The organism is Chryseobacterium scophthalmum, from assembly GCF_900143185.1.
In the GTDB taxonomy this organism is placed as follows: domain Bacteria; phylum Bacteroidota; class Bacteroidia; order Flavobacteriales; family Weeksellaceae; genus Chryseobacterium; species Chryseobacterium scophthalmum.
In genome coordinates this window covers 576,714-633,587 of the sequence record NZ_FSRQ01000001.1, presented here as the reverse complement: position 1 = coordinate 633,587, position 56,874 = coordinate 576,714, and the positions used below count along the sequence as shown (strand labels likewise).

General features: G+C 33.1%; 61 protein-coding genes (2 of these 61 running past the window's edge). 28 read left to right on the top strand and 33 right to left on the bottom strand.

The genetic code is table 11. The features are described from left to right. From BUR17_RS02835 to BUR17_RS02800, 7 genes are all read left to right on the top strand, one after another. Window positions 1–297: the end of a 3-hydroxyacyl-CoA dehydrogenase/enoyl-CoA hydratase family protein gene (locus BUR17_RS02835; protein WP_074228609.1), read on the top strand. It extends 2,097 nt beyond the left edge of the window; 297 of the gene's 2,394 nt are visible here — the last part of the coding sequence; the start codon falls outside the window, past its left edge; its stop codon occupies window positions 295–297. An 86-nt stretch (window positions 298–383) separates the two neighbouring features. After that, window positions 384–848 (top strand): IS200/IS605 family transposase, encoded by a 465-nt coding sequence (tnpA, locus tag BUR17_RS02830; protein WP_074228607.1) that lies wholly within the window; start codon window positions 384–386, stop codon window positions 846–848. A 103-nt stretch (window positions 849–951) separates the two neighbouring features. Next, the gene (locus tag BUR17_RS02825; RefSeq protein ID WP_074228605.1) at window positions 952–2,130 is read left to right on the top strand and encodes a thiolase family protein; all 1,179 of its coding nucleotides are present in this window, start codon (window positions 952–954) and stop codon (window positions 2,128–2,130) included. Window positions 2,131–2,164: 34 nt separating this feature from the next. Then, complete coding sequence (locus BUR17_RS02820) at window positions 2,165–2,521, top strand: four helix bundle protein (protein WP_074228603.1); 357 nt, start codon at window positions 2,165–2,167, stop codon at window positions 2,519–2,521. Between the two features lie 48 nt (window positions 2,522–2,569). Further along, complete coding sequence (locus BUR17_RS02815; protein WP_074228601.1) at window positions 2,570–4,360, top strand: acyl-CoA dehydrogenase family protein; 1,791 nt, start codon at window positions 2,570–2,572, stop codon at window positions 4,358–4,360. A 781-nt stretch (window positions 4,361–5,141) separates the two neighbouring features. Continuing rightward, complete coding sequence (locus BUR17_RS02805; RefSeq protein ID WP_074228597.1) at window positions 5,142–5,444, top strand: hypothetical protein; 303 nt, start codon at window positions 5,142–5,144, stop codon at window positions 5,442–5,444. Between the two features lie 107 nt (window positions 5,445–5,551). Next, window positions 5,552–5,998 (top strand): phosphohydrolase, encoded by a 447-nt coding sequence (locus BUR17_RS02800; protein ID WP_074228595.1) that lies wholly within the window; start codon window positions 5,552–5,554, stop codon window positions 5,996–5,998. A 1-nt stretch (window position 5,999) separates the two neighbouring features. Here the strand turns inward: BUR17_RS02800 and BUR17_RS02795 are convergent, their stop codons facing one another. Both BUR17_RS02795 and BUR17_RS02790 read right to left on the bottom strand, forming a co-directional pair. Continuing rightward, complete coding sequence (locus BUR17_RS02795) at window positions 6,000–6,716, bottom strand: DUF2490 domain-containing protein (protein WP_074228593.1); 717 nt, start codon at window positions 6,714–6,716, stop codon at window positions 6,000–6,002. A gap of 52 nt (window positions 6,717–6,768) precedes the next feature. Continuing rightward, window positions 6,769–8,580, bottom strand: coding sequence for a TonB-dependent receptor plug domain-containing protein (locus BUR17_RS02790; RefSeq protein ID WP_074230199.1), 1,812 nt, complete (start codon window positions 8,578–8,580; stop codon window positions 6,769–6,771). Window positions 8,581–8,977: 397 nt separating this feature from the next. Here BUR17_RS02790 and uvrA point away from each other — a divergent pair, with 397 nt between their 5' ends. Together uvrA and BUR17_RS02780 are read left to right on the top strand one after the other, a co-directional pair. Further along, complete coding sequence (uvrA, locus tag BUR17_RS02785; protein WP_074228591.1) at window positions 8,978–11,764, top strand: excinuclease ABC subunit UvrA; 2,787 nt, start codon at window positions 8,978–8,980, stop codon at window positions 11,762–11,764. 7 nt (window positions 11,765–11,771) lie between these two features. Continuing rightward, window positions 11,772–12,335, top strand: a complete 564-nt coding sequence (locus BUR17_RS02780) for a hypothetical protein (protein ID WP_074228589.1) — start codon at window positions 11,772–11,774, stop codon at window positions 12,333–12,335. Between the two features lie 30 nt (window positions 12,336–12,365). On the opposite strand, the gene BUR17_RS02775 is transcribed toward BUR17_RS02780, so the two are convergent. The 7 genes from BUR17_RS02775 to BUR17_RS02750 all read right to left on the bottom strand — a co-directional run bounded on the left by BUR17_RS02775 (window position 12,366) and on the right by BUR17_RS02750 (window position 17,582). Continuing rightward, complete coding sequence (locus tag BUR17_RS02775; RefSeq protein WP_074228587.1) at window positions 12,366–14,174, bottom strand: T9SS type A sorting domain-containing protein; 1,809 nt, start codon at window positions 14,172–14,174, stop codon at window positions 12,366–12,368. A gap of 343 nt (window positions 14,175–14,517) precedes the next feature. Then, entirely contained in the window at window positions 14,518–14,961 is a 444-nt protein-coding gene (locus tag BUR17_RS02770; protein ID WP_074228585.1) for a hypothetical protein, read from the bottom strand. Window positions 14,962–15,163: 202 nt separating this feature from the next. Then, the gene (locus tag BUR17_RS02765) at window positions 15,164–15,688 is read right to left on the bottom strand and encodes an endonuclease V (protein WP_074228583.1); all 525 of its coding nucleotides are present in this window, start codon (window positions 15,686–15,688) and stop codon (window positions 15,164–15,166) included. A 3-nt stretch (window positions 15,689–15,691) separates the two neighbouring features. After that, window positions 15,692–15,826 carry a VOC family protein gene (locus BUR17_RS21165; RefSeq protein WP_317043304.1) on the bottom strand — a complete coding sequence of 45 codons (135 nt, stop codon included), beginning with the start codon at window positions 15,824–15,826 and terminating at the stop codon, window positions 15,692–15,694. Then, window positions 15,817–16,059, bottom strand: a complete 243-nt coding sequence (locus BUR17_RS02760; RefSeq protein ID WP_317043303.1) for a VOC family protein — start codon at window positions 16,057–16,059, stop codon at window positions 15,817–15,819. The genes BUR17_RS21165 and BUR17_RS02760 overlap by 10 nt, the downstream gene beginning before the upstream one ends. Then, window positions 16,056–16,502: a GNAT family N-acetyltransferase gene (locus tag BUR17_RS02755; protein ID WP_074228581.1), complete on the bottom strand. Its 447-nt coding sequence runs from the start codon at window positions 16,500–16,502 to the stop codon at window positions 16,056–16,058. The genes BUR17_RS02760 and BUR17_RS02755 overlap by 4 nt, the downstream gene beginning before the upstream one ends. A 24-nt stretch (window positions 16,503–16,526) precedes the next feature. Further along, a complete protein-coding gene (locus tag BUR17_RS02750) occupies window positions 16,527–17,582 on the bottom strand; it encodes a M28 family metallopeptidase (protein ID WP_074228579.1) in 1,056 nt (351 codons plus the stop codon). 82 nt (window positions 17,583–17,664) lie between these two features. Between BUR17_RS02750 and BUR17_RS02745 the strand changes: the two genes are divergently transcribed. The 7 genes from BUR17_RS02745 (at window position 17,665) to BUR17_RS02715 (ending at window position 22,075) form a co-directional block, all read left to right on the top strand. Beyond that, on the top strand, window positions 17,665–18,804 hold the full coding sequence (locus tag BUR17_RS02745) for an aminotransferase class I/II-fold pyridoxal phosphate-dependent enzyme (protein ID WP_074230198.1): 1,140 nt from the start codon (window positions 17,665–17,667) through the stop codon (window positions 18,802–18,804). 66 nt (window positions 18,805–18,870) lie between these two features. Next, window positions 18,871–19,071, top strand: coding sequence for a hypothetical protein (locus BUR17_RS02740; RefSeq protein WP_074228577.1), 201 nt, complete (start codon window positions 18,871–18,873; stop codon window positions 19,069–19,071). A gap of 29 nt (window positions 19,072–19,100) precedes the next feature. Beyond that, window positions 19,101–19,928, top strand: a complete 828-nt coding sequence (locus BUR17_RS02735; RefSeq protein ID WP_074228575.1) for a helix-turn-helix domain-containing protein — start codon at window positions 19,101–19,103, stop codon at window positions 19,926–19,928. Window positions 19,929–20,046: 118 nt separating this feature from the next. Continuing rightward, window positions 20,047–20,499 carry a peptide-methionine (R)-S-oxide reductase MsrB gene (msrB, locus tag BUR17_RS02730; protein WP_074228573.1) on the top strand — a complete coding sequence of 151 codons (453 nt, stop codon included), beginning with the start codon at window positions 20,047–20,049 and terminating at the stop codon, window positions 20,497–20,499. A 34-nt stretch (window positions 20,500–20,533) separates the two neighbouring features. Beyond that, a complete protein-coding gene (locus BUR17_RS02725; RefSeq protein WP_228418592.1) occupies window positions 20,534–21,010 on the top strand; it encodes a peroxiredoxin family protein in 477 nt (158 codons plus the stop codon). 32 nt (window positions 21,011–21,042) lie between these two features. Continuing rightward, window positions 21,043–21,540: a peptide-methionine (S)-S-oxide reductase MsrA gene (msrA, locus tag BUR17_RS02720; RefSeq protein ID WP_074228569.1), complete on the top strand. Its 498-nt coding sequence runs from the start codon at window positions 21,043–21,045 to the stop codon at window positions 21,538–21,540. Between the two features lie 22 nt (window positions 21,541–21,562). Beyond that, window positions 21,563–22,075, top strand: coding sequence for a peptide-methionine (S)-S-oxide reductase (locus BUR17_RS02715; protein WP_074228567.1), 513 nt, complete (start codon window positions 21,563–21,565; stop codon window positions 22,073–22,075). Between the two features lie 52 nt (window positions 22,076–22,127). On the opposite strand, the gene BUR17_RS02710 is transcribed toward BUR17_RS02715, so the two are convergent. Then, on the bottom strand, window positions 22,128–24,863 hold the full coding sequence (locus BUR17_RS02710) for a sodium-translocating pyrophosphatase (protein WP_074228566.1): 2,736 nt from the start codon (window positions 24,861–24,863) through the stop codon (window positions 22,128–22,130). Window positions 24,864–24,997: 134 nt separating this feature from the next. Here BUR17_RS02710 and BUR17_RS02705 point away from each other — a divergent pair, with 134 nt between their 5' ends. Continuing rightward, complete coding sequence (locus tag BUR17_RS02705; RefSeq protein ID WP_074228564.1) at window positions 24,998–26,704, top strand: amidohydrolase; 1,707 nt, start codon at window positions 24,998–25,000, stop codon at window positions 26,702–26,704. A 94-nt stretch (window positions 26,705–26,798) separates the two neighbouring features. Here BUR17_RS02705 and BUR17_RS02700 read toward each other — a convergent pair whose 3' ends face one another. Together BUR17_RS02700 and BUR17_RS02695 are read right to left on the bottom strand one after the other, a co-directional pair. Continuing rightward, window positions 26,799–27,410, bottom strand: a complete 612-nt coding sequence (locus BUR17_RS02700) for an inorganic pyrophosphatase (RefSeq protein WP_074228562.1) — start codon at window positions 27,408–27,410, stop codon at window positions 26,799–26,801. Window positions 27,411–27,430: 20 nt separating this feature from the next. Further along, entirely contained in the window at window positions 27,431–27,943 is a 513-nt protein-coding gene (locus BUR17_RS02695; protein ID WP_074228560.1) for a DUF7935 family protein, read from the bottom strand. 260 nt (window positions 27,944–28,203) lie between these two features. Here BUR17_RS02695 and BUR17_RS02690 point away from each other — a divergent pair, with 260 nt between their 5' ends. Further along, entirely contained in the window at window positions 28,204–29,004 is an 801-nt protein-coding gene (locus BUR17_RS02690) for a hypothetical protein (protein WP_074228558.1), read from the top strand. Beyond that, window positions 28,994–30,820: a S8 family peptidase gene (locus BUR17_RS02685; protein WP_074228556.1), complete on the top strand. Its 1,827-nt coding sequence runs from the start codon at window positions 28,994–28,996 to the stop codon at window positions 30,818–30,820. Before BUR17_RS02690 ends, BUR17_RS02685 begins: the two co-directional genes overlap by 11 nt. A gap of 55 nt (window positions 30,821–30,875) precedes the next feature. Here the strand turns inward: BUR17_RS02685 and BUR17_RS02680 are convergent, their stop codons facing one another. From BUR17_RS02680 to pepE, 8 genes are all read right to left on the bottom strand, one after another. Further along, window positions 30,876–31,772 (bottom strand): phytanoyl-CoA dioxygenase family protein, encoded by an 897-nt coding sequence (locus BUR17_RS02680; protein ID WP_228418589.1) that lies wholly within the window; start codon window positions 31,770–31,772, stop codon window positions 30,876–30,878. 108 nt (window positions 31,773–31,880) lie between these two features. Next, window positions 31,881–32,789, bottom strand: a complete 909-nt coding sequence (locus BUR17_RS02675) for a hypothetical protein (protein WP_084550362.1) — start codon at window positions 32,787–32,789, stop codon at window positions 31,881–31,883. Continuing rightward, the gene (radC, locus tag BUR17_RS02670) at window positions 32,786–33,463 is read right to left on the bottom strand and encodes a RadC family protein (RefSeq protein ID WP_074228550.1); all 678 of its coding nucleotides are present in this window, start codon (window positions 33,461–33,463) and stop codon (window positions 32,786–32,788) included. The genes BUR17_RS02675 and radC overlap by 4 nt, the downstream gene beginning before the upstream one ends. 116 nt (window positions 33,464–33,579) lie before the next feature. After that, complete coding sequence (locus BUR17_RS02665; RefSeq protein WP_074228547.1) at window positions 33,580–34,152, bottom strand: murein L,D-transpeptidase catalytic domain-containing protein; 573 nt, start codon at window positions 34,150–34,152, stop codon at window positions 33,580–33,582. A gap of 9 nt (window positions 34,153–34,161) precedes the next feature. After that, window positions 34,162–34,830 carry an ABC transporter ATP-binding protein gene (locus BUR17_RS02660; RefSeq protein ID WP_074228546.1) on the bottom strand — a complete coding sequence of 223 codons (669 nt, stop codon included), beginning with the start codon at window positions 34,828–34,830 and terminating at the stop codon, window positions 34,162–34,164. A 101-nt stretch (window positions 34,831–34,931) separates the two neighbouring features. Continuing rightward, complete coding sequence (locus BUR17_RS02655) at window positions 34,932–36,086, bottom strand: sensor histidine kinase (RefSeq protein WP_228418587.1); 1,155 nt, start codon at window positions 36,084–36,086, stop codon at window positions 34,932–34,934. A 6-nt stretch (window positions 36,087–36,092) separates the two neighbouring features. After that, complete coding sequence (dacB, locus tag BUR17_RS02650; RefSeq protein ID WP_074228542.1) at window positions 36,093–37,466, bottom strand: D-alanyl-D-alanine carboxypeptidase/D-alanyl-D-alanine endopeptidase; 1,374 nt, start codon at window positions 37,464–37,466, stop codon at window positions 36,093–36,095. A 98-nt stretch (window positions 37,467–37,564) separates the two neighbouring features. Then, window positions 37,565–38,257 carry a dipeptidase PepE gene (gene pepE, locus BUR17_RS02645; RefSeq protein WP_074228540.1) on the bottom strand — a complete coding sequence of 231 codons (693 nt, stop codon included), beginning with the start codon at window positions 38,255–38,257 and terminating at the stop codon, window positions 37,565–37,567. A gap of 187 nt (window positions 38,258–38,444) precedes the next feature. On the opposite strand from pepE, the gene BUR17_RS02640 reads away from it, so the two are divergent. Continuing rightward, window positions 38,445–39,002: a tetratricopeptide repeat protein gene (locus tag BUR17_RS02640; RefSeq protein WP_074230197.1), complete on the top strand. Its 558-nt coding sequence runs from the start codon at window positions 38,445–38,447 to the stop codon at window positions 39,000–39,002. A gap of 35 nt (window positions 39,003–39,037) precedes the next feature. Here the strand turns inward: BUR17_RS02640 and BUR17_RS02635 are convergent, their stop codons facing one another. After that, entirely contained in the window at window positions 39,038–39,523 is a 486-nt protein-coding gene (locus tag BUR17_RS02635) for a YdeI/OmpD-associated family protein (protein ID WP_074228538.1), read from the bottom strand. 192 nt (window positions 39,524–39,715) lie between these two features. On the opposite strand from BUR17_RS02635, the gene fsa reads away from it, so the two are divergent. Then, entirely contained in the window at window positions 39,716–40,369 is a 654-nt protein-coding gene (gene fsa, locus BUR17_RS02630; RefSeq protein WP_074228536.1) for a fructose-6-phosphate aldolase, read from the top strand. A gap of 117 nt (window positions 40,370–40,486) precedes the next feature. Here fsa and BUR17_RS02625 read toward each other — a convergent pair whose 3' ends face one another. Both BUR17_RS02625 and era read right to left on the bottom strand, forming a co-directional pair. Beyond that, window positions 40,487–40,915, bottom strand: a complete 429-nt coding sequence (locus tag BUR17_RS02625; RefSeq protein WP_074228534.1) for a DoxX family protein — start codon at window positions 40,913–40,915, stop codon at window positions 40,487–40,489. A gap of 69 nt (window positions 40,916–40,984) precedes the next feature. Continuing rightward, window positions 40,985–41,860: a GTPase Era gene (era, locus tag BUR17_RS02620; protein WP_074228532.1), complete on the bottom strand. Its 876-nt coding sequence runs from the start codon at window positions 41,858–41,860 to the stop codon at window positions 40,985–40,987. A gap of 262 nt (window positions 41,861–42,122) precedes the next feature. On the opposite strand from era, the gene BUR17_RS02615 reads away from it, so the two are divergent. Together BUR17_RS02615 and BUR17_RS02610 are read left to right on the top strand one after the other, a co-directional pair. After that, entirely contained in the window at window positions 42,123–42,686 is a 564-nt protein-coding gene (locus tag BUR17_RS02615; RefSeq protein WP_074228530.1) for a Crp/Fnr family transcriptional regulator, read from the top strand. A gap of 202 nt (window positions 42,687–42,888) precedes the next feature. Continuing rightward, the gene (locus BUR17_RS02610) at window positions 42,889–43,215 is read left to right on the top strand and encodes a DMT family transporter (RefSeq protein ID WP_066675715.1); all 327 of its coding nucleotides are present in this window, start codon (window positions 42,889–42,891) and stop codon (window positions 43,213–43,215) included. 62 nt (window positions 43,216–43,277) lie between these two features. On the opposite strand, the gene BUR17_RS02605 is transcribed toward BUR17_RS02610, so the two are convergent. The 5 genes from BUR17_RS02605 to gpmI form a co-directional block, all read right to left on the bottom strand. Further along, window positions 43,278–44,045 carry a class I SAM-dependent methyltransferase gene (locus tag BUR17_RS02605; RefSeq protein ID WP_074228528.1) on the bottom strand — a complete coding sequence of 256 codons (768 nt, stop codon included), beginning with the start codon at window positions 44,043–44,045 and terminating at the stop codon, window positions 43,278–43,280. Beyond that, window positions 44,045–44,854 (bottom strand): type I methionyl aminopeptidase, encoded by an 810-nt coding sequence (map, locus tag BUR17_RS02600; RefSeq protein ID WP_074228526.1) that lies wholly within the window; start codon window positions 44,852–44,854, stop codon window positions 44,045–44,047. Before map ends, BUR17_RS02605 begins: the two co-directional genes overlap by 1 nt. Before the next feature lie 155 nt (window positions 44,855–45,009). Further along, window positions 45,010–45,441, bottom strand: coding sequence for a BT0820 family HAD-type phosphatase (locus BUR17_RS02595; protein WP_074228524.1), 432 nt, complete (start codon window positions 45,439–45,441; stop codon window positions 45,010–45,012). A gap of 94 nt (window positions 45,442–45,535) precedes the next feature. Continuing rightward, window positions 45,536–46,516 (bottom strand): acyl-ACP desaturase, encoded by a 981-nt coding sequence (locus BUR17_RS02590; protein ID WP_074228522.1) that lies wholly within the window; start codon window positions 46,514–46,516, stop codon window positions 45,536–45,538. Window positions 46,517–46,668: 152 nt separating this feature from the next. Continuing rightward, window positions 46,669–48,210: a 2,3-bisphosphoglycerate-independent phosphoglycerate mutase gene (gpmI, locus tag BUR17_RS02585; protein WP_074228520.1), complete on the bottom strand. Its 1,542-nt coding sequence runs from the start codon at window positions 48,208–48,210 to the stop codon at window positions 46,669–46,671. A 351-nt stretch (window positions 48,211–48,561) separates the two neighbouring features. Here gpmI and BUR17_RS02580 point away from each other — a divergent pair, with 351 nt between their 5' ends. Together BUR17_RS02580 and BUR17_RS02575 are read left to right on the top strand one after the other, a co-directional pair. Beyond that, window positions 48,562–48,885 carry a translation initiation factor gene (locus tag BUR17_RS02580; protein ID WP_066679018.1) on the top strand — a complete coding sequence of 108 codons (324 nt, stop codon included), beginning with the start codon at window positions 48,562–48,564 and terminating at the stop codon, window positions 48,883–48,885. 306 nt (window positions 48,886–49,191) lie between these two features. Next, window positions 49,192–50,046 (top strand): nucleoside phosphorylase, encoded by an 855-nt coding sequence (locus tag BUR17_RS02575; RefSeq protein ID WP_074228518.1) that lies wholly within the window; start codon window positions 49,192–49,194, stop codon window positions 50,044–50,046. Between the two features lie 39 nt (window positions 50,047–50,085). Here the strand turns inward: BUR17_RS02575 and BUR17_RS02570 are convergent, their stop codons facing one another. Next, a complete protein-coding gene (locus BUR17_RS02570; protein ID WP_074228516.1) occupies window positions 50,086–50,907 on the bottom strand; it encodes a hypothetical protein in 822 nt (273 codons plus the stop codon). A 166-nt stretch (window positions 50,908–51,073) separates the two neighbouring features. Between BUR17_RS02570 and BUR17_RS02565 the strand changes: the two genes are divergently transcribed. Together BUR17_RS02565 and BUR17_RS02560 are read left to right on the top strand one after the other, a co-directional pair. Beyond that, window positions 51,074–51,373: a hypothetical protein gene (locus tag BUR17_RS02565; protein WP_074228513.1), complete on the top strand. Its 300-nt coding sequence runs from the start codon at window positions 51,074–51,076 to the stop codon at window positions 51,371–51,373. A 123-nt stretch (window positions 51,374–51,496) separates the two neighbouring features. After that, complete coding sequence (locus BUR17_RS02560; RefSeq protein ID WP_066679025.1) at window positions 51,497–52,306, top strand: enoyl-ACP reductase FabI; 810 nt, start codon at window positions 51,497–51,499, stop codon at window positions 52,304–52,306. A gap of 98 nt (window positions 52,307–52,404) precedes the next feature. Here BUR17_RS02560 and BUR17_RS02555 read toward each other — a convergent pair whose 3' ends face one another. From BUR17_RS02555 to pdhA, 4 genes are all read right to left on the bottom strand, one after another. Continuing rightward, entirely contained in the window at window positions 52,405–53,253 is an 849-nt protein-coding gene (locus BUR17_RS02555; RefSeq protein WP_074228511.1) for a GLPGLI family protein, read from the bottom strand. Between the two features lie 29 nt (window positions 53,254–53,282). Further along, a complete protein-coding gene (locus tag BUR17_RS02550) occupies window positions 53,283–53,849 on the bottom strand; it encodes a sugar O-acetyltransferase (RefSeq protein ID WP_074228509.1) in 567 nt (188 codons plus the stop codon). Window positions 53,850–53,938: 89 nt separating this feature from the next. Then, a complete protein-coding gene (locus tag BUR17_RS02545; protein ID WP_074228507.1) occupies window positions 53,939–55,543 on the bottom strand; it encodes a pyruvate dehydrogenase complex dihydrolipoamide acetyltransferase in 1,605 nt (534 codons plus the stop codon). Window positions 55,544–55,625: 82 nt separating this feature from the next. Further along, window positions 55,626–56,627 (bottom strand): pyruvate dehydrogenase (acetyl-transferring) E1 component subunit alpha, encoded by a 1,002-nt coding sequence (pdhA, locus tag BUR17_RS02540; protein ID WP_074228505.1) that lies wholly within the window; start codon window positions 56,625–56,627, stop codon window positions 55,626–55,628. Between the two features lie 125 nt (window positions 56,628–56,752). On the opposite strand from pdhA, the gene BUR17_RS02535 reads away from it, so the two are divergent. Then, window positions 56,753–56,874: the 5' end (the start) of a phosphatase PAP2 family protein gene (locus BUR17_RS02535; protein WP_074228503.1), read on the top strand. Its footprint extends 481 nt past the window's final position; the window shows 122 of its 603 coding nt (coding positions 1–122); the start codon lies at window positions 56,753–56,755; the stop codon falls past the right edge of the window.

The following is a 56,874-nucleotide window of genomic DNA, read 5'->3' as shown; positions in this document are numbered from 1 at the left end:
GGTTATACTCAACCCATTGAGCAAACGGTAAAAGTTCTTGGTAAAGACGCTCTTGGAATGTTCTATGTGGGAACCGACCAAATGTTAACAGGAAACTTTATCTCTGCACACGATAAAAAGATTGCAGATAAATTAGCCAATGTTTTGGTAGGTGGAAATCTTTCTGAACCAACTGTTGTGACCGAACAATATTTATTGAATCTTGAAAGAGAAACCTTCCTACAGCTTTGTGGCGAAAGAAAAACTTTGGAGAGAATTCAGTTTATGTTACAGAAAGGAAAACCGTTAAGAAATTAATAGGGAGCTCCGTAGGAGCGAACTGTTAATAGCAGAATAATTTTAGAAAACATGAAGCCTCGTAGAGGCGACCTGATAATAATTTTATGGCAAACACATACACACAAATTTATATCCAAATTGTTTTCGCTGTTAAAGGAAGACAAAACCTGATTCCAAAAGAAAACAGAGAGGAGTTACATAAATTTATCACAGGTATTGTTTCCCATAGAAATCAAAAATTATTCGCAGTTTTTGCAATGCCGGATCATGTTCATATTCTTGTAAGTATGAGTCCGACGGTTACAATTTCTGATTTGGTAAGAGATATTAAAGCAGGTTCTTCAAAATTCATTAATGAAAAAAGATGGATGAATGGAAAATTCAATTGGCAGGAAGGTTATGGTGCATTTTCTTACTCTAAAAGCAGTGTTGATACGGTTGTGAAATATATTTTAAATCAAGAAGAACATCATAAAAAGAAAACATTCAGAGAAGAATATTTAGAATTTATGTCAAAATTTGAAATTGAATATGATTCAAAATATTTATTTGAATGGATCGAAGATTAACATGACGCTCCTACGGAGCTCCTGCAAATTGCAAAACAAAAGCTATGAACAGTTTACCTCTACGAGGCAAAAATTTTCAGAAAAATTTAATTAAATAAAAAATATGAAAACAGCATATATAGTAAAAGGATTTAGAACCGCGGTAGGAAAAGCGCCTAAAGGCTCCCTTCGTTTTACTCGTCCTGATGTAATGGCGGCAACCGTAATTGAAAAATTAATGGCTGAACTTCCGCAATTAGATAAAAACAGAATTGATGACCTTATCGTAGGAAATGCGATGCCTGAAGCTGAACAGGGCTTGAATGTAGCTCGTTTGATCTCTCTAATGGGATTGCAAACTGATAAAGTTCCCGGAGTTACCGTAAATAGATATTGTGCTTCAGGAAGTGAGGCAATTGCGATTGCTTCTGCAAAAATTCAGGCAGGAATGGCTGATTGTATCATTGCAGGAGGTACAGAATCAATGTCTTACATTCCGATGGGCGGTTACAAACCGGTTCCTGAAACGGATATTGCCAAAACAAATCCTGATTATTATTGGGGAATGGGTTACACGGCGGAAGAAGTTGCAAAACAATATAATATCACAAGAGAAGAACAAGATCAGTTTGCTTTTGAATCTCATATGAAAGCTTTAAAAGCGAATGCGGAAGGAAGATTTGCCAACCAGATCGTTTCGATTCCTGTTGAATATAATTTCCTGGATGAAAACCAGAAAATGCAGACTAAGAAGTTTGATTTTTCAGTAGATGAAGGCCCAAGAGCAGATACTTCTTTGGCTGGTTTATCTAAATTAAGACCCGTTTTCGCCAATGGAGGAAGCGTAACTGCAGGAAACTCTTCTCAGATGAGTGACGGAGCGGCTTTCGTGATGGTAATGAGTGAAGAAATGGTAAAAGAATTAGGTCTTGAACCAGAAGCAAGATTAGTTGCTTATGCAGCTGCAGGTCTCGAGCCAAGAATTATGGGAATGGGGCCAATTTATGCAATTCCAAAAGCTTTAAAACAAGCAGGTTTAGAATTAAAAGATATTGAGTTAATTGAATTAAACGAAGCATTCGCATCACAATCTGTTGCCATCAAAAAAGAATTAGGTTTAAATCCTGATATTCTTAATGTAAATGGAGGAGCAATTGCTCTCGGTCACCCTCTTGGATGTACCGGAACAAAATTAACCGTTCAACTTCTTGACGAAATGAGAAAACGTGGAAACAAATACGGAATGGTTTCTATGTGCGTAGGAACGGGACAAGGAGCAGCTTCAATCTTTGAATTGCTATAGAACAAAGAACAAAGAATAAAGAGAAAAGACTAAGGTGAAACATAATTTCAAGAATCTAAACATATGGAAGTTGGCTATTGAATTGGCTAATGAAACTTATATTCTTACTGATAGTTTTCCGAAAAATGAAGAATTTGGATTAAAATCTCAACTTAGAAGATGCTCTGTTTCGGTTGCTTCAAATATTGCTGAAGGTTCAAGCAGAAGTTCAAATAAAGATTTTAATCGATTTTTGGAAATAAGTCTTGGTTCTCTTTACGAATTACAAACTCAAATTATAATCTCTTCAAACAGAAGTTATTTTGATTTGTCTAAACTTGAAAATATAGAAAATAAAATCACAGAATTACAGAGAATGATTTCTGGCTTTCAAAAAAACTTAAAATTGTAAGTCTTTATTCTTTTCTCTTTATTCTTTAAATCTAAAAAAACAAAAACAATGAGTGATACACTTAATAAAACATTAAAAGGTGGCGAATTCCTAATCAAAGAAATTCCTGCAAACGAAATTTTCAGTCTTGAAGAACTGAGTGAAGAGCAAAAAATGCTTCGCGATTCTGCGAAAGAATTTATTGATAGAGAAGTAATTCCACACCACGATCGTTTTGAGAAAAAAGATTATGCATTGACAGAAGAAACAATGCGCAATTTGGGTGAAATGGGATTATTAGGAATTACCGTTCCAGAAGAATACGGCGGTCTTGGAATGGGATTCGTGAGTACGATGTTGGCTTGCGATTACGTTTCAGGAGGAAATGGTTCATTAGCAACAGCTTATGGAGCGCACACCGGAATCGGAACATTGCCAACTCTTCTTTACGGAAGTGAAGAATTGAAAAAGAAATATCTTCCGGATTTAGCTACAGGAACAAAATTCGGAGCGTATTGTTTAACGGAACCAGACGCAGGTTCTGATGCAAACTCTGGAAAAACAAGAGCGAAATTATCAGAAGATGGAAAGCATTATATCATCAACGGACAGAAAATGTGGATTTCAAATGCAGGTTTTGCTGATACGTTTACTTTGTTTGCTAAAATTGATGATGATAAAAACATCACCGGTTTCGTAATCAACCGTTCAGAATTGGAGAACCCTGAAAGCTTAACTTTTGGTGAAGAAGAGCACAAATTAGGTATTCGTTCGTCTTCTACACGTCAGGTTTTCTTCAATGACATGAAAATTCCTGTAGAAAATATGTTGGGTGAAAGAAATAACGGTTTCAAGATCGCTTTGAATGCATTAAATGTTGGTAGAATTAAATTAGCCGCAGCAAACCTTGACGGACAAAGAAGAATCTTAAATCACTCTATTCAATATTCAAACGAAAGAAAACAATTTGGAGTTTCTATTTCAACTTTCGGAGCGATCAGAAAGAAAATTGCTGAAATGTCGACTGGAGTTTTCGTAAGTGAAGCTGGATCTTACCGTTTAGCAAAAAATGTTGAAGATAAAATTACGGAATTGGTTGCAGGCGGAATGGATCATCAACAAGCTGAATTGAAAGGTGTTGAAGAATTCGCTGTAGAAGCTTCTATTCTTAAAGTTTTCGTCTCAGATCTTACTCAAAATACAGCTGACGAAGGAATCCAGATCTATGGTGGAATGGGCTTCTCAGAAGACACTCCGATGGAATCAGCATGGAGAGACGCAAGAATCGGTAGAATTTATGAAGGAACGAACGAAATCAACAGACTTCTTGCTGTTGGAATGTTGATTAAGAGAGCAATGAAAGGTGAATTAGATTTACTTTCTCCTGCAATGGCAATCAGCAAAGAATTGATGGGAATTCCGTCATTTGAAGTTCCTGATTATTCTGCATTCATGAGTGAAGAAAAAGCGATTATTGCAAATCTTAAGAAAGTTTTCTTAATGGTTTCCGGAGCTGCGCTTCAAAAATACATGATGGATATTGAGAAACAACAACATTTATTATTAAATGCTTCTGAAATTCTTAACCAGATCTATATGGCAGAATCTGCAATTTTAAGAGCTGAAAAACACTTCTCTGCTGATTCTGTAGAAGCTGCAATGGCTCAGTTAAACCTTTACAAAGCAATTGACAAAATCATTACTGCAGCTAAAGAAGGAATTGTTTCTTTTGCTGAAGGTGACGAACAGAGAATGATGCTTTCAGGATTGAGAAGATTTACAAAATATACAAACAGTCCGAATGTAGTGGCGTTAACTGAAAAAGTAGCTGCTCATTATATTGAAAAAGGACATTATTAGTCTTTATAAATAAATTTGATTTCAAAACGTCTCAATTTTTTGGGACGTTTTTTATTTTATATTTTCAGAATCAGTTTAAAATTCTTTGTATATTTATTTTACAGAATGTGTATAAAATTAACCATGACCAATCTTTTTGATTTTATTAATAAAATATCAAGACGAAAAAATTATATTATTTTTATAGTGATTTTATATCTAATAATATTTTTTATTATTGGAATGAATTCGGATTTTTTGATGAAGTGGTGGATAAATGTATTTAATAAAATTATAAATGAAAAAAATGCATTTTTAATGTATTTTGAATTTTCATATTTCATTATGTTGACCATTTATATTCCTCTTAGTCTTTTAACTCCACTAAAGTTTCTAGAAAATAAATATAACTTGAAAGGAAGAATTAACTTTTCCTCAATTAAATTTGACAAACGAAATAAAAAGGACTTTTAATATTTATCTTTTTTCCAATATTAATTCTAATGTTGATTTCAGTTTATTTTTTATTAAAAATAATAGTTTCATTTTTTGGAATAATAGGAGGTATTTTAATTGCTATATTTTTACCTGTTAGTCTATTTTATTTACTGTATCTTAAAGTAAGGAAAAGAAAATAAAACGCTTAAATGTTTGTTATTGGATTTTTTTATATTAAAATGAGTTTTTTTTGATGAAATACTTTTCCAAAAGAAGTAATAATTAAACGTTTTCAGTTGTCTTATAATAATACTTGGAGTTTTAAGCCAATTTAAATTATTAAATCTGATAAAAATTTAAAACAATGAAAAAGCTATTAATAATCCCAATATTAAGTTCTATCTCATTTTCAGCACAGGTTTCTCCCAGAATACCTTTGAAAATTGATTCCATAAAGTTTCCGAAAATTGAAAAACCATTTATTGTAACACCTTTAGATGCATCAAAGTTTGATAGTTCTATTGCTAAATTGTATAAAATGCCTGTTTCAAAGCCGAAAGATCCTGCAATTTATTCCAGTTTAAAGGCTCCTAAAAAAGATACTACATTACATAAAATGCCCAACCTGTTGGATGTAGCAAAACCACCAAAATTAAGCGTAAAATAAATTCAGTGGCAATACTGATTGTTGAAAAAATATCTTAAAATTTTTATCAAAACTATCAAGTTTTTCTAAGCTGTTTTATATTTTTGTATTCTATTTTTTCAAAAAGAATGACAAAAGAAGAACTTTTAAATAAAGCTATAAAAATTGCCGATAAAGCACATAAAGGGCAAAAAGATAAATATCATGCGCCCTACATTGCTCACATAATGCGTGTGATGGAATACGGTAAAACAATGGACGAAAAAATCGTGGGTGTTTTGCACGATGTGGTGGAAGACCATCCTGAAGAATTCAGCTTTGAATATTTAAGATCTGAAGGTTTTCCTGAGTATATACTTTTTGCAATAAGCTGCCTTACAAAATTTGATCCGGAAGAAGTTTATGATGATTTCGTAAAAAGAACAGAAAGATCTCCTCTTGCGGTTGCGGTAAAACTCAACGACCTTCGTGATAATATGGATTTGAGAAGGGTAAACAGGGAATTAACTTCAAAAGACATTCACCGTTTCAATAAATATTTGAAAGCGTACCGATATTTATCAGAGAAATATTAGATTAATCTGCTCCTGGGAAATGATACGTTTTGTTGTCGTTATCGGTATCGTCGATATTGATGTTTAGAGCAAAATAAACAAAATGGACGTTTTTATTTCCTTTTGCTTCAAATTCTCTCTGCCATAAATAACCGCCAAGAATACCGAAGTTTTCATCGATTTGGTATCCAAAACCGCCATAAACTCTGTTTCTTGCAAATGAAGGTTTCATGGGTGTAACGACAAAAACTTCATCGTAAACGTTTGCGAAAACTGTTCCCGGCGCAATTTTTTTAGCATTTAAAGGAACCGAAACATTCAGACGGTAACGGTAACGCATTCTTTCAGAATTCTTATCCGTTTGAGGCTCATAAAACCATGATTTTTCTGCACGGAATCTGTTTTCAAATTTTACAATTCCTTTTTTGAAATCTATCACATCCTGCAACCAAACACGGAATTCTTCTTTGTTAATTGCGTGATCTTTGTAAGTTGCATATCGTCCTAAACCGATGAATGGTTTGTGACTTTTGGTAAGATTATATCCTAAACCTCCTTTTATTTCGTAATAATCAGGATAAGTGTAGTCTTCAATACCTCTCAACTGTCCTTCAGCATAAAGGAAAAATTTTGGATGAAACTTATAGGTCAATGTCAAAGCGTTAAAAGAGGAAATATGTTCCTGTGCTTTGAAAATACTTAAACTAAAAAGTAGGCTTATGCTTAAAATAAGTTTCATCCAAAAAAATTTTTGCAAAATTATATCATTTAACGATTGGGTAATATTAAGTTTACTTAATATTAATATTGTAAGAAAAACCAATGTGAAACCACCTTTGAGGCATCGTTACACCAAATGTTTCCGTGTATTCTGAATCGGTCACGTTATTGATTAACGCATATACAGAAAAGTCTTTTTTATTAAAGCTTAGCTTTTCATCCAGCAAATGATAACTTCCCAAATTCATTCTGTCGTTATATCTGTAAACCAATTCATTGGTAAAGTATTTAAGGAATTTTGTCTGAAGTTTTGCGACAAACTGATGTTTCAGATTATCTAATGCATAACGTGAGTTAAGGTCATTTAAATCTTTTAGCTTATTATCGATATAGGTGTAACCCAAAGTATATTTCATCCAATCGAAAACTTTATGATCGATTTCTACTTCGATCCCTTTTATTTCTTTATTTCCGATATTTCTTGAGTACCAAACCGGGTCTTGCAGAGAATTTTTAATCCAGTCAATAGAATTATTAGAATCTCTGTAGAAACCGCTGAATTTTGCTAAAATGCCTTTGTTTTGATATTGATATCCAACTTCTGCGTATACGGCATTTTCAGGTAAAAGATTAGGATTTCCCTGCTCTGTTTTGCTTATATAAAACAAGTCTGTAAAAGTAGGAACTCTGTGAACTTTTGAAATACTTCCAAAAACTTTATTATTCTGATAGAATGTGTAACCAACGTCTAAACCAGGGTAAAAGAAATTACCGTTAGTAGAATAATTTGCCCAGGAAGCTCCCGGACTGATGTTTAATTTCTTATCAAAAAAAGAAAAATGATGCTCAAAGAAAACCTGCGTTACAAAACGTTCTCTGTCGCCCAGATTATTACTTGCCAAGAATTCTTTTCTTAATTCTACACCCAAACCTGTAGTTCCTAAACTTGATTGGTAACTCGAATTCACTTCTCCGCCCACATTATTTCCGATGTGCATATTTCTGTAGATTTCAGGCTTTTCTCTGTTATACAGATACATATCCTGTCCTCTTCTCCAGTAAACATTAGAATTAAGTTTCAATTTCCCGAAAGTTTGCTGATGGGCAACACTTAAAATGGAAGCCTGCAATTCTTCATATTGCTCAGTTGCTTGTGGTGAAGAATAAAATCCGTTGGCTCCGAATTTCTTTTCAGAAAAACCAGCCTGTAATCTGATATTTCCGTTTTTTATTTTCAACTGATTTTGATAGAAAACATTTCTTATTTCAAAATCGGTATTATGTCTGTAACCTTGTGAAGAATTTGAATTGGCCTGTAAAGAATTTGAAAATTTTTCGTTCCCAAGATTCGCATTAAATCCGAAACCATACGTTTCATAATCACCTGCATTGGCGCTGATTTTTACATTTTTTCCAACGTGAGTTTTAGTGATAATATTGATGGCTCCTGCGTAAGCATTTTGCCCGAATCTTCTAGCTGAAGGTCCTTTAATAACTTCTATTCTTTCAACATTATCCAAATCAACAGGAACGTTTAAAGAATTATGACCCGTTTGTGAGTCATTCATCCTGATTCCATTAACTAGAATTAAAACCTGTTCAAAATTACTCCCACGGAAACCAACATCACTCTGCACTCCATTTGCTCCTCTCCTTCTAATGTCCATTCCGGGAATTTGTTGAAGAATTTCATCAATACTTGCAGCTGGAGAATTTAGAATCTCATCCCTTGTAATCACAGAAATATTCTGATTGGCATTTTTGTAGGTAGTTGCAATAAATTTCCCCTGAATTTCAACAGAATCGATTTCCGAAGTTTTCACCTGTGCGCTGAGTGCGCAAAACGTAGCAAGAAAAAATACAGTTCCGAGCTTCTTGTTCATAATACTTGTTGGTTTATTTTTGAAGTTTCCAAAATTAAGAGTCTTTAACAAGACCAAAAAATGATAGATATCATAAAAAAAGATGCATGTAAATGCATCTTTCATGGCCATAGAAACCTTTTTTATCTTTTTTTCATTAAATGTGTAATAAAATGTCTGAAGAGTGTTCTCATTTTTATTACTATTTTGTTGGTGCAATTTTACAAGAAAAATATTTACGAAACAAGAGCTATTGTTAAAAAAACGAAACGTTTTTATGTTAATTTATTATAAAAAATAGTAAGGATTGATTTATAGTGATTTAAATTATTCTCATTCAAATTAATAAAATAGTAAAAGATAATTCTTATGAGAAAATCCAGCGAAAATTCGTATTTTTGTTAGTCTTAATTTTACTATGGCTTCAACAACAGAAATAGATATTAAAAAACAGGTTTTCGTTAAAAATGCACATCTTAACAACCTGAAACACATTGATGTTTTAATCCCGAAAAATAAACTGATCGTCATTACTGGGGTTTCCGGAAGCGGAAAATCTTCGTTGGCTTTTGATACAATTTATGCTGAAGGACAGAGGCGATATGTAGAAAGTCTGAGTTCTTATGCACGTCAGTTTTTAGGTAAATTAGAAAAACCAAAAGTTGATGACATCAAAGGTTTGGCACCTTCAATTGCTATTCAGCAGAAAGTAATTTCTTCAAATCCAAGATCTACTGTAGGAACTTCTACAGAAATCTATGATTATATGAAGCTTCTTTTTGCGAGAATTGGTAAAACTTTCTCTCCGGTTTCGGGTGAAGAAGTGAAAAAAGATTCGGTAACCGATGTGATAGATTTTATTAAGAATTCAGAAAATAAGGTTCCGTTTTTACTGACAGCGCCGTTAAATTTTGATGTTGAAAGCTTTACAGATACTTTAAATGTTTTAAAACTGGCCGGTTTCACAAGATTAGAAGTCAACGGAAATCTTGCCGGAATTGAAGATCTGGAAAGTTTTGGTTTCACTCCCGAAAAAGGAATGGAAATCAATTTAGTGATCGACCGTTTTTCGTATGAAGAAGATGAAAGTTTTCTTCAGCGATTGGCAGATTCTATTCAGATGGCCTTTTATGAAGGTCACGGCTATTGTTCTTTAAAAAATACAGAAACAGATACTGTAAAAAACTTTTCAAATAAATTTGAACTCGACGGAATAGAATTTCTTGAGCCTAATGTTCATTTTTTTAGTTTTAATAATCCTTTTGGAGCTTGCCCTACTTGTGAAGGTTACGGAAAAGTAATCGGAATTGATGAAGATCTTGTTATTCCAAATAAAGCTTTATCGATTTTTGAAGATGCTGTAGCTTCCTGGAAAGGGGAAACAATGAGCGAATGGAAAAAAGATTTCATTAAAAAAGCGAAAGACTTCCCTATTCATAAGCCTTATCATCAATTAACAAAAGAGCAGAAAAGTTATCTTTGGAAAGGTGATGGTAAAGGCACTTTCCCTTCTTTGAATAATTTCTTCAAAATGCTTGAAGAAAATTTATATAAAATTCAGTATCGTGTCATGTTATCGCGTTACCGTGGTAAAACGCTTTGCCCGACTTGTGAAGGTTTGCGTTTGCGTGAAGAAACTAGCTGGGTAAAAATCGATGGAAACAACATTCAGTCGATGATTGAGCTTCCTTTGGATGAACTTTTACCATTGATACAGGCTTTAAAACTTTCAGAGCATGATAAAGAAGTTGCCAAAAGATTGTTGTACGAAATCACAACCCGTTTAGAGTTTTTACTAAAAGTTGGTTTAGGTTATTTAACAATCAATAGAACATCAAATACACTTTCTGGTGGTGAAAGTCAGAGAATTAATTTGGCTACAAGTTTGGGAAGTTCTTTGGTTGGATCTATTTATATTTTAGATGAGCCTTCGATTGGTTTACATTCCAGAGACACCGAAAATTTAATTGAAGTTTTAAAAAATCTTCGTGATATCGGAAATACGGTTATTGTTGTAGAGCATGATGAAGATGTGATGAAAGCTGCAGATTATATTATTGACATTGGTCCTGAAGCTGGATATTTAGGTGGTGAATTGGTTTTTGCAGGCGATTATAAGGAGTTGAAAGATGCCGATACACTGACTTCAAAATATCTTACAGGAAGACTTGAAATAAAAGTTCCTGAAAAGCGCAGAAAAGCAAAAGAATTTATTCATATAAAAGGAGCAAGATCCAATAATCTGAAAAATATCGATGTAGATATTCCTTTGGAAAGTTTAGTTGTTATTTCAGGAGTTTCAGGAAGTGGAAAATCTACTTTGATGAAAGAAATCCTGACGAACGACATTCAGATTCAATTGGGAATGGGCGGAAAAAAAGGTGATTACGATTCTGTAGAATTTCCAAAAAAACTGATTAAGCATATTGAACTGATTGATCAAAATCCTATCGGAAAATCATCCCGTTCAAATCCTGTAACCTATCTGAAAGCCTATGACGATATTCGTGATCTGTTTTCTAAGCAGAAAAGTGCTAAAATGATGGGCTACAAGCCAAAACATTTTTCGTTCAACGTTGATGGCGGAAGATGTGATGAATGTAAAGGTGAAGGCGTAATCAGTGTTTCAATGCAGTTTATGGCAGATATCGAGCTTGAATGTGAAGCATGTAAAGGAACCCGTTTTAAAAATGAAGTTCTGGAAGTAAAATTCGACGAAAAAAACATTTCGGATATTCTTCACATGACGGTGGATGAAGCATTAGAATTTTTCAGAGAAAATAAAGAAGATAAAATCGTTACAAAACTGACTCCGCTTCAGGATGTTGGTTTGGGATATTTACAGCTCGGACAGAGCTCTTCTACTCTTTCAGGAGGTGAAGCGCAACGTGTGAAATTGGCTTCGTTCTTGGTAAAAGGCGTGACAACCGATAAAACGTTATTTGTTTTTGATGAACCATCTACCGGATTACATTTCCATGATATTCAAAAATTATTAAAATCTTTACAGGCCTTGATTGATCTCGGTCATTCTGTGATCGTTATTGAGCATCAACCCGATATTATGAAGTGTGCCGATCATATCATCGATATTGGTCCAGAAGCCGGAAAATACGGCGGAGAAGTTGTTTTTGCAGGTACTCCGGAAGATCTGGCAAAGAATAAGAAATCGCATACGGCGAAATATATTGCTGAGAAATTGTAATAATATCATGAAATTTCTCTTTTCGACATTAATAGTTTTATTCATTAGCTCTTGTAAAAAAGACGATTCAAAAAATATTGAAAAGAGAGATTTTATTGTTTCTAAATTTAATGACGATATTGAAAAACATTTTCAGGAAGCGAAACTGAAAAATCCTGATTTAGCTTTAATTAAAGAAATTAAATTTTACGATTATCCAAAAGGAGCTGTAAATTTTATCTTTTTGAAAGATAACTCAGTCTATTATTATAATGAACAGCTATTCAGTTTAATATGCGGAACTGGATTAGAAAAGTTAAAACCGACAAAAAGAGTTTTATCTTCAGACAGTTTGAAAATTATAAAATACAGTGAAATTTACAATCTTTTAAAAACGAAGGCTGCAGAAGAAAAAATGAAAGATGGTCGACAAAATTTACGACATTTATCTTTTGCTTTTGAAAATGATACCATTAAAAATTATAATATCTCCAAGCTTTTACAAGATATTGATAGCTTAGGTTATCATTCTTATACAGTTCGAAGAATGGCCCAATTCGAAGGCAATGCTTTGCGAAAAAGAGATAAATAAAAAGGAAGCAAATTATGCTTCCTTTTCTCTTTATTTAACAGTCATTTTAAAGACTTTTAGTTTTTCTCCTTTTTCAGTATTTGCTTCAACTAAATAGTTTCCGGGTTGTAATTTACCATTCATCTGCAGATAATGAGTTTTGTTTGCATTGAGATGCTCTGTATTGAGTAATTTCCCAGACATATCAAAGATCTTCACAACTGTAATTTGTTTTTCAAGAGCTTTTCCAGATAAATAAAAGTTGCCGTTATTGGGATTGTCATAAAGCTGAAGCTCGTTTTGCTTATTTAATTCTGAGGTTGATAATCCGTCTTTCAGACTAAATTTAGCAATAAAACCAAACGGCGCACTCGAATAAGGACTAATCATATTTTGGTAAGCTGCACCTTCTGTTCCAATTCCTGTTGGTGATCCTGTAGCTCCCCACAGTACTAATGATCCGTTATCCATAAATTTTGCATTGATATATTCACCAAGAAAATTACTGCCAATTCCACCATAATACGATGCCCAAATTCTGTTACCATTAGAATCAAACTCTGCAAAATACATATTGGTATGTCCTAAAGCAGTGTTGGGAACTGTCGTGAGAAATGCTCCGGGTGTTGATATATTGCTTGTAGCTCCATATTGGCTTCCGGTGATAACGATTCTATTTCCCAAAACTGTTAAGTTGCTCGTGCCAAACAAGCCATCATAACCTGCACTTCCAAAATAGGTGCTCCAGATTCTGTTTCCGGTAAAATCAAATTTAGATAAGAACAAATCACCATTTACCAATTGATTTTTATAAGCGCCTGTAGTTGCAAAATAATTTGGGTACGCATCATCTTCATTCTGTCCGCTTACATAGATTCCGGTAGAATTAACTTCAATAGCACTAATACCATATCCTGTAAATGAAGTAGGATGAATAGGAGTACCATAAAAAGTACCCCAAATTTTTTGACCTGTATTAGCGTTAAATTTTAAAATGAGATTATTTGCGGTTGCGGTTGGCTGAAATGTTCCGGGATTGGTGAAATTTCCAGGCATTTGTGGTGAATAAGCTGTTACAAGATATAATTCATCATTAAACCATTTGAAATCAAAAATTCCGGGAGTTGAAAACGTTCCCCATAATTTCTGCCCTGAAGGACTAAGTTTTACAAGATATGAATTCTCCTGACTATTTCCGCCTATGTTATAGCTTACAAAATTTTCCTGAAATACTCCGGGAGTTCCCAGTCCAGGAATATCATATTTTACAGATCCTAACAGATAAATATTCTGATTGTCATCAAACCTTAAGCTTATAGTATTGTTTGGTATATAAGTAGTCCACATTACATTATGAGAAGGGTCGTATTTTGTAAGTGTATAAGTTTGATTGCCTGCTGTATTTACATTTTGATTGAGCCAGGTTCCTGATGTTGCTAAATTGGGAATTTGTGAAGGATAATTTTTTAGTACATAAACATTTCCAGAATTATCAACTCCAATGATTTTCTCAAAATCATTGGAAATACCGTTATAACCTCCCATAATCATTTGTCCGCTAGGGGAAATTTTTGCTGAATAATAGTTTTGTTGACTCGGAACAATCATATTTCCGCCACCGACTACATATTGATTATAATAAGATGGATTGTAACTGCTTTGATAAGAAGTATGTCCGTTGGCAATAATATTTTGTTGAGGATCAATGAAAAATGAATTTCCATTTAAAGTAAAATCACCAAGATAAGTACCTGTAGCTCCTATATAAGTTCCCCAAGTTCGTTCGTAAGGAAATGTTTGTGCTTTAAAAAATATAGAAAGTGAGCCAAATGCGATTAATACAAGTGATTTTGATGTCATGGTTTAATTTTTAATTCACCGGCAATATAGTTATTTTATTTAAAACGATTTTAATTGATAAGTGATTAATATCAAGAGGCATCTTATCCACAAAAAATTGTGGATAACTTGTGAATTTTAACATTAAATTCATATTTCGTATTAAAAATATTCCTACATTTACTATGTAATAAAAATGACATGAATCTTTTTCTTGCCTTTTTCGACTTCGAAATCGCAATTAAATTTGAAATAAAAATTTAAGCACAGCATCGTCGGCTGTGCTTTTTTGTTGTTGTCTAATTAAAAAAATGAGATGTATTTATCTACTGAATCCGCTTCTAAAGAGCGGATTCTTTTAATATCATGATTTATCTTTTGAAATCCTGATTGCATTGATAATATTCTGATCTCTAAAAATCCAGATACTCACAAATTTCATGTCTTCAGACTTTTCAAAATCAGCATCAAAAACAATCATTTCAATTGGGTCACGATCCTTGCTAAAATCCTGAATGTAAACCGAATTGAGTTTTTTAATATTAATTTTACCCAGTTTATCTGTCAAGTTTTCACATGTTTTTTGAAAGTTTTCAAACAATCTTCTTTCGAATCTCTTATCTAAAGTAAATTGATCAAATTTAGAATAGTTTTTATTTTCACATTTTGCAAAATATTCTTTGATAAAATTTTTACTGATTTCAATTCTTTCAGAATTAACTTTCGAATTTTTAATTTTAGTATGATATTTCTGTGAAAACAAAAGAAATGGGAAGGTAAAAGCTAGTGAAAAAAGGATTTTTTTCATTGATAGGTTTTTAATAATTTTTAAAAATAAGAATTTATTTACTAATTAAAAATAAAAAACCGACAAGCAATGCTTATCGGTTCTTGAAAAATGAAAAATTAATATGGATATGAACTATTTGATGTTTTTAGAATCGTTCTTAATTCTGAAGCAAATTTATATTTATTTAGACTAAATATAAATAATATTCGGCTGACTTTTGTCAGTTTCTCACATTTAGTTCATCTTTCTCTCTTGTTAGCTGATCAAGCTTTTTCAATAAAGTAGGGATTCTATACGCTCCATACATATTTTCAACCTTGGTTTTAATGTCATTTGTATCAATTCCTACAGCGGTAAGAAATAATGGAGTTTTGCTTTCACCTCGAAAAACCGTTTTTCTCAGATCGTCTTCACTAGCGAATCCATTTTTAGCAATACCGATTACAGGATATTTCTTGTTTAAAGATTCGTAAAGATAACCGCCTAATCCTATTTTTCCAGAATTATCTAATGTTACATAACCGTCAACAATAATAAGATCGGCTTCTTTTAAATCGATTTTTTTTAGCAAACTCAAAATACAGGGCAATTCTCTTTTGTAAAAAGCTCCGCTTTCATAATCGGAACTGATTTCGGTATTTTCTGAATAGATAAAGCTTTCCATTTCAGAAGTCCAGTTTTCAAAGGCAATGCAGACTGTTTTTGCAAAGTCTTCGTAATAAAAAGTGTCGAATGCGTAAATCATCTTTTAAGAAGTAAAAAATTCTCCGAAATGCCATAAAACTCCTGCCGGATCAAGAAGAAAACACTCTTTTCCCCAAACTTCAGCCTTTGTAGGAACTAATCGGATTGTATTGTATTTTTCTTTTAAGTTTAAAGACACAAGCTCTTCCAATAGAGATCTACATTTTCTATTTCAAGGAAAATCATCGTATTTTCAATCCATTCTTTGGCATAATAATCTTGCAAATAAAAGGCGAAATTCCCTTTTTTAAACACCGAAAATTTAGGATCGATCTCAACTTCTTCAAACCCTAAATCCCTGTAAAATGCTCTGCTTTCGGCAAAGTCATTTGAACCGATAAAGGGTCTTATCGATTTTATTTTTTGATTCATATTGTTTTGTTGTTTGTCCAGTTCTCAAAAGTCATTTCAAATTTAATTTCATTTTTACCGTGAATTCCTATTTCGTTCCAGCCAGATTTTCGATAAAAAAGTTCTGCTCGTGTATTTGGAGAAGTTCCAAGCCAGACGTTATCTTTTGTTTTAGCAAAGTACCAATCAAGCATAATATCGTGCAGTTTCTTGCCAATTCCTTTCTTTTCAAAATCGGGATCAACAAACAGTGCCCAAATGTTATTATCTTTTAAATCTACAATCGAAAAACCTGTAATTTTTCCGTCGATTTCGCAAACCCAGCCTTTTCCTCTTTCTTTAATAAACTCTTCACAGTCTTTATCAGTCACAAGATCAGGATTTGACAAAGTATTTTCCTTAACAGAATTTCTTACCACCTGAATTTGAGGAATATCTTCTACTTTAGCTTCACGAATAATCATATTTGAATTTTAAAAAACGAAATATTATTTCTTATCTACAACAATTCTTGCGTCACGATTGGCTAGTTCCCAAGCTGTTGCAAAAACCAGCTGTGTTCTTTTTTGAAGTAAAGGGAAATCAATTTTGTCAACATCATCTGTCGGTTTGTGATAATCTTCATGAATTCCATCAAAGAAAAATGCTACAGGAATACCGTGCTTCGCAAAATTATAATGATCAGAACGGTAATACAATCTGTCCGGATCTTTCGGGTCATCATATTTATAGTTCAGTTCTAGGTTGTTGGTCTTTTTGTTGGCTGCTTCATTGATCGTTTTCAGTTCTGAACTCAACATTTCAGAACCGATCACGTACACATAATTTTTACCTCTGTTTGCAATATCATCTCTTCCGATCATGTCAATATTTAGATCTGCCACAGTGTTCCCTAAAGGAAAAACAGGATTATCCGAATAATAAGACGATCCGAAAAGTCCATGCTCTTCTCCCGTTACATGTAGAAATAAGATTGATCTTTTAGGTCCATTTCCTGCTTTTTTAGCACTTTGAAAAGCTTTAGCGATCTGCATTACTGCAACTGTTCCGCTTCCATCATCATCGGCTCCGTTATAGACTACTCCGTTTTTTGTTCCTACATGATCGTAATGTGCGGAGATCACAATAATTTCTTCAGGTTTTTCGCTCCCTTCAATAAAAGCCAAAATATTTTCGGAATCCGGTAAATTTCCACCACCTCTTTTATTCATATAAGAAGACGGAACTTTTTGATAATAGGAAGTTAAATTTTTCGGAAACGAAATTCCTAAATCTTTATAAAAATTGATGATGTACTCTCCCGCTTTTTTCTGACCGGGACTTCCCGTGTCTCTTCCCTCCATTTCATCAGATGCAATGACGTATAGATTTTTCTTTAAATCTTTGAGTTTAATTCTTTGATATGCTTTATTAAAAGCTTTTTCACTTTTTAAATTATTTGAATTTAAATGTTGATCTGAATTCTGATTTTGTGTTGAAATTGCTGAACTTCCACAGCTTGTATGAAGTATTGCTGAAAATATAGGGAGAAGTAATTTCTTCATGGTAAAAAATATTTGTTTAAAAATAACAAAAATAATTCATCTGCTTACTGCAAACATTTTTTTTATATATTTGATAAACACTATGGAAAAAAATTACGGATTTAATGATTATAAATTTTTTACAGACATGTCGGAGCTTTCTTCCAGGCATAAAAGTTATGATTTGTCATTAGGCCTTCCCGATTTTGAAATTGATCCTCGCCTTCGGTATTTTCTTAAAGAATCTGCCGATATGATCAGTCACAGCTACGAATCTCTTTCAGGAAATTCTTTGTTGATCGAGAATATTATTCGTTTTAATTTTAACAGAAAAAACAGCGTACAATTAAAATACGAAGAAGTTAATATTGTACCATGTTCTACATTTGGACTGTACACTTCCTTAAAGTCAATTTTAAATAATGGTGATGAAGTGATTGTTATTCAGCCTTCTTATTATACATATGCTCCGTCAATTGTTATGAATGGTGGTGTTCCTGTTTACTACGATTTGGAAAATGATTTTAAAATTGACTGGGAAAAGTTAAAGCAATGCATTTCTGTAAAAACAAAAGCCATCATTGTCAATTCACCCCAAAATCCGACCGGAAAAACGTGGAGTAAAGAAGATTGGGATCAACTATACGAACTTATAAAACATCAGGAAATTTATCTTATTTCTGAAGAAGTTTATGATATTTACCATTATGATAATGCTGAACATTATAGTTCATTTTTGCATCCTGAATTAAGAAAAAAAACATTCTGCATTTTTTCTTTTGGTAAAATGTTCCACGCAACAGGCTGGAAAGTAAGTTATATTTTAGCTTCAGAAAGTTTGCTTGAAAATTTCAGAAATCATCAGCAATACATTTCGTATAGCTCCAATTCGCCTTGTCAATATGCCATTGCAAAATATCTTGATGTTTTTGATCCTTCGGAAAATCAAAAAATCATGCAGAGCAAACGCGATATTTTTAATGAATTGATACAACCGACACCTTTGGTCGTTGAAGAAATATCTCAAGGTGGTTTTTTTCAGATTGTAAACTTCAGAAACGTTACTAAAACCATGACCGATGTAGAGTTTTCGAAATGGCTGACTGTAGAAAAAAAAGTTTCTTGTTTGCCGCTTTCTGCATTTTATAATTCTAAAACAGATTCAGATTACATCAGATTCAGTTTTGCTAAAAAAGATGAAGTGATTATTCAAGCTTTGGAGCATTTGAAGAGAAATTTATAAGTAGTTAATTTAAAATAACTTTTTCTAATTCTTTTCAATATATTATTCTACAAAACATCCTAAATCATGAGAAAAGTAGACATGGCCAAATATTTAGAAGAACCCTCCCGCTACATACTCAGAAGCGGAGCAAATCATGATGATGCACCACTTTGTCCGTACGGAAATATACAACAATGGATTGGTTATGATCTAAAATTGGAAGAATATGTACGGTTTACAAAGTCTGTTTTTAAATTATTAGTTCAAGAAAAAGACTCGGAGTAAGGATTCGATTTTTACTGCAGTAAATTATTATGGTTCAAAAAATAAAAATTTTAAACAATATAGAAGCTCCCTTTTCTTTTATGCCAAGTGATTGGGATGAAGAACTTACGATTGCCTGGAATGTAGGAGAACCAACCCATATAAAACTCGACGACAACAACATTGCAATAGGCACCAATTGTATACTCTTTGTTTCAGAATTTTATATGAAACTGCAAGTAGAAACCGGAACTTTTCGTATCATTAAATTTAATAAAACCTTTATCAATCCTATTGATTCTATGATAAATACCGGAGAATATCTGATGATATTTTATGGTTTACATGCTATAGATAATCTGCCAAAAATAAGTTTAAAGGAAAACGAAATCAATGTTTTTGAGCATATTTGGCAGGAGCTACTTTTAGAAGAAAAAAACCTAAACAGTCCTATTTCTGAAGCATTGCTTAGAAATTCTTTTCAGCGTTTCTTGCTAAAAAGCCAAAAAAACCATGCAGAAAGTGAGTTTAATATCCCCATTGATTTTAAAGATTTAAGACTCATTCGGGAGTTTCAGTATCTGGTTAACAGTCATTTCAAAGAATTGAAAAAGGTTTCCGATTACGCAGATATTTTAAAAGTTTCACCTAAAAAGATCTCAGAAATATTTGGTTGCTGCTACAGCAAAAAGGCAAGTGAACTTATTGCTGACCGAAGAAATCTATATGCAAAAAGACAATTGATGCATACAGATGAGTTGATAAAGAACATCGCTTATGATTTGAATTTTTCCGATTCTCAGGCTTTTTCACATTTCTTCAAAAAACAAAACGGACTGTCGCCTGAAGAATTCCGCAGTAAATCAGGAAGTATATAAATTTCGTTCTCATAAAAAATAAATCTGCCAGAAAACCAAACACCAATTAAAGAATGTGCAACACTCTATTGGCGTGCTGTGTTTGTACATTTGTATCAACCAATAAAATAAAAAAGTTATGATTAATTGGAATGATGTTTTAAAATTCGCGACAAACGGAAATCCTACACCCGACAGAAGAGTAGAAAAAACAGAAGCAGAATGGAAAGCTATTCTTACCCCCGAACAATTTAGAATTGCCCGTTTAAAAGGAACGGAAAGAGCTGGTTCAGGAGCTTTTTGCCATGCTCATGATGCAGGTAGGTACAAATGCATTTGCTGTGACAATGAGTTGTTCGATTCCACCATAAAATTTAATTCGGGAACTGGATGGCCAAGCTTTACACAGCCGATAAGAGAAAATGCGATTAAGTATGACAAAGACAGTTCTTATGGAATGATTCGTGTAGAAGTAATGTGCAACAATTGTGATGGTCATTTGGGACATGTTTTTCCCGACGGTCCGGAACCAAGTGGATTGCGATATTGTATCAATTCCGAATCGATTGATTTGATCAAAGAATCTGTATAACAAGTTTATTAATATCTAAAAAATGATATTGAATATGGAAGAACAAATGAATACAAAAGCTCCAGAATTAAGAGTAGAACGATGGATAGATGCTAACGGAAATGAGTTAACTCAACCAATAAGGCTGTCAGATTACCATGACAAGTATAAAATTATTTATTGTTTTCAGCATTGGTGCCCCGGTTGTCACAGTGTTGGTCTTCCGTCACTAAAAAAACTGGTTGATGCTTTTGAAGGGAACGAGAAGATTGTTTTTCTTGCGGTTCAAACAGTTTTTGAAGGAAGCCAAGCTAATACTTATGATAAAATTCTGGAAACACAGAAGAAATATGAACTAAAAATTCCTTTTGGGCATGATCCCGGGAATGGAAGATCAACTATTATGGAAGATTTTCAAACAGGTGGAACACCTTGGTTTATTGTTATAGATAAAGCAGATAATGTGGTGTTTGCAGATTTTCATATCAATGTAGACGGTGCTATTGGATATTTAACAGAGAGTATAAAATAGTTTAGAAAAAAATAATCAAAAAAGAATAAAAAATGACACATAATGAAAAAGTATATATCGCAGGTGGATGTTTTTGGGGAATGGAAGATCTTTTCAGAAAACAAAAAGGAATTGTCGACACAGAAGTGGGTTACATTGGCGGGGAAAATGAAAATCCGACCTATCGTAATCATCCGGGGCATGCAGAAGGAATTGAGTTAACCTACAATCCTGATGAAACAAATTTCAGAGAAATACTTGATTATTTCTACAGAATTCACGATCCATCGACAATAGACCGACAAGGAAACGACCACGGATCGAGCTACCGTTCGGCTATTTTTTTTCAGAATGAACAAGAAAAAGAAACAGCAAAAGAAATCATTGATATTGTCGATAAATCTGGAAAATGGAACGGAAAAGTAGTAACTACATTAGAACCTTATACTAAATTCTGGCCTGCAGAACCTGAGCATCAGGATTATTTAGAGCGAATTCCTAATGGATATACTTGCCATTTCGAAAGATTCGGAACTTTTTTAGAGAAATAAATCTAAAATTATAGAAGGAAAAATGAACAATAAAATAGGCTTCGGAGGCGGGTGTCACTGGTGTACAGAAGGGATCTTTCAGTCTTTAATCGGTATTGCTGATGTTAAACAAGGCTGGATTTCATCTTTCGGAAAAAATGTTTCCTTTTCTGAAGCTGTTTTAGTTGAATTTAATCCTCAGACTATTTCACTGAAAGACTTAATTGAAATTCATTTACACACGCATTCTAGTACATCAAAACACTCATTTAGAGAAAAATATCGCTCTGCTGTATACGTTTTTGATGAAGATCAGGAAAAAAAATGCAAAAAAATTATAGAGGAATTTCAATCTGATTTTGATGATCAAATTATAACTAAAGTGCTTGTTTTTAGAGAATTTAAGTTGAATAAAGCAGAGCAATTGAATTATCTGTACACAAGAAGAAATGCACCTTTTTGCAAAAATATTATCAATCCTAAATTATCAGTTCTAATGAATCGGTTTGGTGATTTTGCAAATAAAGAAAAAATAATGAACGGTATAATTGAATAAAAAAGCATCACAATTTTCTGTGATGCTTTTCATTTATACATTTTTAAATTAATTAAAGAGAAAGAACTCTTACATCAATTCTTCTGTTTTTTGCGCGGCATTCATCGGTGTCATTAGCTTCACAAACAGGATACAAAGAACCATATCCTTCTGTTTCTACACGATGTCCTGCAATTCCCAGTTCCAGTAATTTCAGTTTTGTTGTCTGCGCTCTTAAATTTGAAAGCTTTACATTCGTATCTTGATTTCCAGTATTATCTGTGTATCCGCCGAGTTTTATTATCATATTCGGATAAGCATTCATGATTTCAACCAGATTTAATAATTGAGCTTCTGCTTTTTCCTTAATTTCACTTGAACCACTTTCAAAGTAGAAGTTTTCTAACGTATACCAGTTATTGGGATCTAAAACGGTTTTATCATTACTTTTTATAGCATTATACATCTGAAGCAACTGACTTCCTTCACCAATGGTCATTTTTTTTCCATCTTCCAGTTCTACTTCCTGAATTTTTCCGGTATCATAAACAAAATCTCCTTCTTCATTCAGATATCCTTTAATGATTTTCGGTGCCAAAATAACTGTATTGTGTACAGAATTTACAACAACAGGAGTTATTCCCGAAACCCTGGTTAAAGCTTCAATTTTTGCTTTTCTGTTGGCTTCAATTTTATCTTTGTGTAACACAGCTAAAGTAGGCGCAATGACTAAAGAAACAATTGACATTAATTTAATCAAAATATTCATCGATGGCCCGGAAGTATCTTTAAACGGATCTCCTACGGTATCTCCTGTAATAGAAGCTTTATGAGGTTCTGAACCTTTGTAATAGGTTTGTCCGTTGATGTCAACTCCTTTTTCAAAAGATTTTTTTGCATTATCCCAAGCTCCACCTGCGTTATTTTGGAAAATCCCCATTAAAACCCCACAAACAGTTGCTCCGGCAAGAAAGCCTCCCAAAACTTCAGGTCCGAAAATAAAACCGATCAATAAAGGCGATACAATTGCAATGGCACCAGGAAGCATCATTTTTTTGATGGAAGCATCAGTAGAAATCGCTACACATTTTTGATATTCGGGTTCGGCTGTTCCTTCAAGAATTCCGGGAATTTCTCTAAACTGTCTTCTCACTTCTTCCACCATCGCCATTGCAGCCTGTCCAACTGCGGTAATAGCCAAAGATGAAAATATAAAAGGAATCATTCCACCGACAAATAATCCGGCTAAAACATCGGCTCTGTAAATATCGATACCGTCGATTCCTGCAATACCCACAAATGCTGCAAATAAAGCTAATGCCGTTAATGCTGCAGAAGCAATAGCAAAACCTTTTCCGGTTGCAGCGGTTGTATTTCCTACTGCATCTAAAATATCTGTTTTTTCACGAACTTCTTTTGGTAATTCACTCATTTCGGCGATTCCGCCTGCGTTATCAGCAATAGGTCCGAAAGCATCAATTGCCAACTGCATTGCTGTTGTAGCCATCATTCCGGCTGCTGCAATCGCAACACCATATAATCCTGCACATAAATAAGATCCGTAAATTCCGCCTGCTAAAACGAGAATTGGTAAAAGTGTAGATTCCATCCCTACAGAAAGTCCGCCAATAATATTCGTTGCGTGACCGGTAGAAGACTGTCTTACAATACTTGAAACCGGTCTTTTTCCCATTGCAGTATAAAATTCTGTGATGATGCTCATTAAAGTTCCCACAACCAAACCAACGATGATGGCTCCAAAAACTCCCATTTTAGTAAACTCATGACCTCTTAAAACCATTTTTTCAGGTAAAAGATAAGTGACTAAGAAATAAGAAGCTATTGCGGTAATGACTATGCTTCCCCAGTTCCCTAAGTTTAAAGCATTTTGCACATTGGATGTTGATGAACCTTCGTTATCATTAATTTTAACGAATAAAGTACCAATCATTGAAAAAATAATTCCTGTTCCGGCAATAAGCATCGGTAATAAAATCGGAGCAAAACCTCCAAAAGAATCATTTGAAATCGTCTCTCTTCCCAAAACCATTGTTGCTAAAACGGTTGCTACATACGAACCGAATAAATCGGCTCCCATCCCTGCAACATCACCAACGTTATCACCAACGTTATCGGCAATGGTAGCCGGATTTCGAGGATCGTCTTCAGGAATTCCGGCTTCTACTTTTCCCACTAAATCTGCTCCAACATCGGCGGCTTTAGTATAAATTCCACCTCCTACTCTGGCAAATAATGCAATAGATTCTGCACCTAAAGAAAATCCTGTAAGAATTTCTATGGTTCTTTCCATTTCGTGAGAATTTACGGCAGCATCAGGAGCAAAAATCTGTTTGATAATTAAATAAAGCGCTCCTAAACCTAAAACAGCTAATCCGGCAACTCCCATTCCCATTACGGAACCTCCGGTGAAAGATACTTTCAATGCTTTAGATAAAGAAGTTTTTGCGGCTTCTGCGGTTCTTACGTTGGCTTTTGTAGCGATTTTCATTCCAATAAAACCTGCCAAAGCAGATAATATAGCTCCGATTACAAAGGCAATTCCAATAGTCCAATGTGAATTGGAATTGGTCATTCCCATTACGGCTAATAAAATGGCAACAATAATTACGAAATACATCATGATCTTGTACTCGGCCTTTAGAAAAGCCATCGCACCATCAGCGATATGTCCGCTGATTACTTTCATTTTTTCATTTCCAGCATTCTGTTTACTTACCCAATTACTTTGAATAAAAGTATAGATCAGGGCAATAACACCAAAAATGGGTACTAAAACAAATAAGTCCATAGTTTATTATTTTTATATTAAAAGTTCGTGATTATCTTTATAAATATAATGATTTTTATAAATACTTTGTAAAAACAAGCCTGATTATTCTATTTTTTTGTAAATTTAGTCAACACCATCCAAACTATTTTACCATGAAAATTTTACTTTACCTATCTATATCAGCATTATTCATCAGCAGTTGTCAAACCCAAAAATCAGCAGAATCGCTTTATTTTGGCGGAACTATTTTGACGATGGAAGATTCTTCTCTTCAGGTAGAAGCTGTTGTCGTAAAAAATGGAAAGATATTTTTTGCAGGATCTAAAACTGAAGCTGATCATCATGTTAATAGCAAAACAAAAATGATTGATCTGAAAGGCAAAACTTTGTTACCAGGTTTTATAGATGTTCATGGTCATTTCACTTCAAGAGCTGGATTGATACAAGCGATAGATTTATTTCCGGAACCATACGGTACGGTTAATTCTATCAAAGATTTACAAAATACTATTAGAAATTCTATTATAAAAAATAAAATTTCAGAGAACCAACCTGTAATAGGTAATGGATACGATGATGCCATCATGACAGAACACAGACATCCAACAAAGGATGAGCTTGATGCAATCAGCACGACCAACCCGATTATTGTCATTCATACTTCCGGTCATGCAAGTGTTGCTAATTCTGCGATGCTAAAGTTGCTCAACCTCTCAGATTTGTCAAAAGATCCTGAAGGCGGACATTTAGGAAGAGATAAAAATGGAAAACTCAACGGAAAATTAGAAGAGAATGCAAGTTTTATGGCTTTGCTTACTATTACAGAAAAAATGAAAACGGATGATTCTAAAGCTCAAGCTATGAATAATCTAATGAAAGCTCAAGAAGAATGGCTAAGTTATGGGCAAACTACCATTTGCGACGGAAGAACGATGGGAGAAAGTGTAGATCTTTTGGAGCAAGCTGCTACTGAAGGTTTGTTTAAAGCTGATGTGGTTTATTTTCCAGATTATGAATATTTTAAAAAAGATTTAGATGTTTTTAAACCTAAATACATGAAATATAAAGATCATTTAAAACTTGGAGGATTTAAATTTTCTGACGACGGTTCTCCTCAAGGCAAAACAGCTTGGCTTACACAGCCTTATCTTGTTCCACCTGAAGGACAATCGAAAGACTATAAAGGCTTCCCGATATTTACAGATGAAACTTTATATGAAGACTTAAAAACCTTATTTCAAAATCATATTACCGCTCAACTTCACGTAAATGGCGATGCAGCAATAGATCAGGCAATCCGTGTCATCAAAAAACTAAAAGACGAAAATATTTATACTCCGGAATTGCGTGCAACGTTAATTCATGTGCAAAACAGCCGCCCTGATCACATTCAAAAAATAAAAGAATTGGGGGTTATTCCGTCTTATTTTTCTACTCATACTTATTTGTGGGGAGATTGGCATTATTCAAGTGTTTTTGGTCCTGAAAGAGCTTCTTTTATCAGTCCAGCAAACTCTGCATTAAAAGCGGGAATTATTTTTACTATTCATCATGATGCTCCTGTTACTCCACCAGATCTTATCACTGCGGTTTATGCTGCTGTTAACAGAAAAACCCGTTCCGGAAGAATTTTAGGATCTGATGAAAGAATTACTACCATTGAAGCCCTGAAAGCTATTACGATCAATGCCGCCTATCAATTACAGGAAGAAAATAAAAAAGGCTCTATTAAAGAAGGGAAATTAGCTGATTTTGTAATACTTGATCAGAATCCTTTAACGATAGATCCTGAAAAAATTAGAAGTATTAAAGTTTTAGAAACTATTAAAGAAGATATTCCGGTTTATATTAGAAAGTAATTGATTTCGGAAATCTATTTTAACATTCAGATAAAAAACAAAAAGGGTAAATGAACAGTTTCATTTACCCTTTTATATTTAAATAAAGAGAATTTTATCCTCCGTATTTGCTTGAATAATCATTTTGTGAAGCTATGATTACTTTTCTTGCATGCTCTGCTCCGTAAACCTCCTGAATTCTACATTTTGCAGGCTCATCCGGTAAGTTTTTGTACGTTAAGAAATAGTGCATCAATCTTTTTACTTCAGCTTCAGGTAATTCTGAAATATCTCTGAAATGACCGAATGCGTGATCGCTTACCATTACGGCTACAATTTTATCATCAGCTTCACCTCCATCGATCATTTTGAAACCACCGATTGGAATAGCTTCCATCAAAAGTCCTCCAGAATGAATATTGTGAGAGCTTAATACACAGATATCCAAAGGATCGTGATCTCCCATTGTAACGTCAGTTGCGCCACTTTCTACAGCCAATTTCATTACTTCCTCATTACAGTAAGTTCTAGGAACAAAACCATATAATGCAGGAATAATGTTAGAAAACTTCTGAGGTCTGTCTACTTTAAGGTAACCAGTTTCTTTATCTATTTCGTATTTAATTGTGTCTGAAGGTACTATTTCCACGAATACGTTTACCACGTTTGGCGCATCTTCTCCTGCAGAAATCCCATGCCACGGATGTGCTTTAAAATTTGGAATCATTATTTATATTTATTATTTAATTAAGCTATTATTAAAATTTCTCTCCTCAAATCTTCGATAGTTTCTCCGATATAATCATTATCATTCATGTAATTCATGATGAAAACGGTTTTATACTCATTAAGATTCGGATTGTTATTAAGACTTTCGTAGGTTTTGTGCAGCAAATCTATGATTGCATTTTTAGAATCTACGATATTCTGCCATGAATTTTTTGTTAAATAAAGTTGCTGTGAAGCATTATAATCAAATTCTTCGTTGATGGTTTTCTCGGTAAGAAATACAAATTCATGAGCGGCAAGCTCTTTATCAAACTTAAGAATAAGATTTGCAGGTTTTATTCTTTCCAAAAAAAGAGTCATTCTTTCATAAGAATGCGTTTTGTTTTCAGAATTCGATTTTACAGAAAGTAATTTTATTTCCTGATTTTTTAAATTGATGTACGAATACACAAATTGTCTCAGCAAAACCAAAAACGGAATTGCAATAACTAATGCAGCAGCATAGGGTAAATAGTCTGAAAAATCTGTCATAATTTGAGGTAGCAAAATTAATGATATTTTCTGGATTTTTTTAGAGCATATATAAATTTTATTCAAATATTTATATATAATTATCAAGTGATTTTAGTTTAATGAGATATTATTAATAAGCTGCTATTAAAGTCAAGTATTTGTACAAATCATTTTCGAAATACATCCTTTTAAAGTGTAATATGAAAATTAATTTCATAAAATTTAATATTGATTCTTAAAATAATTATTTAGTTTTACAAAAATTATAATTATTAATCATGAAAAAACAATTTCTAATTGCAACTATTGTTGCATCTTCATTTGCTTATGCCCAATCATCATGGAATCTAACAGGAAATTCGGGGACAAACGCTTCTACAAACTTCTTAGGAACAAGTGACACAAATGATCTCGTATTAAAAACTAATAATCAGGAACGATTTAGAATTAACTCTATAGGAAACGTTGGTATTGGTACAAATCCAGAATCTGACATTATTCTTAAGCTAAAAGGAAGAACTCAGTTTTTTTCAGATATAAATAGTGATACTTTTGCGGTTCAAAATACAGGCACTAATATTGATGCTGGAGCTTCTTTAGTGTGGTTAAATTACTCGCAATATCAGCCAAATAATCCGGGCGTCTTAGATGTTAGTGGCCACACAGCACCTGGAATTTGGGAGTCTACATTCTCATTAAAAGCAAATGGGAAATTACTTATTGGAAATTATAGCCAATATCCTAATTGTTCTGACTGCAATGATTATCGGGTTTTTATAAAAAACGGAATAAGAACTGAAAAAATAAAGGTAGATATAGCTGCAAGTAATGGATGGGCTGATTATGTTTTTGAAAAAAACTATAATTTAATGCCCTTAAGCGAGCTTGAAAAATTCATCACAGAAAATAAACATTTACCCGAAGTCCCTACAACAAAAGAAGCAATTGAAAACGGCATAGAATTAAAAGAAATGAATATTCTTCTTTTAAAGAAAGTCGAAGAATTAACATTGTATGTAATTCAGCAACAAAAAGAACTTCAGGAACTAAAGTTAAAAGTAAAAAAAGATGAAAAATAAAATATTACCATTTCTATTACTGGCAGAATCTTTTTTGTTTGCACAAAATAAGCTATGTTATATCCAAATTCCAAATGAAAATAACGTCCCGAAAATTAGTATTGAAAACGGAAAAAGCACTGTATCACATTTTGATGTAAATCTAACAAAAGCTTTATCTAAATATAATATTTTCACATTTAAAAAAGCCTTTCCTACATCTGTAACCCCGTTTTTGCAAACTGTATATATATTGGAAGTTGATAAAGCAGGCATTATTGATGATTTAAAAAAATACACAACCTATTTTCCTTTAATTGAAGAAACATATAAACCTGAGTTATTATATACGCCCAACGATTATAATTATCCCGGTACAACTAGTCCACTTCAAAGCTTAGATTTAATCAATATAAGAGAAGCTTGGGATTATACACATGGAGATCCAAATTTCATGATTGGAATAAGTGATACACCTATAAGTACTACTCACGAAGATTTAGTTGGTAAGGTTACATCACTTATAAGTTATACTATTCCGGACTCTCATGGAACTGCTGTTGCAAGTCATGCTGCTGCAAATACTGACAATAATAAAGGTATTCCTGGAACGGGCTTTAATTCTAAAATTTTATATAATTCTTTTGGCATAAATAGTCTACTAGAATTATCGCAAAATGGAGCAAGGGTTGTTAATGCAAGCTGGACTAATACATGTAATTATAGTGAGATTGACCAATTGGTTATTGATGAAATCCATAATAATGGAACTGTTATTGTTGTTGCTGCTGGTAATGGTTTTGCTGGTGCTAATGGAGGAACATGTGGAGGACCTAATAATTATGTTTATCCAGCTAGTTATAATCACGTTATCAGTATTTCTAGTGTAGGGCATGCAGATGTAGGATATACATATAACAATATACCAATGTTATGGAGGGATCGTGTAGAGCAATTAATTGGTGATCCAAACTCAACACATCAAAATAATGACATGGTAGATTTAAGAGTGGCAGGATTCAATGTTGTTGGGGCAACTGCAGTGTCAGATTCCTCATATGGCGGTGCATGGGGAACTTCATTAGCTGCACCTCAAGTTGCTGGTGTGGTAGCCTTATTGTTTTCTGTAAATAATTGTTTAAATCCCAATGAAATTGAATCTATTTTAAAACTTACTTCAGCAAATTTAGATGATATTCCTGAAAATCAACCTTATATAGGTAAACTTGGAGCAGGACGAATTGATGCTGGGAAAGCAACAAAAATTGCATGGCAAATGAATCCTTCTAATGGTGGTGAAGTTCTTATAAAAGATAGAAATTTTGATAAATGGGATTTTGAACTTTTAAATTCAGCTGAATCTATTAAAATTCAAAATGAAAGTTTTACACAAAATGCGAATGTTATTTTTAAGGCTAAAAAATCTATAACATTGGATGCAGGTACTCTACTTCAACCTAATAGTGGAAAAAGTCACTATATGTATGTAGAAGATATTAATACATGTAGTCCTTTTAATCGAGTTGCAAATAGCTTTAATGTAGAAAAAAAATCTAGCAATGAAGACGTTTTAAAGCAGCAGAAAATAGTAAATGAAGATATTAGTATTTACCCTATACCCACTAAAAATAAAATTTTTATTAAATCTAAAAAAGACTTAATAAATAGTAAAATAAAGGTTTTTGATATCAATAATAGATTAGTACTTCAAAAAAATGTTGAATCAACTAATGAAAATACTTTTTCAATAGATCTTTCTAGTTTATTGAAAGGAGTTTATTTCCTTGAAGTATCAAATTCTAATTTAAATTATCGTAAAAAAATAATAAAAGATTAAAAAATAAAAAAGCCTAAAAGAATTTAATATCTTTTAGGCTTTTTGTTAACTCTTTTTACAGCTCAAATAATGCAGGCCTTTGCGTAACCTCATGATAACAGACACTTTTTTCGTCAAAATAATGATAAACTAAGCTCTTTCTTGTTTTTGTTTTATCTAAATGTGGTTCTCCACCGTGAAGAATATTGGCATGCCAAATCAAAAGATCACCTTTTTTTGCTCTGAAAACTTCCTTTTTTAACCCCAATTCTTTCACTTTATTTTCAAGAAATTCTTCGTAAGCTACATAACTTTTTTTGCCGATTTTAAAAGCTGTTCCTTCATTATCATAGTCAGAATTTAAGAAATACGGAAGCTTATGACTTCCCGGAATATAATGTAAAGCGCCATTCGTTTCATCCACATCTTCCAAGGCAATCCAAACTCCTAAAAGTCCGCCCAAAGGATAAGTCGTCATGTGAATGCTGTCTGAATGCGTTTTTTGCTGACTTCCGTTGATGAAATTGATGCTCTGAAACAATTTAGCATCACCATCGATTAAAACAGATAAAAATTCGAGTAAGTTTTTGTCATTTCCGATATTTTTTATAATCTCAGAATGATGAATAACGAACATCAACTTACCGCCATAACGGAATTTAATGGTTCCATCTTTCATCAATTTTTCAATCTCATTGTTGATCTGATCGGCAGTTTCAGGTTTAAGATAATTTCTCAGAACCAAAAAACCGTTATCATCAAAACCTTCTGCGCTGATTTTATTTTCTTCGGAAAGATTTTTATAAAATTCGGTGTTGAAAAGTTTTTGCTCATCAAATTTTCTTTCATTTTCAGGTAAATGCGCAAAATCTTTGCTTGAGATACTCGAAAAATAGCTTTTATCAAGACCGTATTTTTTATAAAGCGGAATATTATGCTGTAATTTTTTTTTGTTGAAAAAATTATAAATCATGTATGGCAACTTATAATTGCGGATCTTCTTTAGCATTGTGAGCAGTTTGTAAATACTTTTATAAATTTAAGAATAATATATAGAACTATTCTAAAGAACGTGATTAAATTAAAGTTTCATGATAAATTTCAAGCTCATCAATTTTTTAATGATATTTTTTTTAGAATATTCAATCAGATGATAAGGACGAAGTTCGGGTCTGAAACCTCTGAAAAATTCTTCTACATTCGGCAATTCACTCCCTTCAAAATCAAAGATTTTGGTTGATATATTTTCTTCTATACACCTGTCTATTAGAACAGAAGATCCCGATACTTTAACCGATTCTTTATCATTAAACGTTCCTAAAAGTGCCACTGTAAAATCATCAAAATAAGTGACGATAATATTGATAATTCTTTGGTTGAGATAAAAAGCTGAAAAATTCAAACAGTTTGCCTCAAACATATTTTTAAATATTGAAATGAAAGAATCTACATCTTCTTCTTTATCTGCCCCCAAAAAGTTTTCTTTAATAAAGCTTTCAGCCTGAGAAAAACTGATATTTTTAATCTCAGAATTTTTTACAATATCTTCATCCAATCTGAGCTTTCTTTTTCTTTTAGGAGAATATTTAGAGTAAACTGTTTCGTAATTATCAGGAAGAATGAGAAAGTTTTTCTTAGATTTTAAAGTAGTTTTAAAATGATTAAATTCATTAAAAGTATAAATTCTGATGAGATAATTTTTCTCTAAAAAGCTTAAAAACTGTTCGTTAATTTCTACATTATCCTCTTTTGAAAAAATCCCCAATTGCTGGCAAAGCATTGGATTATGAACGATTTTAATTTTTGATTTGAACACATATGGAACAGGCATTATGGCTTCGTAATCTTTGTAAACCAATAATTCCCATTTTTTATCTGATGAAATATCTAAAAACTGTTTTGTAGCAGAATATTTTCGCTGTGCAGAATTTTCCAGGCATTGAGCGTATTTTTCAAAATCAATTTCATGGTATTTTAATCTTTTAATCATAATAATCCTTCGTCTGCAAAACTGGTATATGCGTTTTGAGTAATAATTAAATGATCCAAAAGCTGAATGTTCATCACATTTCCTGCTTCTTTCACTTGTTTGGTTATACTGATATCTTCTGTACTGGGTTTTAGATTTCCTGACGGATGGTTGTGCGAAATAATAATTCCTGTCGAAAAATGTTCTAATGCAGTTTTAAAGAGTACTCTGATGTCTACAATCGACTGATTAATTCCACCTTGCGTCAACTGAGCGATATGAATTACTTTATTGCTTTGGTTGAGAAATAAAGCCCAAAATTCTTCAGTTCTGAGATCTGATAAATGCAGTTTCAAAATATTATAAGCATCTTTACTGCTCGAAATCAAAGGTTTTTCGGGGATTTCCTGATTGGCTCTTCTTCTCCCGATTTCCAAAGCAGTTGCAATTGAAATAGCTTTTACTTCACCTACTCCTTTGAATTTCATTAAATCTTTAACCGTTAATAAACTTAGCTGATGCCAATTGTTATCAACCGATGCCAGAATTTTTCGTCCTAATTCTACAGCTGTTTCCTCTCTGTTTCCGCTGCCCATAATGATTGCCAAAAGTTCAGAATCAGAAAGTGAGTTTTTACCTTTCAGTAAAAACTTTTCTCTGGGTCTGTCGTCTTCTGCCAAAAATTTTATAGACATGATTTTAGGGTTTAGGTTATGGGGTTTAGTTGTTAGTTATTGAAAACATTTATTAATACATTTTTATTATATCGAATATCAACCCAACAACCATCAACTAAAAACCATCAACCAAATTAATAAAAAGCATACAAAACAATGCTCTTTTTTGATTGGTCTATATGTTTTGAGGTTTCTTTAAAGGCTTTTGTTGAAAGCATCGGGCAACCCAAACTTAAACAGGCTAAATTTTGAGATTCCTGATCCGGAACGCATCCAAAAGAATGTAATACAATTGCACGTTGCATCGCGTTGCTGTTGGTGGAATCTAAACCTTTTAAACGATATGCTTTTCCGAATTGACCGGAATAACTCTCTTTAATTTCATATTTTCCTAGTGAAGATTGATAAGAACCTTCAACATTAGAAAATTTAAGTTGATTTGAATTTTTAATTACAGATCCTGAACCGTGAGAAACAACTGCTTTCTGTATTATTTTGTCGTTCTTCAAATCATAAACAAAATAACGGTACTTCCCTGAATGGATTTTAAAATTAATAAAAACAGCCAGGTTTTGATTGTAATCTTTATTTTTAATATAATTTTTAAGCTCTAAAATCTTTTCTTTAGGCAAAATATCTATATTTTCCTGAGCTTTTGAAGAGTTACAGGAAATTAAAAATAAGAATGCAAATAATAAAGATTTCATATTTTAAAATTACTCAATAATCAATCCGTCTTTCATTACCAGTTTACGGTCTGTAATTTCAGCCAGTTGCGGATTGTGGGTTACAATTACAAAAGTTTGGTTGTATTTATCTCTCAAATCAAAAAATAACCGGTGAAGATCATCTGCGTTTTTTGAGTCTAAATTTCCTGTCGGTTCATCTGCATAAATAATCTTTGGAGAATTGATCAATGCTCTCGCAACGGCAACTCTTTGCGCTTCACCACCCGATAATTGATTGGGTTTATGATGAATTCTTTCAACTATTTTTAGATCCTCAAACAGTTGATACGCTTTATCTAAAGCCTCTTTTTCGTTGGTTCCTGCAATTTTGGTAGGCAACAGAACATTTTCTAAAGCTGTAAACTCAGGAAGTAATTGGTGAAACTGAAAAACAAAACCAATATTCTGGTTTCTGAATTTTGAAATCTGCTTATCGGTCATATTGATAAACGATTCATCATTCAGCATGATTTCAGTATTGTATTTTGTAGGATTTGAAGGGGTATCTAAAGTTCCCAAAATCTGTAACAATGTAGATTTTCCGGCACCAGATTCTCCAACAATAGAGACAACTTCTCCAGTTTTGATGTGAATATCAACTCCTTTCAATACTTCCAGACTTCCATAAGATTTATGGATATTACTCGCTTTAATCATGCTTCAAAAATAGTGATTTTTTCTTTTGTTTTGAAGTTTTGGCTGTTGCTTTTAAGATGAAAATTTGACTTGTAAAATATCCATTTTGTAATGATAATGATTTATGCTTTTCTGATCACAATTCTAAAAGTGGTTCCTTTTCCTACTTCAGTTTGAGAAATCCTAATATCACCATTATGATATTCCTGCACTACCCTTTTGGCTAAACTTAAACCTAATCCCCAACCGCGTTTTTTCGTGGAATATCCAGGTTTGAAGGCATTTTGTGCCTGATATTTTGTCATTCCGCTTCCGTTGTCTTTTACTTCAACCAAAATATTTTTGTTGCGTTCGAAAACCGACATCTGCAAAGTTCCTTCACCTTTCATAGCATCAACTGCATTTTTTACTAGATTTTCAATCACCCAGCTCATCAGAATTTTATTGTGCGGAACCAAAATATTGTATGTTGGAAGCAGAAGTGTAAAATCTATCTTTCTTGAAATTCTTGTTTTCAGATAATCATAATTCTCTTTAATGGTTTCATTAAAATTGGTGTCATTTAATTCAGGAACTGAACCAATTTTTGAAAATCTTTCGGAGATTGTTCTCAGTCTTTCAATGTCTTTCTCTATTTCGATAACGCCGTCTGAATCTGGGTTTTCAAGCTTCATAATTTCCATCCATCCCATCATAGATGATAATGGAGTTCCGATTTGATGGGCGGTTTCTTTTGCTAATCCGGCCCAAAGATAACCTTCGTCGGTTTTTTTAACAGTTCTCAAAAACCAGAAGGAAAACAAGAAATAACACAGTACAAAAAATCCTAGTAAAAATGGAGAGTACTGTAGATTATTAAGCATTATGGAGTTGTCATAATAAACAAATTGGTCATTTCCACCCTGAACTTTTATTTCAATTGCAGGATATTTTTTCTCCATTTTTTTTGCTAAAGCAACAATATCATCCGGATTAGTTCCAAATTCTTTTGGTAGATGTTTATATTCTATGACCTGATCATTTTTATCCAAAATAATCACAGGAATCGTAGTATTTGAGCTATAAATGGCAAGAAGTAATTCCTGAACTTCTAAACTGGGAGTCATGTCCTGCTGAAATTTTATAGCTTTCACCAAAATATCAACTCTCTTTACTTCTTCTTTCTTTAAATAATTAATAACCAAAGTAGAAGAAATCACAATAGCGATAACCACCAAAGTCATCAAAGAAAAAATAAACCAGTTGTTGAATCTGGAAAATATGGATCTTTTTTTCAATTCTATTTATTTTAAAATATTCAAAATCTTCTGCAGTTCTGTACTTCCACTTCCCTGATAATTGTTAATAATAATTGAATATACATACTTTTTTCCATCTTTTGAAGTATGATAACCTGCGAATGATTTTGTGTCGCGCATTGTTCCGCTTTTCATTTTCATACCGTTGTCCTGATTGGGAAATCCATCGTAATAAGAATCAAACCAAGCTTGTTTTTTTGCATACAATAATGCCTGAACTTCAGCTTTTGCAGAGACATAATTTTGTGGTGAAAGTCCGCTCCCGTCAGCAAAATTGATCATATTTGAATTGATTCCTTTCGCTTTCCAGAATTCTTTTAAATAAGCAATTCCGCTTTTAAAACCTGGATTTCCTTTTTTCTCTTTGCCTAAAGTTTTAATTAAATTTTCACCATATAAATTCACCGATTTTCTCAGAAACCAATACACAATTTTATCTAAAGTTGGCGATTCGTAAGTAAGAATAATATTGTTTTTTGGAGTTTCTAACGTGTTATTACCTTCTATTTCTAATTGAGAATTGGTCAACACTTTTCCTGAAAAATCAATTCCTGATTCCTTCAGCCATTTCTGAATTTCCATACCCAATTGTAATGGAGGATTCGGAACAGAACCTGAAACTGTCGTTACTTTTCCTGCAGGTAAACTTCCGTTAATTAAAGCGACGTTAGAATGTGGTGCTGTGAAAATTAAACTTTGATCTGAATTTCCTGAAGCTTTTAAATCATTCAACCATTTTACATTTTCTAAAGGATAAGAAAAACTTTTAAAATCATTTCCATTGATGTTGATGTCAAATTGGTTTTCACGCCAATTTACACCCCAAACTCCGGCTCCGTAATAATTCCCCAAATCGTCCCACGGCCAACCTCCTGGAATGGTTTGATGGTCAAAATAAGAATCATCAATCACCAAGTCGCCAGAAATTTTTGTGATTCCTGATTTTTTAACTGCTTCAATTAGTTTTTGTTTGAAATTTTCGGGTTTGTAACCTTCGTATCTCCAGCTTCCCAAAGTAGGATCGCCGTTTGAAGTAATAAAAAGATTTCCATTTAAATTTCCGTTAGAAATCGTTCCTGAATAGGATGATGTTGTTTTATACGTATAATTTTTACCTAAAGTTTCCAAAGCTGCAGCTGCTGTGAAAATTTTCTGAGTTGAAGCTGTAGATAATCCTCTATTTCCCTGAAATTCATACACAAGATTTCCGCTTTCATCGGCAACATAAAAAGATAAATTAGATGAAATTGCCAAAGAAGAATTCATTAGATTTTTTGTGGCATCATCTAATTTCTGCGAAATATTTTGAGCAAAAATAATTTGTGTGGAAAGTGTAAGAAATACAAAAGTTTTTTTCATTTGATATTTATTAAAAAGCTTTACAGAATGCTTTAACTCCGATCAGCATGACAACGATAATAACATTAAATTATTTGAGTAGTATTCAAAAATAAGAATTAAAGTTCGCTTCCTGCTTCAATTTCGTAAGGCTCTATTCCTTTTTCAAAAATTCTTGTCAATTCATTTCCTTCAACGGTAATTTTATTGCCAATTCTTCTGATCCAGTTTCCTTCGCGAAGTCCTACAACTTTAGTGTCGTTTTGCGTTAAAAACTCTTTAATTCTTGTTTCTCTTGTTTCTCCGTTATGTTTCAAATCTGGATTTGGATCTAAATAATGCGGATTAAGATTGAAAGGAACCAATCCCATACATTCAAAACTTGGAGGATAAACAATCGGCATATCATTCGTAGTTTTCATGTTCTGTCCGCCAATATTACTTCCTGCGCTGCAGCCTAAATATGCTTTTCCGGTTTCGATATTTTGTTTTAAAACAGACATCAGATTTTCTTCGTGCAAAGTTTTAACCAATAAGAAAGTGTTTCCACCACCTGTAAAATATCCTTTTGCTGAATGTAAAGCTTCGATTTTATTATCAAATTCGTGTAAACCTTTTACTTTAATATTGATGGTTTCAAAAAAAGACTGTGCTTTTGCAGTGTAATCGTCATGTGAAATTCCACCGGGTCTTGCAAATGGAATGAAAATGATTTCATCAATTCCTTTATATAAATTAATAAGTTCTTCTTTTAAATATTCAAGATATTCTCCGCCAAAAAGTGTAGAGGTTGAGGCTAATAATACATTCATGAGATGAAAAATAATAAGTTTGTAATGAAACAAAGATAAACTCAAACAAGCTAAGAATCAAAAAATACGCTAAAAAAAGTCTGATAACTGTTAATACCTTCAAAAAAAACTTAAGAGTTCTAAAACTTTTCTTTTAATGGAATTATTCTTGAACTTCACTATTTACAATTTTAAAAATGTAAGAAATATGAAAACGATTAAAATTAATACTAAGCAATTATTTGTAGGTTTAATGATGATAGGAAGTACAGGTGCTCTTGTTGCCCAAACTTCACCAAAAACAGACAGTGTAAAAGTTACTGCTTCTACAACTCAAGTACAAACAAATCCCGTGATTGAGGGATTGAAAAAACAAGTCGAAGCCAATCCTAAAGATGCAGAATCTCTTGCTAAATTAGCTACTGCTTATCAGGATGCTACAGATTGGCAAAACGCAATTGCTACATGGAAAAAAATCTCTGTGTTGTTACCAGACTGGGCTCCATCTTATTACAGTCAGGCCTATTCTTATCAATCGGCTAAAGATGATGTAAATGCTAAACTTTCTTATGAAAAATATATTGCTACCGTAAAACCGGAAGAGATTGAGGCGAGTAAGAAAAATCTTGCTTATGCTTATTATTACATTGCATTTAGCGAACAAAAAGACAATCCAAATAAAGCTAAAGAGCATATTGCAAAATCAATACAGTATGATCCTACTAATCAGGAAGCTGTAAAATTGAGTCAGGCCCTTAATTCATAAAGATAAAAACCGAAGAATTTATATTTTTCGGTTTTTTATTTGATTGTCTTTCCGAAAAAGTCTGTTTCGCCAGTTAAATATCGAATGATTTTCTCAATATTTTTTTGGATGCTTGCTTCGGTCTTTAAATTATTAATGTAACGAATTAACTCCGTTTTTCTTGAAGGAATGAGGTTTTCAAAGTTTTGTAAAGCAACAGGATTTTCTCTAATTGCTTTTTCTAAATCAGGATGAATTGAAATCGTTCGGTCAGAATGATCAAATTCCACAAAAATCTCCAGCATTTCACCAATTCTTTTCGGAGAATCTTTTAGCATGGTTAAATTGATGTACAATCGCCATTCTCCTAAATATTTCATTAAATTTTGTTTGAATTCTTTACCGTTTACAGTTCCTTTCACAGGAATCGGGCTTTTATTCTTTCCTGAAGTTTCAAATATTTCATTTAAAACTTTATCAGGAAGAAAAACAAAAGGATTAATTCCTATGATTTCGAGCTTTGTGGTGAATTGGGTTTTCATTGAAGTTAAAATTAATAATTTTCTGATATTTAAAATGACTAATCTGAAACCACCCCGTCAAAAATTCTTTCGAATTTTCGCCACCCCTCCAAAGGAGGGGAATTTTAGAATCTAAATCTTGTAAGTAGACAAATTAATTTCGCACTCAAAATGGAATGTTTATCTTTGCGGAAATAAATCTATTTAAACAAAATGAAATTTTTTATTGACACTGCTAATTTAGAGCAAATTAAAGAAGCGAAAGACCTTGGAATTTTGGATGGTGTAACAACCAACCCATCATTGATGGCTAAAGAAGGAATTCAGGGAGCTGAAGCAATCAAAAATCATTACAAAGCGATTTGCGAGATTGTAGATGGAGATATTTCTGCAGAAGTACTTTCTACAACGTACGAAGAAATGATCAAAGAAGGTGACGAATTGGCTGCAATTCACCCAAATATTGTGGTAAAAATCCCAATGATTAAAGACGGTATCAAAGCTTTGAAATATTTTTCAGACAAAGGAATCAGAACCAATTGTACTTTGATTTTCTCTCCAGGACAGGCTCTTTTAGCGGCTAAAGCTGGTGCAACTTATGTTTCTCCGTTCTTGGGAAGATTAGATGATATTACAACAGACGGTTTAAATTTAATTCAGGAAATCAGATTGATTTTTGATAATTATATGTACGATACTGAGATTTTAGCAGCTTCTATCCGTCATTCAATGCATATCATTGACTGTGCAAAAATTGGTGCAGACGTTATCACTTCACCACTTCCTCCAATCTTGAGTTTATTGAAACATCCTTTAACAGACAGCGGTTTGGCTCAGTTTGTTGCAGATTCTCAAAAATTGGCGTAAGAATTTGAAATCTGAAGTTTGAGATTTGATATTCGTTTATTGAATAAAATATTTCAAATTCACATAAAAAATCCCGGAACAAAATGTTTCGGGATTTTATTTTATATCAAATTGGCTTTACCAGTCATTGGCTCTTCTTCGTTTTTCGATCATTCCATCAATTGAAAATCTTCCGGCTCCAAATGTAATAATGATTAGGTAAATTGAAAGATACAATAAGCTTAATTCTCGTTTATCAAAACCATCGGCGCCATGAACTACAAAGGCAGCAAAACCCATTGTAAAGATTAAAAATCCTGCTGCAACTCTTGTAAACAGACCTAAAATAAGAAAAATAGAACACACAAATTCAGCAAAGACCGTTAATCCTAAAGAGATTTGCGGACCTAAACCTAAAAAGTCGTAGAACTGAATTTCACCACCGTCAATTAATGTTTGAAGTTTGGGAAAACCGTGCGAAATCATCGCAAAGCCTATAAATAGTCTTACAAGAAATAGTATAATATCAAAAATTACAGGATTTGCCTTTGTGTTTGAATAGCTCATTGATTGAAAATTTAAACTAAAGATAACAAAAATATCCGTTAATACAACGATGAATAGAGACGTTTTAGTCTATCTATATCCAAAATTTTTCAAATCTCTGTCATTTTTTCGCCAGTCTTTTTTCACTTTTACAAAAAGGTTTAAGTGAATTTTTTTAGAGAAAAACTTTTCCAGATCAATTCTTGCTTCGGTTCCTACTTTTTTGATGGCTTCACCTTTATGCCCAATGATGATCCCTTTTTGGGTATCTCTTTCTACATAAATAATAGAATCGATGAAGATAATTCCTTCTTTTTCTTTAAACATTTCGGTTACCACTTCCACAGAATACGGAATTTCTTTTTCATAATTCAAAAGAATTTTCTCTCTGATGGCTTCGTTTACAAAGAAACGTTCTGGTTTGTCGGTGTACATGTCTTTATCATAATACGCCGGGCTTTCTGGTAACATCGATTTTAATTTCGGTAAAATAATTTCGGTGTTAAAAGCATTTAAAGCTGAAATAGGAAGAATTTCTGCCTTAGGAATTCTCTCATGCCATTCTGAAACCAGTTTCTCAAGACCTTCCTGATTAGTTTGGTCAACTTTATTCAATAATAATAAAACCGGTACCGGAATTTTATTCAGTTTATCAATTAAAAATTCTGATGGTTCAGCTTTATCGGTAACATCTACAATAAAAAGAAAAACGTCTGCATCCTGTAAAGAATCTTTTACAAAATCCATCATTTTTTCCTGCAAACCATATTTTGGATCTAAAACTCCGGGAGTATCAGAAAATACAATCTGTAAGTCTTCTTCATTATAAATTCCAAAAATTCTATGTCGTGTTGTCTGAGCCTTTTGCGTTACAATTGCCAACTTCTCTCCCATCAACTGATTCAGAAGGGTAGATTTTCCGGCATTCGGCTTTCCAACGATATTTACAAATCCTGCTTTGTGCATATAAAAGTATTAATTTCGTTTTGTTACGATTTGCAAAGTTAGTAAAACAAAACTGGTCTTTCGGCCAATATTGAAAATTAGATGCCTAAAAAAGATTATTTTTGAACTAAATTTAATGAATGCAGTCTGCAGAGTTTTTGTTAAACTAAATACTTTTAAGACTGTAAAGACGTTTGACTTCGTTATATTTTCATTTTTAATTCAACTATTTAATGATTATAAAATTGGAAACCTTCGTTGTTAATTCCAAACAATTATTCTAATGAATATTAAAGAGATTATAGATACTATTTACTCACTTCCTCAAACTTCAAAAGAAAGTTTGGTACAACATATTTCCGAAGTTAATTATCCTAAAGGACTTTGCCTGATGGAAGCCAATAAAGTGATTCCTTATATTTATTTTTTAAAGAAAGGAATTGTTCGCGCTTATGCTTCTACAGAAAATAATGATATTACTTTTTGGTTTGGAACAGAAGGCGAACCTGTAGTTTCTATGAAAAGTTATGTGGATGAAAAACCAGGCTATGAAAATATAGAACTTTTGGAAGACTGTGAATTTTACAGACTTGAAACTGAAAAGTTAAAAAATCTTTATCATGAAGACATTCATATTGCAAATTGGGGACGGAAGTTTGCAGAACGGGAACTCGTAAAAACGGAAGAACTGATTATTTCTCGGCAATATAAAACGGCACTGGAAAGGTATAAAGACTTGCTGAAAGAAAAGCCTTATCTCTTGCAGCGGGTTCAGTTGGGTCATATTGCTTCTTATTTAGGAATTACACAGGTTAGTTTGAGTAGAATTCGTGCGGAAATTAAATGATTAAAATTGAATTTCTAGTTTTGTTTCGCTCCTACGGAGCTCATATTTTTTTGTAAATTTTCTACAAAGGTTTTGCTCCTACAGAGCAAACCATCCTTATTCCCACCTCAGATAAATATTAGAAATAAATTTCATTTTTTAACATTTGTAAAATTTTGTTTCACTTTAAAGCCTCAATTTTGCGGTATAAAATTAAATAGTAATGAACTGGATTATTTTAATTATCGCAGGAATTTTTGAGGTTGCTTTTGCATCATGCCTCGGAAAAGTAAAAGAAACCACCGGAAACGAGATGTATTGGTGGTTTGGAGGATTTTTGGTTTGTCTCACCATCAGTATGCTTTTGCTCATCAAAGCCACAGAAACTTTACCTATCGGAACTGCTTATGCAGTCTGGACCGGAATTGGTGCGGTGGGAACGGCTTTGGTAGGAATTTTAGTGTTTAAAGACCCTGCAAGTTTCTGGAGAATATTTTTCATTTCAACATTAATTGGTTCTGTAATTGGATTGAAAGCTGTTTCTCATTAAGATTTAAACATAGTTATAGTTAATTACATAAAAAAACGGCTTCAGAATCTGAAGCCGTTTTTTTATTTCTTTAAAACGATTGGTAAAATTTCGTTGAGTCTTAAACCATATTTTTTTATTTCTGCATCAGAAAATTGTTGTGAATAAAAATTAGCTTCCACTTCAAAACCGGCATCTTTAAGTCGGTCAAAATAATCCATTCCGTACCAACGAACATGATCGTACTGTCCGAAATGTTTTTGTCTTTCTTTTGGATCTGTTATAGTGAAATCTTCATAGGTTTTTTCCAAAGAATTTTTCATCGGAACCTGAAGAATTCCCCAACCTCCGGGTTTCATTACTCGATACAATTCGCTCATTGCTTTTGCATCATCCTGAATATGTTCTAAAACATGATTACAAAAGATAATATCAAAACTTTCATTTTCAAAAGGTAAATCTAAAATATCAGCTTTCACATCTACAATCGGCGAATATAAATCGGCTGAAATATAGTTGAGATTACTCATTCTTTTAAATTTCCTCAAAAATTCCTGTTCGGGAGCAATATGCAGAACTTTATAATTTTTAATGAAAAAATCAGTTTCATTCTGAAGATACAGATACATTTGACGATGCCTTTCGAGACTTAAAGTTCCCGGAGACAACGCATTTTCTCTTTGTTTTCCGTATCCGTAAGGTAAAAACTTTCGGTAAGATCTTCCATCGATAGGATCGTAAAATTTATCCCCTTTAAAAAACTGATAGATCAACGGACGCGCCCAAATACTCATCTTGATAAGCATCGGACGAGGGATTTTATTTAATAAAAACTTAGTCAGCTTTTTCATTAAAAATCCAATTGAAATGGCTTTTCTTCATCACTTACAATACCCAAAGCATCATAAATATATTTGAAAGTTGATAATAAAACAGGTTTACCGTTGATCACACAAACATCATGCTCGAAGTGTGCGGAAGGTTGATTATCTAGTGTTGTAACCGTCCATCCATCATTATGGAATTTCACTTTTTCAGTACCTAAATTAATCATAGGCTCGATAGCAATTGCCAAACCGTCTTTAATTACTTTTCCGCTTCCCTGTTTTCCGTAATTCGGAACTTGAGGGTCTTCATGCATTTTCTTTCCTAAACCGTGACCAACAAGCTCTTTCACAACTCCATATCCTTCATTTTCGCAGTGTTTCTGGATTGCGTGAGAAATATCACCGATTCTTTTTCCTCTGATGCATTGCTCAATTCCTTTGTAAAGAGATTCTTTAGCAACTTTCAGTAATTTTTTGGTTTCAGGTTTTACTTCACCAATTTCAAAAGTATAGGCGTGATCTCCAACATAACCGTTAAGAATCGCACCGCAATCTACAGAAAGTACATCGCCTTCTTTTATCTCTTCTTTATTTGGAAAACCGTGAACTACTTGTTCGTTTGGTGAAATACACAAAGAATTCGGAAAACCTCCGTATCCTAAAAATGCAGGTTCAGCACCGTGATCTTTAATAAAATCGTGTGCTAATTTATCTAAATATAAAGTAGTAATTCCTGGTTTGATTTCTTTTGCCAACATTCCTAATGTTCTGGAAACCAATTGGGCACTTTCTTTCATAAGACGAAGCTCGTCTATTGTTTTTAATTGAATCATTTTTTAATATAGATGTTAGATATTAGATGTTAGATATTAGATTTTCAACTTCATGAATAGATCTTTTAATACTAAACATCTTTACTTTCTTGATAAAATTATTAAAAGTGATATTAAAACTAATTTCTAACATCTAACTTCTAATTTCTCAAATCTTACCAGAATAATCCTTTTTTCTTTTCTTTTTTTAGTTTTGAATAAGCTAAAACCTCTTTCCCTTCTACACGGAACTCAATTCTTTCGTTGATGATATTGTAAATTTCGCCCCAACCCGGAAAACCACCTAAGTTTCTGTCATCGATAAACCAATCTGCATCCAATTTTCTAGACTGAGTTTCAGCATCAAAAACTTCTCCTTCAAAACTTGAGTTAACTGCATAAAACTCAATACCGTTCTGTCTGCAAAACTCTACAGCTTCATCCAAAGTCTTACCATGTCGGTACGTCCAAAGTATCAGTCTAAAACCTTGAGCCTGAAGTTTTTTAAGTGTTTCGAAAGCGAAAATCTTAGTTTTTCCAATTGCAGGATATGCGTCATCTACGATAGTTCCGTCAAAATCAACAGCAATTTTTTTATTATTTAACATTTTGTTGCGTTTTTAGCTGGGCAAAGATACTAAATAAATAAAAAGTGCCGAAAAACTCCGACACTTCAATTTATAATTTATTGTTAAAATCTAATTATTTTTTAACCCAGTTGAATTCAAACTGCAAATCTGGAGTAGAAATTCTATCTGTAATTTTCTGTAATCTTGATGGAAGCTTCATCAAATATTCCTGAGCTTTTTCTGCCTTTTCTGTAAGACCTGTAATATGCTCAATTTTCCACTCATCAAGAAGATCTTTCATGATATTGATATAATCCTGACCTGTGTAAACCATGCATCTTTGTGCTGCATCTGAGAAATGCCCCCAAAGTTCACCCGCTTTCTGACCAGACTGTCTCATCATGTGAGCCGGCATAACGATTTTTTTACGCATCATGTCCTCAAATGCTAAAATCATTTCCGAAGGATCTAATTCTAAAATTTTTGCTACGAAATGCTTGTAAGCTTTTGCGTGTCTTGCTTCGTCTGCTGCAATTACACCACACATTTTTGCTAATTTTCCGTTACCTGTTTGTTTTGCCAAAGTACCTACTCTTCTATGCGAAACGTTGGTTGCTGTTTCCTGAAAACTTGTGTAGATAAAGTTTCTGTAAGGATCCATACTTGTTCCGATGTCAAAACCATCACTAATCAGATATTGGGTAGTAATTTCCATCTGTCTCATGTTTACTCTGCCACATAAATACAGATATTTTCCAAGTAAATCACCGTGTCTGTTTTCTTCGGCAGTCCAAGATCTAATCCAGCTTGCCCAAGTTGGTCCGCTTTTTTCCTGATCAATTCCGTCAACGCTCATTAGCCAAGATTCGTAAGAAGGTAATGCTTCTTCAGTAATACAATCCCCAATCAATGTTACAAAAAGATCATAAGGCATTTCTTGAGCGAAAGTTTGAATTTCTTCTAAGTCATGTTTAAAATCAGAACTAGAAGGATCTGGTAAATAATCTGAAGGCTGCCAAATTTTCTCAATTGGAGTCAAAAACTTATCGAGAAAAGAACCAACTTCCTTTTCCAAAATACCCATTACTTCTTTTCTTACGAGAGCATTATACATCAAATAATATATTTATAATTTACAAAGATAAGGTTTATTTGTTATTTGTGACATAATATAATATGTAAGTCATACTATTTCTGACATAAATCATAAAAAAAATACCGCTATCACTATGATAACGGTATTTTTTTGATAATATTATTTCACTTTTAGCTCACTAAAATATCTCCTGTCATAATTGCAGGAATTTCTACACCCATTACCGATAAAATTGTTGGTGCCATATCTCCCAATTTTCCTGGTTTCAATTCCCAGTTTTTATCTTTATCCATTACAATTAGAGGAACCAAATTGGTTGAATGCTGCGTGTTTGGAGAACCATCTGAATTAATCATAACATCAGAGTTACCATGATCTGCCAAAATAAAAACTGCATAACCATGTTCGTAAGCCATTGTTGCTACTTTTTCGATGCATTTATCTACCGTTTCGGCTGCTTTTACTGCTGCTTCAAAAACTCCGGTGTGACCTACCATATCGGTGTTTGCAAAGTTTAAACATACAAAATCAGCAGTTTCATTTTCCAATTCAGGTAAAATTGCATTAGTGATATCATAAGCTGACATTTCAGGCTTTAAATCGTAAGTTGGAACATCTTTCGGGCTTGGACAAAGCAATCTTTTTTCACCATGAAATTCTTCTTCACGACCTCCTGAAAAGAAAAACGTAACGTGAGGATATTTTTCAGTTTCAGCAATTCTGATCTGGGTTTTTCCGTTTCTTTCTAAAACTTCACCCATTGTATCTTTTAAAACTTCTTCGTCAAAAACTACGTTTACGTTTTGATAGGTTTTATCGTAATTGGTTAACGTAACATAATGAAGATTCAGCTTTCGCATGAAATATTCAGGCATATCGTGCTGACAAAGAACTTCCGTAATCTCACGACCTCTGTCTGTACGGAAATTAAAGCAAATCACTACGTCATTATCAACAATTTTTCCTACAGGAACAACGTTTCCAATCTGAGTTTCTTTCACCAAAATAATTGGCTTTATAAATTCATCGGTAACATTTTCGTCATAAGATGCTTTGATTGCTGCAAGTGCATTGGTTGTCTGCAAACCAACTCCTTCAACCATTGCGTCGTAAGCTAATTTTACACGTTCCCATCTTCTGTCACGATCCATTGCGTAATATCTTCCGATAACAGAAGCTACTTTTCCGGTTGTATGGCTCATATGTTCCTGCAATTCTTCAATAAATCCTAAACCTGAATGCGGATCACAATCTCTACCGTCTGTAAAAGCATGAATATAAACATTTTCATTTAAACCAAAATCTTTTGCCGCAGACAAAAGTCCTTTTAAATGATTAATATGTGAATGTACTCCACCGTTGGAAACCAAACCGATAAAGTGTACATTTTTATTTTCTCTTTTGGCATAAGCAAAAGCTTCCTGAATTACTTTTTCCTGTCCTAAAGTTCCGTTTTCGACAGCCATATTTAGTTTTACCAAATTCTGGTACACTACTCTACCAGCTCCCAAATTCATGTGTCCTACTTCAGAATTCCCCATTTGTCCGGCCGGAAGACCAACTGCCAAACCGCTCGCTTCTAAAGTTGTATGTGGAAATTTTTGATAACAGCTATCTATGAATGGTGTATTTGCTTGAGCTAATGCAGAAACTTCAGGATTTGTTCCCAAACCCCATCCGTCAAGTATTGCCAATATTGCTTTTTTAGACATTTTAATTTGATTTTTAAACAAACAAATTTATTGATTTTAAAGTGAATTGAAGAATTTTCAAGGTTTAAATTTTGCTTAAAAGTTTAAAGAAAACTATTACAAATAGTGAATCTAACTTAGAATTCTTATTGATTATTTGTTATTTATTATAATACTTAATTTTAACGCAAAGGTCGCTAAGATTTTTTTTAACAACTAATTGTTTTTAAGTTCGCAAAGGAGTTCTACTCAGCGAAGAATTCTAAGAATTTTCATTTATAATAGATTAGAGAAAATCAGTTTTTTTTAAATGATATTTATGATTGAAATTAAATTATCCCGAATTATAAATATTATTTTTAATTTTGTTTTATGGATTTAAGAGACCAACTAAAAAACCTTTTTCCTGAACATGAAGAGCAGGATTTTCAAATGCCCGAAGAAGAATTTAAGCAGAAAGAACCTCTGGTTTGTAAATTTGAAAAGAAAGGTAGAAACGGAAAACCTGTAACCATTGTAGAAGGTTGGGAAGGCAGTGAAGACGATTTGAAAAAGATTTCAAAAAAAATAAAAACCACTTTGGGAATCGGTGGTTCTGAAAAAGACGGAACAATTATTATTCAGGGAGATAACCGTGATAAAATTATGGCTATTCTAAAAGATATGGGTTATAAAACTAAAAGAGTCGGTGGATAGATTAAATTAGGTTTTAGGTTGCAGTTGATAGGTGATAGTTTACAGTATGAATTCAAGTTTTAAAACTGAAAAGCAGGCATAAATATTTTCAGGAAATTATTTTTAATAATGTATAAATAAAAAAAATTGCCATCGACAAAGAACATGACGACAGCAAAAGAGAAAGTGTAATTATTAAAACACAAATCTAAGATTTCAATATTACCGGAACTTTAATCTTAAATTAAATAAAGATTATCTTTTGACTGATCTGCTTTTTTTAAAACAAAATTCTTATCTTCACCTCCCTTTTTTAATAAAATAATTATGCTAAATAAACTTGCAGCTTCAGAATTGGTTCTGAACGAAGACGGAAGTGTATATCACCTTAACCTTTTGCCGGAAGATATTGCCAACAAAATAATTTTGGTAGGCGATCCGGACAGAGTTCCAAAAGTTTCAAAATACTTTGATAAGGTAGAAATCAAAAAAAATAAAAGAGAATTCTATACCCACACAGGAACTTTGCGTGGTGAAAGAATTTCTGTAATGTCAACCGGAATCGGTACCGAAAATATCGATATCGTAATGAATGAGCTTGATGCTTTGGTGAACATCGATTTAAAGGAAAAAGAATTTAAATCTGAACACCAATCATTAGAACTATTCAGAATGGGAACTTGCGGAAGTGTAAATCCTGATGTGCAGGTTGACAACATGCTGGTTACTCAAAACGTGGTTGGACTTGACGGTTTGATGCATTTTTATCAGGATTACCAGTTTGAAAATGAGTTTTCAAAAAATTTCTTTGAAAAATTCCCATACGAAAAAATTAAGCCAATGCTTTATTTCTCTGAATGGTCTGAAGAATTGGGCGAATTGTATAAAGATGCCAAATACCACGGAAATACAGCTACTTTCCCAGGGTTTTATGCTCCACAAGGAAGACAGCTTCGTTTAAAAGCTTTGGATGACAAGTTTCTTGAAACTTTAAATGACTTAGGAATTACCAATTTTGAAATGGAAACATCTGCAATTTATGCTTTTTCAAAATTGTTGGGCCACAAAGCGATTACCGTAAATAATGTGATTGCCAACAGAAGACGTGGTGAGTTTTCATCTGATCATCATGCTTCTGAAAAGAATTTGATAGAATGGGTTCTCGATAGAATCATTAAATAATAAAAAAAGTGCTGAAAAATTTTTCAGCACTTTTTATTTTTAGTGAGGACAGCTTTTTTCATATTCTTTTACAATACCACTGTAAAAATCTAAATAATAACGTAACATATTATCTCCCAGAATATTCTGGAAATTTCCCTTTTTACCGCTACTTTTGGCTTCTTCAAAAGAATCTGTACGAACTTTTTTATATTCTTCTCTGAATTTTTTTCTAAATTCTTTGTCTTCTAATTTCTTCTCCAAAAAAGAAAGATATTGATTGAAATTTTCGCAATTTTTACCTACAACACGAAAAGCTCCAATCATTTTTTCTTCGGCAGAACCAAAATTAAAAAGATTGATACGATCATAATCCACCGGCATTATTGCAAAATCATCTTTACTATTCCTAATATAAAACATTGAATAAACATAAGTACAAGCCGCCTTTAAATTTCCTTGGCACATAAACATATTAGAACCAAATATCTGTATTTTTCCATCATACAATAAAGGCTGAAAAGATCGCTTTCTTTTATCTACCAATTCTCCATTGCTGTTAATTGCCTTTAGATCAAGACGTTCAACACCATTAACGAAATTACCATTTTCATCATAAATCTTCATCGCTTTCACTTCTTTTGCGCCTATCTTTTCAGTTTTAGCTTCAGAAGAAGTTTTGTATTCAAAACTATAAATGTCATCTTTGTCAAAAAAACTTGGATAAGAACCATTTGGATAGGTATAAGCAACAAAAAGCGCAGACATTTTGCTGCCATTTTCTAAGGTAAATTCTGCTTTAGGATAAGTATTTTCTTTTTTCTGTGAAAAAGTAGTGATTGATGTTATTACAGAGATAGCAATAAGTAATTTTTTAGTCATATAAGTTTATTAGTTTTTATTTTACTCTAAAGGAAAAAAGTTACAATTTAAAGATAATATCTTTTTTCAGATATTAAATTAAATATTATGAAAATTTTAACACCTATTTTGTTTTTTAGGAATACTTATTGCCTATTCTTAAACATAACACTTAAATATTAACATTATGGAAAACCAGGATTATAACAAAGCTGAAAAAGCAGTAGACAACACTGAAAACTCTTTGAGAAATGCAGCAACAGATGCAAAATGGAAAATCAGTGATTTGGCAGACAAAGCCAGAGATTATATCAACGAAAAAAGAAATAATGACGAAGAGGCAAATCAGGAAGGTTGGCTAGACAGGGTAAAAGCTAATGCAGCAGATACGTGGGAAGATATTAAAGACGGAGCCAATGATGCTTGGGAAAAAACCAAAGATGCAGCAGAAGATGTGAAGGCGGAATGGAACAAAAAAACGAACTAAGTTTATTAGTCTTTTATATATTATCAAAGAAAAACGGAGTCTTTTTAGGAAGGCTTCGTTTTTTATTATGTTCTAAACACAAATTATTGCTACATTTGTGGGATTAATAAACATTAAAGAATTATGTCATACGGTTTACTTAAAGGCAAGAAGGGAATTATTTTTGGAGCCCTTAATGAACAATCTATCGCATGGAAAGTTGCTGAAAGATGCCACGAAGAAGGCGCAGAATTTATCCTGTCAAACGCTCCGATTGCTCTTAGAATGGGAGAATTGAACGGTTTAGCAGAAAAAACAGGTTCTGAGGTAATCGGTGCAGATGCAACTTCTATCGAAGATCTTGAAAAACTTTTTGATGCTGCTGTTGCAAAATTTGGTAAAATCGACTTCATCCTTCACTCGATTGGTATGTCTATCAATGTGAGAAAAGGAAAGCATTATACAGAAATGAACTACGATTGGTTGGAAAAAGGTTGGGATATTTCAGCAGTTTCTTTCCACAAAGTAATGAGAGTGGCTTACGAAAAAGACTGTATGAACGAATGGGGAAGTATTTTGGCACTAACTTATATTGCTGCTCAAAGAACGTTCCCGGATTACAACGATATGTCTGACAACAAAGCGTATCTGGAAAGTATCGCAAGAACTTTCGGAAACTATTGGGGTGAAAGAAAAGTACGTGTAAACACGGTTTCTCAGTCTCCTACTCCAACTACTGCAGGAAGCGGTGTGAAAGGTTTCGGAGGTTTCTTAGGATATGCTGAAGATATGTCGCCACTAGGAAATGCTACGGCTCTTGAATGCGCAGATTATTGCGTAACTCTTTTCTCTGATTTAACGAAGAAAGTAACGATGCAGAATCTTTTCCATGACGGAGGATTTAGCAGCTCTGGAGTTACTCAGAAAGTAATCAGCAAATATGATGTTGAATAAGTGAAATTTTCACTATAAATAATTAAATCCGAAACAAATGTTTCGGATTTTTTTTGATTCTACCATAAGAACTTTAAAAGTGGTATTGTCTAGTTTTTTTAAGATTTTAATAAATCTAATTCTAGTAAATTATTATTTCTCGTATTATTTGCTTTGGCATCCCTCTCTTGTTCTCGTAGCATTTTTTCAACATCTAGCGGTTTTCCGTGTTCATCGATCATCATTACTTTTGTGTTTCCGGATAACATTTGTCGCATTCCTTTTGTAGGGTTATTTCTAGAATCAATGACTTGCTTTTTGTATTTTTCCTGGTCAATTACAACAGTATTTCCAAAAGATTTTTTCTCATTATCACTCACCCATTCCTGATTAGAATTACTTTTTTTGATTTCTTTTAAAACAAAAGAATGTGATTTTGTTTTATCTTCAATTTTAATAATCAATCCCGGCAAACCATGAAACTTATAAGGTCCGTCCTGAATAGGAATATCAGAGACAAACCATGCTGTCCAAATTCTGCCTGCAAAATAAAGAGATGCTTTTTGAGCATTAAACTCGCCAATTTTCTCTTTTTCAGGTAAAATTTTCCAGTTCATTGCTCTGTTATCAGAAACTTTATATTTATTCATGTCGAGATTGTTGAAGAAATCTATTTTAAAATCAGGATAAGATTTTTCGACAACAAATGGAACTAAGCCATAATCAATACCCGTAAAATCTCTTGTCTGTTTCGTTATTCTATCCTGATGTATTGAATCAGCTATACTTTTCTTTTGACTGTAGAATTTCGAACCTTTTTTGGCTATATCCAGATACATGATTTCTGTACCAACTTCATTCGTTTTAGTAGAATCTGTAATGAATCTGTATTCGTAAGAAAAACGTTGATTCTGAGCTAAAAGCGTCACACTTAAAAAGGAAAAAACTCCAATAATAATTCTCTTCATTTAGATATTTTTTTACTAAAATATATCTTTTATTCGGATCCAGCAATATTTTTAATTACTTTACATGGATTCCCTACAGCAATTACATTAGCCGGAATATCTTTTGCCACTACACTTCCCGCTCCGATTACCGAATTACTTCCAATAGAAACTCCAGGCAAAACAATAACATTTCCGCCAAACCAAACATTATCTCCAACTGTTATAGGATGTGCGTATTCTAGACCAGCATTACGCTGTTTCAAATCAATTGGATGACCTGCAGTATAAAAACTACAATTTGGTCCAATAAAAATATTATTTCCAAACTTTACTTTTGCTCCGTCTAAAATTATTAGATTATGATTCGCATAAAAGTTTTCACCCAGCTCAATATTGTATCCGTAATCACACCAAAAATTAGGTTCTATAGTTATATTTTCTTTTGAATTTTTAATAATTTTCTTTATTAATTCTTTTCTCTTTTCTAATTCTGAATTTTTAAGTTGATTGTATTCCAAGCAAAAGTCTTTACACACCATTCTGTCATTTAATAATTCAGAGTCATAGTTTGCATCATATAATAAACCGTTCTGGCATTTCTCTTTTTCTGTCATTAGTTAATATTTTCAATTACTAAATTTAAATATTATCAAACAAAAAACCTCTCGAAATGAGAGGTTTTAATTATTTATATATTAAAAAGTTACAGTAACAAAGTTAAAGGACTTTCTAAATACGTTTTTAAAGTTTGCAAGAACTGAGCTCCTGTCGCTCCATCTACAACTCTGTGATCACAAGCTAATGAAAGCTTCATGATGTTTCCAACAACAATTTGACCGTTCTTAACGATTGGTTTTTCAATAATTGCACCTACAGAAAGAATTGCTGCGTTAGGTTGATTGATGATGCTTGTGAAAGTTTCAATTCCGAACATTCCCAAGTTTGAGATAGAGAATGTAGAACCTTCCATTTCGTTAGCTTTAAGACCTTTAGATTTTGCTCTTCCAGCCATATCTTTTACAGCAGCTGAAATTTGCGTATAATTCATTTGATCTGTATTCTTAAGAACCGGAACTACCAATCCGTCAGGAATTGCAACCGCTACTCCAACGTTGATATTTCCTCTGTGAATTACCTTATCTCCTGCCCAACTAGAATTTACCTGTGGATGTTTTCTTAAAGCAACTGCAGTCGCTTTAATCACCATATCGTTGAAAGAAATTTTAGTATCTGGTAAAGAATTGATTTCTTTTCTAGCCTCAATCGCTTTATCCATGTTGATTTCAACCATCAGATAATAATGAGGAGCAGAGAATTTACTTTCAGAAAGACGTTTTGCAATAATATTTCTAACCTGAGAGTTTGGAGTCTCCGTATCTTCACCTTGTACAAAACTTAATGCAACTTGTGCAGCCGGACTTGCAGTCGGAGCTGAAGCAGCAGGTTTTGCAGATGGCTGATAATTTTCAATATCTTTTTTTACGATTCTTCCGTTTTCACCTGAACCTTGTACAGAATTGATGTCAACACCTTTTTCCTGAGCCATTTTTTTAGCTAAAGGAGAAATTGCTACTCTGTCTGAAGAAGAATTTGCAGTTGATGCAACCGATTTCTCTTCTGTTTTCGTTTCAGATTTTTGTTCAGCTGGTTGATCTGTAGATTTTGCAGCAGCTTTTGGAGCTCCAACCGCAGAAACATCAGTTCCTTCTGGTCCGATGATAGCCAAAACGGTATCAACCGGAGCAGCACCACCTTCTTCAACACCTTGCTTCAAAAGAATTCCGTTAAATTCAGATTCAAAATCCTGAACAGCCTTATCGGTTTCAATTTCAGCAAGAAGATCTCCTTCTTTTACGGTATCACCTACATTTTTATGCCATTTAGCCACTTTACCTTCCGTCATTGTATCAGAAAGTCTTGGCATTGTAATCACTTCTACTCCAGCCGGAACTTCCGCAGAAGTTTCTTCAGTTGCAGTAGTATTAGATTCTGTTTTTGGTTCTTCTTTTTTGTCTTCAGAAGCAGCGCTGGGAGCAGCAGCTCCGCCTGTTAATCCTGAAATATCTTCTCCTTCATTTCCGATAATTGCCAAAACTAAGTCTACTGCAGCAGCTGAACCTTCTTCAACACCTACATAAAGAAGAGTTCCTTCAACTTCAGATTCAAAATCCTGTACTGCTTTATCAGTTTCGATTTCGGCTAAAATATCTCCTTCTTTTACCTTATCTCCTACTTTTTTATGCCATTTAGCCACTTTTCCTTCCGTCATTGTATCGGAAAGACGTGGCATTGTAATCACTTCTGCCATAATTTATATTGATTTGAGATTCGAGATTCGAGATTTGAGATTAGGGAAACTCAAATTCGAATATCAAATTAATTATTATTTTTTAGTTTTCTAATTTATCTAAGAACGGATAGTTTTCTTGAGCATAAACATACTCGTAAACTTTTTCTGCATCAGGATACGGAGAGTTTTCCATAAACTCAATACATTCTTCTACAAAATCTCTTGATTTGTTATCCAAAGTTTCCAATTCTTCTTCAGTTGCCCAATTATTTGCTAAGATTCTTTCTTTGATCAATTCAATAGGATCATCTTTCTTATGAATAGCAACTTCTTCTTTAGATCTGTATGGTTCTGCATCAGACATTGAGTGCCCTCTGAAACGGTAAGTTCTAGCTTCGATAAAAGTAGGTCCATCACCTCTTCTTGCTCTTTCAATAGCTTCGTAAGCAACTTCAGCCACTTTCTCAGGATCCATTGCATCTACAGCAAGACATGGCATTTCGTATCCTAAACCTAGTTTATAGATATCTTCGTGGTTAGCTGTTCTTTTTACAGAAGTTCCCATTGCATACTGATTGTTTTCAACAACAAATACTACAGGAAGTTTCCAGTTCATTGCCATGTTGAAAGTTTCGTGAAGAGATCCTTGTCTTGCAGCACCGTCTCCAAAGAAACAGATGTTTACAGCTTTTCTGTCGAAAAATTTATCTGCAAAAGCAATACCCGCTCCCAAAGGAATCTGACCTCCTACAATACCGTGACCTCCATAAAATCTGTGCTCTTTGCTGAAAATGTGCATAGATCCACCCATACCTCCAGAAGTACCTGTAGCTTTACCACAAAGTTCTGCCATGATTCTTTTAGGATCTACTCCCATTGCCATTGGATGAATGTGACATCTGTAAGCAGTGATCATACTATCTTTAGTTAAATCCATTGCATGCGTAAAACCAGCCGGAATAGCTTCCTGACCGTTGTACAAATGTAAAAAACCTCTGATTTTTTGTTTTAGATAAAGAGAACGGCATTTGTCTTCAAACCTTCTCCACATTGTCATATCTTCATACCACTTCAGGTATATCTCTTTAGAAAATTCTTTCATGTGTTAGCCTTTGCTTATTTATTATGAAATAGTTGAGCAAAAATATAAAAAAAACTTCGTTTTTATTATATGCACAGCAATTGTTTTTTTACTTATAATGTTATATTTACATTTCAAACTTATTTATGGAAGAAAAAAAGACTTCGGCACTGCATATTATTTCAAGAATTATCTCAGACTTTTTCAATCCTTTGGTTTCTCTGTTTATTTATTTTGTGTACTTGAGTTTTCAGAATTATACCTTTAA

Excerpts from the sequence above, each read along its gene's own strand:
- tnpA (WP_074228607.1), top strand. The coding sequence starts at position 384 with ATGGCAAACACATACACACAAATTTATATCCAAATTGTTTTCGCTGTT.
- BUR17_RS02825 (WP_074228605.1), top strand. The coding sequence starts at position 952 with ATGAAAACAGCATATATAGTAAAAGGATTTAGAACCGCGGTAGGAAAA.
- BUR17_RS02815 (WP_074228601.1), top strand. The coding sequence starts at position 2,570 with ATGAGTGATACACTTAATAAAACATTAAAAGGTGGCGAATTCCTAATC.
- BUR17_RS02805 (WP_074228597.1), top strand. The coding sequence starts at position 5,142 with ATGAAAAAGCTATTAATAATCCCAATATTAAGTTCTATCTCATTTTCA.
- BUR17_RS02800 (WP_074228595.1), top strand. The coding sequence starts at position 5,552 with ATGACAAAAGAAGAACTTTTAAATAAAGCTATAAAAATTGCCGATAAA.
- BUR17_RS02795 (WP_074228593.1), bottom strand. The coding sequence starts at position 6,716 with ATGAAACTTATTTTAAGCATAAGCCTACTTTTTAGTTTAAGTATTTTC.
- BUR17_RS02790 (WP_074230199.1), bottom strand. The coding sequence starts at position 8,580 with ATGAACAAGAAGCTCGGAACTGTATTTTTTCTTGCTACGTTTTGCGCA.
- uvrA (WP_074228591.1), top strand. The coding sequence starts at position 8,978 with ATGGCTTCAACAACAGAAATAGATATTAAAAAACAGGTTTTCGTTAAA.
- BUR17_RS02780 (WP_074228589.1), top strand. The coding sequence starts at position 11,772 with ATGAAATTTCTCTTTTCGACATTAATAGTTTTATTCATTAGCTCTTGT.
- BUR17_RS02775 (WP_074228587.1), bottom strand. The coding sequence starts at position 14,174 with ATGACATCAAAATCACTTGTATTAATCGCATTTGGCTCACTTTCTATA.
- BUR17_RS02770 (WP_074228585.1), bottom strand. The coding sequence starts at position 14,961 with ATGAAAAAAATCCTTTTTTCACTAGCTTTTACCTTCCCATTTCTTTTG.
- BUR17_RS02765 (WP_074228583.1), bottom strand. The coding sequence starts at position 15,688 with ATGATTTACGCATTCGACACTTTTTATTACGAAGACTTTGCAAAAACA.
- BUR17_RS02760 (WP_317043303.1), bottom strand. The coding sequence starts at position 16,059 with ATGAATCAAAAAATAAAATCGATAAGACCCTTTATCGGTTCAAATGAC.
- BUR17_RS02755 (WP_074228581.1), bottom strand. The coding sequence starts at position 16,502 with ATGATTATTCGTGAAGCTAAAGTAGAAGATATTCCTCAAATTCAGGTG.
- BUR17_RS02750 (WP_074228579.1), bottom strand. The coding sequence starts at position 17,582 with ATGAAGAAATTACTTCTCCCTATATTTTCAGCAATACTTCATACAAGC.
- BUR17_RS02745 (WP_074230198.1), top strand. The coding sequence starts at position 17,665 with ATGGAAAAAAATTACGGATTTAATGATTATAAATTTTTTACAGACATG.
- BUR17_RS02740 (WP_074228577.1), top strand. The coding sequence starts at position 18,871 with ATGAGAAAAGTAGACATGGCCAAATATTTAGAAGAACCCTCCCGCTAC.
- BUR17_RS02735 (WP_074228575.1), top strand. The coding sequence starts at position 19,101 with ATGGTTCAAAAAATAAAAATTTTAAACAATATAGAAGCTCCCTTTTCT.
- msrB (WP_074228573.1), top strand. The coding sequence starts at position 20,047 with ATGATTAATTGGAATGATGTTTTAAAATTCGCGACAAACGGAAATCCT.
- BUR17_RS02725 (WP_228418592.1), top strand. The coding sequence starts at position 20,534 with ATGGAAGAACAAATGAATACAAAAGCTCCAGAATTAAGAGTAGAACGA.
- msrA (WP_074228569.1), top strand. The coding sequence starts at position 21,043 with ATGACACATAATGAAAAAGTATATATCGCAGGTGGATGTTTTTGGGGA.
- BUR17_RS02715 (WP_074228567.1), top strand. The coding sequence starts at position 21,563 with ATGAACAATAAAATAGGCTTCGGAGGCGGGTGTCACTGGTGTACAGAA.
- BUR17_RS02710 (WP_074228566.1), bottom strand. The coding sequence starts at position 24,863 with ATGGACTTATTTGTTTTAGTACCCATTTTTGGTGTTATTGCCCTGATC.
- BUR17_RS02705 (WP_074228564.1), top strand. The coding sequence starts at position 24,998 with ATGAAAATTTTACTTTACCTATCTATATCAGCATTATTCATCAGCAGT.
- BUR17_RS02700 (WP_074228562.1), bottom strand. The coding sequence starts at position 27,410 with ATGATTCCAAATTTTAAAGCACATCCGTGGCATGGGATTTCTGCAGGA.
- BUR17_RS02695 (WP_074228560.1), bottom strand. The coding sequence starts at position 27,943 with ATGACAGATTTTTCAGACTATTTACCCTATGCTGCTGCATTAGTTATT.
- BUR17_RS02690 (WP_074228558.1), top strand. The coding sequence starts at position 28,204 with ATGAAAAAACAATTTCTAATTGCAACTATTGTTGCATCTTCATTTGCT.
- BUR17_RS02685 (WP_074228556.1), top strand. The coding sequence starts at position 28,994 with ATGAAAAATAAAATATTACCATTTCTATTACTGGCAGAATCTTTTTTG.
- BUR17_RS02680 (WP_228418589.1), bottom strand. The coding sequence starts at position 31,772 with ATGATTTATAATTTTTTCAACAAAAAAAAATTACAGCATAATATTCCG.
- BUR17_RS02675 (WP_084550362.1), bottom strand. The coding sequence starts at position 32,789 with ATGATTAAAAGATTAAAATACCATGAAATTGATTTTGAAAAATACGCT.
- radC (WP_074228550.1), bottom strand. The coding sequence starts at position 33,463 with ATGTCTATAAAATTTTTGGCAGAAGACGACAGACCCAGAGAAAAGTTT.
- BUR17_RS02665 (WP_074228547.1), bottom strand. The coding sequence starts at position 34,152 with ATGAAATCTTTATTATTTGCATTCTTATTTTTAATTTCCTGTAACTCT.
- BUR17_RS02660 (WP_074228546.1), bottom strand. The coding sequence starts at position 34,830 with ATGATTAAAGCGAGTAATATCCATAAATCTTATGGAAGTCTGGAAGTA.
- dacB (WP_074228542.1), bottom strand. The coding sequence starts at position 37,466 with ATGAAAAAAACTTTTGTATTTCTTACACTTTCCACACAAATTATTTTT.
- pepE (WP_074228540.1), bottom strand. The coding sequence starts at position 38,257 with ATGAATGTATTATTAGCCTCAACCTCTACACTTTTTGGCGGAGAATAT.
- BUR17_RS02640 (WP_074230197.1), top strand. The coding sequence starts at position 38,445 with ATGAAAACGATTAAAATTAATACTAAGCAATTATTTGTAGGTTTAATG.
- BUR17_RS02635 (WP_074228538.1), bottom strand. The coding sequence starts at position 39,523 with ATGAAAACCCAATTCACCACAAAGCTCGAAATCATAGGAATTAATCCT.
- fsa (WP_074228536.1), top strand. The coding sequence starts at position 39,716 with ATGAAATTTTTTATTGACACTGCTAATTTAGAGCAAATTAAAGAAGCG.
- BUR17_RS02625 (WP_074228534.1), bottom strand. The coding sequence starts at position 40,915 with ATGAGCTATTCAAACACAAAGGCAAATCCTGTAATTTTTGATATTATA.
- era (WP_074228532.1), bottom strand. The coding sequence starts at position 41,860 with ATGCACAAAGCAGGATTTGTAAATATCGTTGGAAAGCCGAATGCCGGA.
- BUR17_RS02615 (WP_074228530.1), top strand. The coding sequence starts at position 42,123 with ATGAATATTAAAGAGATTATAGATACTATTTACTCACTTCCTCAAACT.
- BUR17_RS02610 (WP_066675715.1), top strand. The coding sequence starts at position 42,889 with ATGAACTGGATTATTTTAATTATCGCAGGAATTTTTGAGGTTGCTTTT.
- BUR17_RS02605 (WP_074228528.1), bottom strand. The coding sequence starts at position 44,045 with ATGAAAAAGCTGACTAAGTTTTTATTAAATAAAATCCCTCGTCCGATG.
- map (WP_074228526.1), bottom strand. The coding sequence starts at position 44,854 with ATGATTCAATTAAAAACAATAGACGAGCTTCGTCTTATGAAAGAAAGT.
- BUR17_RS02595 (WP_074228524.1), bottom strand. The coding sequence starts at position 45,441 with ATGTTAAATAATAAAAAAATTGCTGTTGATTTTGACGGAACTATCGTA.
- BUR17_RS02590 (WP_074228522.1), bottom strand. The coding sequence starts at position 46,516 with ATGTATAATGCTCTCGTAAGAAAAGAAGTAATGGGTATTTTGGAAAAG.
- gpmI (WP_074228520.1), bottom strand. The coding sequence starts at position 48,210 with ATGTCTAAAAAAGCAATATTGGCAATACTTGACGGATGGGGTTTGGGA.
- BUR17_RS02580 (WP_066679018.1), top strand. The coding sequence starts at position 48,562 with ATGGATTTAAGAGACCAACTAAAAAACCTTTTTCCTGAACATGAAGAG.
- BUR17_RS02575 (WP_074228518.1), top strand. The coding sequence starts at position 49,192 with ATGCTAAATAAACTTGCAGCTTCAGAATTGGTTCTGAACGAAGACGGA.
- BUR17_RS02570 (WP_074228516.1), bottom strand. The coding sequence starts at position 50,907 with ATGACTAAAAAATTACTTATTGCTATCTCTGTAATAACATCAATCACT.
- BUR17_RS02565 (WP_074228513.1), top strand. The coding sequence starts at position 51,074 with ATGGAAAACCAGGATTATAACAAAGCTGAAAAAGCAGTAGACAACACT.
- BUR17_RS02560 (WP_066679025.1), top strand. The coding sequence starts at position 51,497 with ATGTCATACGGTTTACTTAAAGGCAAGAAGGGAATTATTTTTGGAGCC.
- BUR17_RS02555 (WP_074228511.1), bottom strand. The coding sequence starts at position 53,253 with ATGAAGAGAATTATTATTGGAGTTTTTTCCTTTTTAAGTGTGACGCTT.
- BUR17_RS02550 (WP_074228509.1), bottom strand. The coding sequence starts at position 53,849 with ATGACAGAAAAAGAGAAATGCCAGAACGGTTTATTATATGATGCAAAC.
- BUR17_RS02545 (WP_074228507.1), bottom strand. The coding sequence starts at position 55,543 with ATGGCAGAAGTGATTACAATGCCACGTCTTTCCGATACAATGACGGAA.
- pdhA (WP_074228505.1), bottom strand. The coding sequence starts at position 56,627 with ATGAAAGAATTTTCTAAAGAGATATACCTGAAGTGGTATGAAGATATG.